At 72.9% G+C, this 46,848-nt stretch carries 42 protein-coding genes and 3 pseudogenes; 17 read left to right on the forward strand and 28 right to left on the reverse strand.

Translation table 11 applies throughout. The features are described from left to right. The first annotated feature begins 35 nt into the window (after window positions 1-35). Together ABZT12_RS26215 and ABZT12_RS26220 are read left to right on the forward strand one after the other, a co-directional pair. Window positions 36-773 carry a spermidine synthase gene (locus tag ABZT12_RS26215; protein WP_356388946.1) on the forward strand — a complete coding sequence of 246 codons (738 nt, stop codon included), beginning with the start codon at window positions 36-38 and terminating at the stop codon, window positions 771-773. Between the two features lie 26 nt (window positions 774-799). Next, complete coding sequence (locus ABZT12_RS26220; protein WP_356389030.1) at window positions 800-1,051, forward strand: hypothetical protein; 252 nt, start codon at window positions 800-802, stop codon at window positions 1,049-1,051. Here ABZT12_RS26220 and ABZT12_RS26225 read toward each other — a convergent pair. Together ABZT12_RS26225 and ABZT12_RS26230 are read right to left on the reverse strand one after the other, a co-directional pair. Beyond that, window positions 997-1,313, reverse strand: a pseudogene (locus ABZT12_RS26225) (alpha/beta hydrolase); the annotation flags it as partial. The gene ABZT12_RS26220 and the pseudogene ABZT12_RS26225 overlap by 55 nt on opposite strands. A 235-nt stretch (window positions 1,314-1,548) precedes the next feature. Then, a complete protein-coding gene (locus tag ABZT12_RS26230) occupies window positions 1,549-2,226 on the reverse strand; it encodes a uracil-DNA glycosylase (RefSeq protein ID WP_356388948.1) in 678 nt (225 codons plus the stop codon). A 212-nt stretch (window positions 2,227-2,438) separates the two neighbouring features. Between ABZT12_RS26230 and ABZT12_RS26235 the strand changes: the two genes are divergently transcribed. Beyond that, window positions 2,439-2,816 carry a hypothetical protein gene (locus tag ABZT12_RS26235; RefSeq protein WP_356388950.1) on the forward strand — a complete coding sequence of 126 codons (378 nt, stop codon included), beginning with the start codon at window positions 2,439-2,441 and terminating at the stop codon, window positions 2,814-2,816. Window positions 2,817-2,877: 61 nt separating this feature from the next. On the opposite strand, the gene hypE is transcribed toward ABZT12_RS26235, so the two are convergent. The 14 genes from hypE to ABZT12_RS26305 all read right to left on the reverse strand — a co-directional run bounded on the left by hypE (window position 2,878) and on the right by ABZT12_RS26305 (window position 17,857). Then, window positions 2,878-3,957: a hydrogenase expression/formation protein HypE gene (gene hypE, locus ABZT12_RS26240; protein ID WP_356388952.1), complete on the reverse strand. Its 1,080-nt coding sequence runs from the start codon at window positions 3,955-3,957 to the stop codon at window positions 2,878-2,880. Then, the gene (gene hypD / locus ABZT12_RS26245) at window positions 3,950-5,077 is read right to left on the reverse strand and encodes a hydrogenase formation protein HypD (protein ID WP_356388954.1); all 1,128 of its coding nucleotides are present in this window, start codon (window positions 5,075-5,077) and stop codon (window positions 3,950-3,952) included. The genes hypE and hypD overlap by 8 nt, the downstream gene beginning before the upstream one ends. Next, on the reverse strand, window positions 5,074-5,379 hold the full coding sequence (locus ABZT12_RS26250; RefSeq protein WP_356388956.1) for a HypC/HybG/HupF family hydrogenase formation chaperone: 306 nt from the start codon (window positions 5,377-5,379) through the stop codon (window positions 5,074-5,076). Before ABZT12_RS26250 ends, hypD begins: the two co-directional genes overlap by 4 nt. A 31-nt stretch (window positions 5,380-5,410) precedes the next feature. Then, window positions 5,411-7,807, reverse strand: a complete 2,397-nt coding sequence (gene hypF / locus ABZT12_RS26255) for a carbamoyltransferase HypF (protein ID WP_356388958.1) — start codon at window positions 7,805-7,807, stop codon at window positions 5,411-5,413. Then, the gene (hypB, locus tag ABZT12_RS26260; protein ID WP_356388960.1) at window positions 7,804-8,559 is read right to left on the reverse strand and encodes a hydrogenase nickel incorporation protein HypB; all 756 of its coding nucleotides are present in this window, start codon (window positions 8,557-8,559) and stop codon (window positions 7,804-7,806) included. Before hypB ends, hypF begins: the two co-directional genes overlap by 4 nt. Window positions 8,560-8,562: 3 nt before the next feature. After that, window positions 8,563-8,961, reverse strand: a complete 399-nt coding sequence (locus ABZT12_RS26265; protein WP_356388962.1) for a hydrogenase maturation nickel metallochaperone HypA — start codon at window positions 8,959-8,961, stop codon at window positions 8,563-8,565. 268 nt (window positions 8,962-9,229) lie between these two features. Further along, window positions 9,230-9,775: a hydrogenase maturation protease gene (locus ABZT12_RS26270; protein ID WP_356388964.1), complete on the reverse strand. Its 546-nt coding sequence runs from the start codon at window positions 9,773-9,775 to the stop codon at window positions 9,230-9,232. Beyond that, window positions 9,772-11,202: a hypothetical protein gene (locus ABZT12_RS26275; protein ID WP_356388966.1), complete on the reverse strand. Its 1,431-nt coding sequence runs from the start codon at window positions 11,200-11,202 to the stop codon at window positions 9,772-9,774. Before ABZT12_RS26275 ends, ABZT12_RS26270 begins: the two co-directional genes overlap by 4 nt. Further along, complete coding sequence (locus ABZT12_RS26280) at window positions 11,199-11,891, reverse strand: DUF6084 family protein (protein ID WP_356388968.1); 693 nt, start codon at window positions 11,889-11,891, stop codon at window positions 11,199-11,201. Before ABZT12_RS26280 ends, ABZT12_RS26275 begins: the two co-directional genes overlap by 4 nt. After that, entirely contained in the window at window positions 11,888-12,529 is a 642-nt protein-coding gene (locus tag ABZT12_RS26285) for a DUF5947 family protein (RefSeq protein ID WP_356388970.1), read from the reverse strand. Before ABZT12_RS26285 ends, ABZT12_RS26280 begins: the two co-directional genes overlap by 4 nt. Then, window positions 12,526-13,059 (reverse strand): hypothetical protein, encoded by a 534-nt coding sequence (locus ABZT12_RS26290; RefSeq protein ID WP_356388972.1) that lies wholly within the window; start codon window positions 13,057-13,059, stop codon window positions 12,526-12,528. Before ABZT12_RS26290 ends, ABZT12_RS26285 begins: the two co-directional genes overlap by 4 nt. Continuing rightward, window positions 13,056-14,840 (reverse strand): nickel-dependent hydrogenase large subunit, encoded by a 1,785-nt coding sequence (locus ABZT12_RS26295; RefSeq protein WP_356388974.1) that lies wholly within the window; start codon window positions 14,838-14,840, stop codon window positions 13,056-13,058. The genes ABZT12_RS26290 and ABZT12_RS26295 overlap by 4 nt, the downstream gene beginning before the upstream one ends. Before the next feature lie 83 nt (window positions 14,841-14,923). Then, complete coding sequence (locus ABZT12_RS26300; RefSeq protein WP_356388976.1) at window positions 14,924-16,012, reverse strand: hydrogenase expression protein HypE; 1,089 nt, start codon at window positions 16,010-16,012, stop codon at window positions 14,924-14,926. A gap of 63 nt (window positions 16,013-16,075) precedes the next feature. Further along, a complete protein-coding gene (locus tag ABZT12_RS26305) occupies window positions 16,076-17,857 on the reverse strand; it encodes a hydrogenase maturation protein (RefSeq protein WP_356388978.1) in 1,782 nt (593 codons plus the stop codon). 321 nt (window positions 17,858-18,178) lie between these two features. On the opposite strand from ABZT12_RS26305, the pseudogene ABZT12_RS26310 reads away from it, so the two are divergent. The 3 genes and pseudogenes from ABZT12_RS26310 to ABZT12_RS26320 form a co-directional block, all read left to right on the forward strand. Then, window positions 18,179-18,373: pseudogene (locus tag ABZT12_RS26310) on the forward strand (uracil-DNA glycosylase); the annotation flags it as partial. Continuing rightward, a complete protein-coding gene (locus tag ABZT12_RS26315; protein WP_356388980.1) occupies window positions 18,370-19,347 on the forward strand; it encodes a BadF/BadG/BcrA/BcrD ATPase family protein in 978 nt (325 codons plus the stop codon). The pseudogene ABZT12_RS26310 and the gene ABZT12_RS26315, both read left to right, overlap by 4 nt. 110 nt (window positions 19,348-19,457) lie before the next feature. Beyond that, window positions 19,458-20,381 carry a hypothetical protein gene (locus tag ABZT12_RS26320; RefSeq protein WP_356388982.1) on the forward strand — a complete coding sequence of 308 codons (924 nt, stop codon included), beginning with the start codon at window positions 19,458-19,460 and terminating at the stop codon, window positions 20,379-20,381. Between the two features lie 74 nt (window positions 20,382-20,455). Here ABZT12_RS26320 and ABZT12_RS26325 read toward each other — a convergent pair whose 3' ends face one another. Continuing rightward, on the reverse strand, window positions 20,456-21,487 hold the full coding sequence (locus ABZT12_RS26325) for a lactonase family protein (RefSeq protein ID WP_356388984.1): 1,032 nt from the start codon (window positions 21,485-21,487) through the stop codon (window positions 20,456-20,458). A gap of 107 nt (window positions 21,488-21,594) precedes the next feature. Next, window positions 21,595-23,100, reverse strand: a complete 1,506-nt coding sequence (locus tag ABZT12_RS26330) for an FUSC family protein (protein ID WP_356388986.1) — start codon at window positions 23,098-23,100, stop codon at window positions 21,595-21,597. A gap of 167 nt (window positions 23,101-23,267) precedes the next feature. On the opposite strand from ABZT12_RS26330, the gene ABZT12_RS26335 reads away from it, so the two are divergent. After that, complete coding sequence (locus ABZT12_RS26335; protein ID WP_356388988.1) at window positions 23,268-23,744, forward strand: Lrp/AsnC family transcriptional regulator; 477 nt, start codon at window positions 23,268-23,270, stop codon at window positions 23,742-23,744. 31 nt (window positions 23,745-23,775) lie between these two features. Next, window positions 23,776-24,477: an HAD family phosphatase gene (locus ABZT12_RS26340; RefSeq protein WP_356388990.1), complete on the forward strand. Its 702-nt coding sequence runs from the start codon at window positions 23,776-23,778 to the stop codon at window positions 24,475-24,477. Window positions 24,478-24,556: 79 nt separating this feature from the next. On the opposite strand, the gene ABZT12_RS26345 is transcribed toward ABZT12_RS26340, so the two are convergent. From ABZT12_RS26345 to ABZT12_RS26360, 4 genes are read right to left on the reverse strand one after another with little or no spacing between them, the layout of a single operon-like run. Beyond that, window positions 24,557-25,681 (reverse strand): XdhC/CoxI family protein, encoded by a 1,125-nt coding sequence (locus ABZT12_RS26345; RefSeq protein ID WP_356388992.1) that lies wholly within the window; start codon window positions 25,679-25,681, stop codon window positions 24,557-24,559. After that, on the reverse strand, window positions 25,674-27,839 hold the full coding sequence (locus tag ABZT12_RS26350; RefSeq protein WP_356388994.1) for a xanthine dehydrogenase family protein molybdopterin-binding subunit: 2,166 nt from the start codon (window positions 27,837-27,839) through the stop codon (window positions 25,674-25,676). The genes ABZT12_RS26345 and ABZT12_RS26350 overlap by 8 nt, the downstream gene beginning before the upstream one ends. Continuing rightward, the gene (locus tag ABZT12_RS26355) at window positions 27,836-28,828 is read right to left on the reverse strand and encodes a xanthine dehydrogenase family protein subunit M (RefSeq protein ID WP_356388996.1); all 993 of its coding nucleotides are present in this window, start codon (window positions 28,826-28,828) and stop codon (window positions 27,836-27,838) included. The genes ABZT12_RS26350 and ABZT12_RS26355 overlap by 4 nt, the downstream gene beginning before the upstream one ends. Then, window positions 28,825-29,430 (reverse strand): 2Fe-2S iron-sulfur cluster-binding protein, encoded by a 606-nt coding sequence (locus ABZT12_RS26360; protein WP_356388998.1) that lies wholly within the window; start codon window positions 29,428-29,430, stop codon window positions 28,825-28,827. Before ABZT12_RS26360 ends, ABZT12_RS26355 begins: the two co-directional genes overlap by 4 nt. A 273-nt stretch (window positions 29,431-29,703) precedes the next feature. On the opposite strand from ABZT12_RS26360, the gene ABZT12_RS26365 reads away from it, so the two are divergent. The 3 genes from ABZT12_RS26365 (at window position 29,704) to ABZT12_RS26375 (ending at window position 32,826) form a co-directional block, all read left to right on the forward strand. Next, entirely contained in the window at window positions 29,704-30,282 is a 579-nt protein-coding gene (locus ABZT12_RS26365) for a TetR/AcrR family transcriptional regulator (RefSeq protein WP_356389000.1), read from the forward strand. Between the two features lie 85 nt (window positions 30,283-30,367). Next, window positions 30,368-31,048 (forward strand): class I SAM-dependent methyltransferase, encoded by a 681-nt coding sequence (locus ABZT12_RS26370; protein WP_356389002.1) that lies wholly within the window; start codon window positions 30,368-30,370, stop codon window positions 31,046-31,048. Between the two features lie 149 nt (window positions 31,049-31,197). After that, window positions 31,198-32,826, forward strand: coding sequence for an ATP-binding SpoIIE family protein phosphatase (locus ABZT12_RS26375; protein ID WP_356389026.1), 1,629 nt, complete (start codon window positions 31,198-31,200; stop codon window positions 32,824-32,826). Window positions 32,827-32,845: 19 nt separating this feature from the next. Here the strand turns inward: ABZT12_RS26375 and ABZT12_RS26380 are convergent, their stop codons facing one another. Both ABZT12_RS26380 and ABZT12_RS26385 read right to left on the reverse strand, forming a co-directional pair. Then, complete coding sequence (locus ABZT12_RS26380) at window positions 32,846-34,327, reverse strand: MFS transporter (RefSeq protein WP_356389028.1); 1,482 nt, start codon at window positions 34,325-34,327, stop codon at window positions 32,846-32,848. A 205-nt stretch (window positions 34,328-34,532) separates the two neighbouring features. Continuing rightward, window positions 34,533-37,904 carry a BTAD domain-containing putative transcriptional regulator gene (locus ABZT12_RS26385; RefSeq protein WP_356389004.1) on the reverse strand — a complete coding sequence of 1,124 codons (3,372 nt, stop codon included), beginning with the start codon at window positions 37,902-37,904 and terminating at the stop codon, window positions 34,533-34,535. A gap of 193 nt (window positions 37,905-38,097) precedes the next feature. On the opposite strand from ABZT12_RS26385, the gene ABZT12_RS26390 reads away from it, so the two are divergent. Both ABZT12_RS26390 and ABZT12_RS26395 read left to right on the forward strand, forming a co-directional pair. Further along, entirely contained in the window at window positions 38,098-38,790 is a 693-nt protein-coding gene (locus tag ABZT12_RS26390) for a hemerythrin domain-containing protein (protein ID WP_356389006.1), read from the forward strand. Window positions 38,791-38,794: 4 nt separating this feature from the next. Then, window positions 38,795-39,730 carry a pyridoxamine 5'-phosphate oxidase family protein gene (locus ABZT12_RS26395; RefSeq protein WP_356389008.1) on the forward strand — a complete coding sequence of 312 codons (936 nt, stop codon included), beginning with the start codon at window positions 38,795-38,797 and terminating at the stop codon, window positions 39,728-39,730. Here the strand turns inward: ABZT12_RS26395 and ABZT12_RS26400 are convergent. After that, window positions 39,712-40,941: a cytochrome P450 gene (locus ABZT12_RS26400; protein WP_356389010.1), complete on the reverse strand. Its 1,230-nt coding sequence runs from the start codon at window positions 40,939-40,941 to the stop codon at window positions 39,712-39,714. The two genes, ABZT12_RS26395 and ABZT12_RS26400, sit on opposite strands and share 19 nt — an antisense overlap. A 103-nt stretch (window positions 40,942-41,044) precedes the next feature. On the opposite strand from ABZT12_RS26400, the gene ABZT12_RS26405 reads away from it, so the two are divergent. After that, window positions 41,045-41,641 carry a hypothetical protein gene (locus tag ABZT12_RS26405; protein WP_356389012.1) on the forward strand — a complete coding sequence of 199 codons (597 nt, stop codon included), beginning with the start codon at window positions 41,045-41,047 and terminating at the stop codon, window positions 41,639-41,641. A gap of 69 nt (window positions 41,642-41,710) precedes the next feature. Here ABZT12_RS26405 and ABZT12_RS26410 read toward each other — a convergent pair whose 3' ends face one another. Together ABZT12_RS26410 and ABZT12_RS26415 are read right to left on the reverse strand one after the other, a co-directional pair. Next, window positions 41,711-42,403 carry a M24 family metallopeptidase gene (locus tag ABZT12_RS26410; protein WP_356389014.1) on the reverse strand — a complete coding sequence of 231 codons (693 nt, stop codon included), beginning with the start codon at window positions 42,401-42,403 and terminating at the stop codon, window positions 41,711-41,713. Window positions 42,404-42,563: 160 nt separating this feature from the next. Then, window positions 42,564-43,415 carry a LysR substrate-binding domain-containing protein gene (locus ABZT12_RS26415; protein WP_356389016.1) on the reverse strand — a complete coding sequence of 284 codons (852 nt, stop codon included), beginning with the start codon at window positions 43,413-43,415 and terminating at the stop codon, window positions 42,564-42,566. An 80-nt stretch (window positions 43,416-43,495) separates the two neighbouring features. Here ABZT12_RS26415 and ABZT12_RS26420 point away from each other — a divergent pair. Continuing rightward, window positions 43,496-43,696 (forward strand): annotated as a pseudogene (locus tag ABZT12_RS26420) (cupin domain-containing protein); the annotation flags it as partial. A 38-nt stretch (window positions 43,697-43,734) separates the two neighbouring features. Then, entirely contained in the window at window positions 43,735-44,097 is a 363-nt protein-coding gene (locus ABZT12_RS26425) for a DoxX family protein (RefSeq protein WP_356389018.1), read from the forward strand. A gap of 148 nt (window positions 44,098-44,245) precedes the next feature. Here ABZT12_RS26425 and ABZT12_RS26430 read toward each other — a convergent pair whose 3' ends face one another. After that, on the reverse strand, window positions 44,246-45,073 hold the full coding sequence (locus tag ABZT12_RS26430) for an aldo/keto reductase (RefSeq protein ID WP_356389020.1): 828 nt from the start codon (window positions 45,071-45,073) through the stop codon (window positions 44,246-44,248). A gap of 607 nt (window positions 45,074-45,680) precedes the next feature. On the opposite strand from ABZT12_RS26430, the gene ABZT12_RS26435 reads away from it, so the two are divergent. Beyond that, on the forward strand, window positions 45,681-46,745 hold the full coding sequence (locus ABZT12_RS26435) for a B12-binding domain-containing protein (RefSeq protein ID WP_356389022.1): 1,065 nt from the start codon (window positions 45,681-45,683) through the stop codon (window positions 46,743-46,745). Window positions 46,746-46,848 lie beyond the last annotated feature (103 nt).

The raw sequence follows: 46,848 nt of genomic DNA on the forward strand, positions 1-46,848 counted from the left end.
GCCCACGTATCCACGAAGGTCTGAAAGGTGAACGAATGGGCCTGCGATTCGAGGAGATCGACTGGCAGCCGACACCCATCGGCGAGATCAGTCTGCGCCGGCGCCGTCACCCGGAGTCGGGCGCCGACGTGTACGAGGTGAAGCTCGGCGACGAGTTCCTGATGTCCAGCCTTTTCACCGCCGGCGAGATCGCGCTCACCGAGCTCGGACTGGCCGAACTGCCGGACACCGAACGGCCCGGACTGGACGTGGCCGTCGGCGGACTGGGGCTCGGCTACACCGCCCGGGCGGCCCTGGACGACCCCCGGGTGCGCTCGCTGGCCGTGATCGAAGCGCTTCCCCAAGTCATCGACTGGCACCGGCGGCACCTGGTACCCCTCGGAGCCCAGCTGACCTCGGACGCCCGCTGCCGCCTGGTGCACGGCGACTTCTTCGCGCTGGCCGCCGGCCCCCACGGCCTGGACCCCGAGGAGCCGGGCCGTCGCTTCCACGCCATCCTGCTGGACGTCGACCACTCACCGCGCCATGTGCTCCACCCACGCCACGCGGCCCTCTACCAGCCCGCCGGGCTCCGCGGGCTCGCCGAACACCTCCATCCCGGCGGGGTGTTCGCGCTGTGGTCGAACGACCCGCCCGACGACGGGTTCACCTCCACACTCACCGAGGTCTTCGCACAGGCAGCGGCCCAAGTCGTCGACTTCGACAACCCCCTGCAAGGCGGCACCTCGACCAATACCGTCTACGTGGCCCGGAAAGCACCGGGCACACCGTAGGACGGCGGCTCGGCCTTCGGAGAATCATGGACGCCCTGTCGCTCGCGCCTCCGACGACACTGCTCGATGCCGCCCGCCTGGACGCCGACCACACCTTCCGGACCGGCCTCGACTTCCCGCTCGACGGCATCGAGGCCCACGTTCTCCGGGGATGCGTGGCCGCGCGCCACAGCGGTACCGCCGACTTCCGCGCGCGGCGCATGGCACCCCACCGTGCGCCCCCCGCCTTGCGGAGCAACTCGCTGAGCTCGCCGGGCACGGTGATCACGCAGTCGTGACCGGTCGGCAACTCCCCCACCCGCACCGGCGAACCGTTGGGCTGTACGGCGGGGACGGGCGGGAGGGTGAAGCCTTCCGCGGTTCCGCCGGCGCAGCGGATGTGCGTGCGCGGGATCAGGTTCGCGGCCGGGTTGTCCAGCCGTACCGGTTCCTCCACGCAGCGCACCGGATGGTCCGACAGCACAGTTCGCAGCCACGCGACGTCAGCCGGGTCGGTGCCCCCCCGAACAGGCCGAGCGGGGGCGGCTGTTCCGGGGGCGGCGAAGATAACCCTGACTCCAGGCAGGCGCCCAGAAGATGCGGCGCCTGACACATGGCCGCAGCGTCAATCGGCCGGGCCCGCAACGGAGTTGGACATCCAAGGCCGTCGCCCGCTGAGCAGGGTGGAGCAGCCACCGAGACTCAGTGACACAGAGTCAACTGGACGGCGTGAGCGGGGACCGGACGCCGAACCAGCGCCCGGTGCCCCACTGCCGCGTGACAGCGGAGACCCTGGTCAGGGAAGAACCCAGTCCACCGGCTCCGCGCCCTGGCTTTTCAGGAAGTCGTTGGCCCGGCTGAAGGGGCGCGACCCGAAAAACCCCATGTCGGCCGAGCGCGGTGACGGATGAGCCGACTCCACCACCGGACAACGGTCGAGCAGCGGCCGCAGGTTGCGGGCATCCCTGCCCCACAGGATGGAAACGAGCGGCTTGTCCCGCTCGGCCAGCGCACGGATCGCCTGCTCCGTCACCGCCTCCCACCCCTTGTCACGATGCGACCCTGGCCGACCCGGCGCCACCGTCAACGCCCTGTTCAGAAGCAGCACGCCCTGCGCCGCCCACGGCGTCAGATCCCCGTTGGAGGGACGCGGCGCACCCAGGTCCCGGTGCATCTCCAGAAAGATGTTGTCCAGGCTCTGGGGCAGTCGGCGCACCTCGGGCGATACGGCGAAACTGAGCCCGATCGCCATACCCGGTGTGGGGTAGGGATCCTGACCGACGATCAGCACGCGAACGTCATCGAACGGCTGCTGGAAGGCGCGCAGGACATTTGCTCCGGCCGGCAGGTAGGTCCGGCCTGCCGCTATCTCCGCCCGGAGGAAATCCCCCATTGCCGCGACGTGTCCGGCCACCGGCTCAAGGGCCTTCGCCCAGCCCGCTTCCACAAGTTCACTCAAAGGTCGTGGTGCCACAGTGCGTCACTCTACTGGCCGACACCCACCCCGCGTACGCCGGAAGCCCTCGCGCGGGGAGCCACCCGTCAGGCGGGGCTCTCCCCGCGCCCTCGCACACCTGCGTAGCGGGAACGCCCGACATGCCCGGAATGCCACAAGGAGGGATAATTTACTGATGCTGGGTACGCGTGACGGCGTCCTCCACTGACCATGAGAAGGCAGACCGGACCATGTCGAAGAAACAACGTTCGTCCGAGCCACCCCACGGAACGGGCCCCAGCCGTCATCAGGGCACCGAGCAGCACGGCTGGTCGCCCGATGTGGATGAGACTCGCCAGCAGGACAACCCGAGCGCCCACCGCTCCTTCCATCCGGCTGAGGCGGCCGGGGAGAGGGGTCGAGGCCGGGCGAAGTCCCCGGAGGAGACGAAGCCCGTTCCGGGCGACACGACCGAGAGCCTCAGCGCGAGCGGCGAGGAGTACGGCGAAGCGCACGAGAAGGGCAGACGCGACACCGGACGCAGGGGCCGCTCCCAGCGCCCCAGCGGCACCAAGGACGCGTCTGCCACGACCGGCGTGGACCCGCAGGACCCGCCGTCCGAGCGCTGACCGGGGTCAACGGTCCGTTCGGCGACGGGCCTGGCGGGCTCCTCGACGAGCGGAGCCCGTCTCAGCAGATCCGCGGCAGTTGCTCACCGATCGGCAGATCGACCACCCGCGTTCCCCCGAGGCCGGTCCGGGCCACGACCATGCCGGGATGCGCCTCCACGGCCTCACCGATGATCATGGAGTCCGCGCCCAGGGGATGGGCTCGCATCGCCTCCAGGACGGCGTCGGCGTGCTCGCGCGGGACGAAGGCCACCAGCTTGCCCTCGTTGGCGATGTACATGGGGTCCAGTCCGAGAATGGCGCAGGCATTGGCCACAGCCGCCGGGACCGGGACGTCGCGTTCCCGGATGACCACGCCTGTGCCGGAGGCCTCCGCGATCTCGTTGAGCGAGGCCGCCAGGCCGCCCCGGGTGGGGTCGCGCAGGACGTGCAGATCCCGGGTTACGGCGAGCATCGCGTCCACCAGGCCGCCGAGCGCCGCGCAGTCGCTCTTGATCTCCACTCCGAATTCCAGGCCCTCGCGTACGCTCATGACCGCCACCCCATGGACACCGATGGCCCCGCTGACGATCACGACGTCGCCGGGGACGACCCGCTGCGGACGCAGATCGACGCCCACCGGGATGAGACCGATACCCGCGGTGTTGAGGTAGATCCCGTCGCCGTGGCCGGCCTCGACCACCTTGGTGTCGCCGGTGGCCACTTCCACGCCGGCGGTGCGCGCGGCCGCGCCCAGCGCCTCGGACACCCGTGTGACCACATCCAGCTCGACGCCCTCCTCCAGGATGAATCCGCAGGACAGGTAGGCGGCGCGGGCGCCGCTCATGGCGAGGTCGTTGACGGTGCCGTTGACCGCCAGGTCACCGATGCTGCCGCCGGGGAAGAACAGCGGCCGCACCACGTAGGAGTCGGTGGAGAACGCCAGTTGGGCTCCCCCCAGGGAGAAGACGGCGGCGTCGCCCAGCTGGGCGAGCACCTCGCCCCCGAAGGCGGGCGCGAAGATGCGCCGGACCAGTTCGGCGGAGAGGACTCCCCCGCCGCCGTGGCCCATGACGACACGCGGCCGGTCGCGCAGGGGCGCCGGACACGTCCACGCCTCGACGTCCAGGGCGGGAGCGGTGAGATGGGTCGTGTCAGACAACAGGGGTCGCCTCCCGGACGTTGGTGGTGGGCAGGTCCAGGCGCCGGTAGAGGTAGTACGCGGCGCAGGCACCCTCGCTGGAGACCATGGTGGCCCCCAGGGGTGTACGAGGCGTGCACAGGGTGCCGAAGGCCTCGCACTCGTGCGGCTTGAGGAGCCCCTGCAGGACCTCTCCGCTGCGGCACTCGGCCGGTTCCTCCGTCCGGATGTCGTCGACCGAAAACCGGTACTCGGCGTCGTGGTCACGGTACTTCGACGACAGCCGCCAGCCACTGTCGGGGATCACCCCGATGCCGCGCCAGGCACGGTCGGTGACCTCGAAGACGTCCTCCAGCATGGCCCGGGCGGCCGGGTTGCCCTCCGGGCGAACGGCACGGGCGTAGGCGTTGTCGACGGTGTGCTCACCGCGTTCGAGTTGATGGACGGCCCGGCGCACCCCTTCGAGGATGTCCAGTGGTTCGAAGCCCGTCACCACGATCGGAACGCGGAAGCGCTCGGCCAGTTCCGGGTACTCCCCCACGCCCATCACGCTGCAGACGTGCCCGGCCGCGAGGAAGCCCTGCACCCGGCAATTCGGCGACGACATGATCGCCTCGATGGCCGGCGGCACGCGGACGTGGGACACCAGCATGCTGAAGTTCGGGACGCCGAGTCTCCGGGCCTGATGGACCGTCATGGCGTTGGGGGGCGCGGTCGTCTCGAAACCGATGCCGAAGAACACCACCTCGCGGTCCGGGTTCCGCTGTGCGATCCGCAGCGCGTCGAGTGGCGAGTAGACGACACGCACGTCACCGCCCTCTCCCCGGACCTGGAACAGGTCCCGTCCGGTGCCGGGCACTCGCAGCATGTCACCGAAGGAGCAGAAGATCACCTTCGGCCGGGAGGCGATCTCCAGAGCCTTGTCGATGACCTCCAGCGGGGTCACGCACACCGGACAGCCGGGTCCATGGATCAACTCGACCTGTTCCGGCAGGAGTTGATCGATGCCGTGACGGATGATGCTGTGCGTCTGGCCTCCGCACACCTCCATCAGGGCCCACGGCCTGGTCACCGTGGCGTGGATGTCGTCAAGGAGCCGACGTGCCAGCTCCGGGTCCTGGAACTCGTCGATGTACTTCACTGCTTGTGCACCTCTTCCACCGGGTCCGCGCCTGCCTCTGCCGCCGCCATCTCCCAGGCGTCGCCGAACTCCGCCTGTAGCACGCCGAGTTCGGCGAAGAGTTCGAGGGTCTGCCGCGCCGACTCCTCGTCCAGTCGTTGCAGGGCGAACCCGACGTGCACGATGGCGTACTCGCCGACCTGGAGGTCGGGCAGGTACTCCAGGCACACCTCCTTGACCACGCCGCCGAAGTCGACGGTGGCCATCCGGGTGCCGTCCCGTTCCTCGATGTCCAGCACTCTGCCGGGTACCGCCAGGCACATGAGCCTCTCCTCGCTGTGGGTCGCGCGTTGCTCAGTCGGTGGGAGTGGAAAGGGGGGTGGTGCGGGCGGCCACCATCAGCTGGCCCAGCGCCAGGCCGCCGTCGCCCGGCGGCACCAGGCGGTGCCGCAGGACCGTGAAGCCGTCCTCGCGCAGGGTGGCGGAACAGGCCGAGGAGAGCAGCGTGTTGGCGAACACGCCGCCGGTCAGGACGACCGTGTCCAGCCCATGTCGCGCTCGCGCCGCCGCGCAGATCCCGCGCACCAGACCGGCCACACCCCGGTGGAAGCGGGCCGCGACCGCGGCCGGCTCGATGCCCCCGCGCAGGTCGCCGACGATCGCCGCAAGTACGGGTGCCGGGTCCGCCCGTACGACGCCACGCCCGCGCTCCTCCGACTCGACCAGGCCGAAGTCGTACGCGGTGGTGTCCTCAGTGGGCGCGCTCAGGGCCGCGCCCTCCAGCTCGACGGCGGCCTGTGCCTCGTATCCGGCTCGATGGCACACCCCGGCGAGAGAGGACACGGCGTCGAAGAGCCGGCCCATGCTGGACGTGGGGACACAGTTCAGGCCGCGCTCCAACTGCCTTTCCAAAAGGACGAGTTCGTCGGACGGGCAGGCTGTCGTACAGGCGAGGTCGTCGGACCAGCCGATGCCGGCCGCCCTCAGATGGGCCAGCGCCATCCGGTAGGGCCGACGCACCGTGGTGTCGCCACCGGGCAGCGGAACGTACGCGAGGTGCCCGAAGCGGGTGAAGCCGTCGTACTTCGCGAGCAGGAACTCCCCGCCCCACACGGCGCCGTCGTCACCGTGGCCCGTGCCGTCGAAGGCGACGCCGATCACGGCCCGGGTGCCGTCCAGCCCGTGCTCGGCCATCGCTGAGGCAACGTGCGCGTGATGGTGCTGGACACCCACGACGGGCCGGTGCGCCGCGTTCCGGTCGGCCCACCGGACGGAGCGGTAGCCGGGATGCTGGTCGGCCACCAGGGTCTCGGGCCGCACCCCCGTGATGGACTCCAACTGCGCCACCCCGCGCTCGAAGGCCCGCTGCGTGCCGACGTCGTCCATGTCGCCGATGTGCGCCGACAGCCAGGCTCGTCGGCCCGAGCCCAGGCAGAAGGCGTTCTTCAGGTCTCCGCCGACGGCGAGGGCCGGCCGCACGGGCAGGGGGAGGGAGACCGGCAACGGGGCGTAGCCGCGGGAGCGGCGGATCACCAGCGGCTCCCCGTCGCAGACGCGGGCAACGGAGTCGTCGCAGGGGACGTGGATCGGCCGGTCGTGCGTGAGCCAGGCGTCGGCCAGGTGCGCGAGCCGCTCCAGTGCCTCGGTGTCGTCGGTGACGATCGGCTCACCGGACACGTTGCCGCTGGTCATGACGAGCAGCCGGGGGCCGTCCGGGTCGCCGGGCAGGCCGAGCAGCAGATGGTGCAGGGGCGTGTACGGCAGCATCACACCGAGGTCGGGGCTGCCGGGCGCGACGGCGTCGGCGGGCTGCGGGTCCCCGGGCGCGTACGACGGGTGCGGACGCCGCCTCAGCAGTACGACCGGCCTGGCCCGGCCTTCGAGCAGGCTCCGCTCCTCGGGGCTCAGCCGGACGAGGTGACGGACGTCGTCCGCGGTCCTGGCCATGACGGCGAACGGCTTGTTCCCGCGCGCCTTGCGGCGGCGCAGCAGGCCGACCGCCGCCTGGTTCGCGGCATCGCAGGCCAGGTGGTAGCCGCCCAGGCCCTTCACGGCCAGGATCGCGCCCCGTGTCAGCAGTGCGCGCGCCTCGGTGACCGGGTCCACGCCGTCGACACCGCTGAGCACTTGCTGCTGGGTGACAAGCAGCCGCAGACGGGGCCCGCAGGCCGGGCAGGCGACCGGCTGTGCGTGGAAACGGCGGTCGGCCGGATCGGCGTACTCCCGCGCGCAGTCGGGGCACATCGCGAAGCCGGCCATGGTGGTGTTGGCCCGGTCGTACGGCACGCTGGTGACGATCGTGAAGCGTGGGCCGCAGTGGGTGCAGTTGACGAACGGGTGGCGGTAGCGGCGGTCCGCCGAGTCGGCCAGCTCGGCGAGGCAGTCGGCGCAGGTGGCGGAGTCGGGGGAGACCAGGGTGCGGGCCTGTCCGTCGGTGCGGGAGGCGAGGATGGTGAACGCGGTGCCGCCCGCCGGAGGCACCTCCCGGTGGTGGACGGACTCGACGCGGGCCAGTGGGGGTGCCTGGGCGGCGATCCGGTCGCAGAACCGGGCCACGGCCGCGGCGGTGCCCTCGACCTCCACCACGACGCCCTCAGGAGTGTTGGTCACGTGGCCGGCCAGGGCGAGTTCGGTGGCGAGGCCGTACAGGTAGGGCCTGAAGCCCACGCCCTGCACCACTCCCCGGACGGTGACCCGGCGGCGGCGCGGACGGTCTTGAGCGACGGCGGCCGGGGCCTGCGGAGCGCTCACGAACGGGTGGGTGCCATGGTGCCGGTGGCCTCCGTGTGCGGGTGCCCGTGACCGTGGTGATGGGACTGCCGGGCCATGACCGGCGAGTGGACGGGTGCGCCGTCCGCGGCTGCCATCGCCCTGTCGAGCAGCACGCCGACTCCCTGCCCCCGGCGTGCCGAGGTCAGGACCACCTCGACTCCCGGATTGACCTGCTGCACGTTCGCGCGGAACGCGGCCTCGTCGAACCCGACGGCCTCCGCGATGTCGGTCTTGGTGATGACGACCAGGTGCGCGAGACCGAAGGCGGTGGGGTACTTCAGCGGCTTGTCCTCGCCCTCCGTCACGGAGGCGAGGGTGACCCTCAGCGTCTCTCCCAGGTCGTAGGAGGCCGGGCAGACCAGGTTGCCGACGTTCTCCACGAACAGCAGCCGGGTGTCGTCGGGCAGCCATCCGTTCAGATGTCCGGCGAGCATCCCCGCCTCCAGATGGCACAGTCCGTCGGTCAGCACCTGTTTGACCGGAACGCCCGAACGCGCCAGGCGCGCCGCGTCGTTCTCGGTGGCGAGATCGGCGCTCAGCGCCGCGACGGGAACGGACCGCTCCCGCGCCCGCAGCAGTTCGCGCTCCAGCAGCGCGGTCTTGCCGCTGCCCGGACTGGACAGCAGGTTGACGATCGCGGTGCCTTGAGAGGAGAGGTGAGCGCGCAGCTCGTGGGCGCTCGCGTCGTTCTTCGCGAGCACGGCCTGCCGCAGGTCGACTGCACGGCACATGGTTCAGCACTCCTCGGAGATCGGTTCGCGGGTGGTCGGGTCCGTGGGGCCGCCGACCTCCCAGTGCACGTCGACGATCTGGAGCTCCCGGCCCGTGAGCAGGTCGGTACGCGTCCCTCCGCACTCGGGACAGGTCAGCCGAGGTGGCATGCCGACGGCCCATTCGTGGGCGCACGGCGTGCAGCGGGCCCGGCCCGGCACCGCTTCGGTGACCAGTTCGGCACCTTCCAGCAGGGTTCCGGCGCAGGCCAGTTCGAAGGAGAAGGCGAGTGCGTCGGGTACGACGCCGGCCAGTTCCCCCACCTGGAGCCCGACCGAGCGCACCGCCGTGACGCCTCCGGCTCGCGCGGCCGCCTCTGTCACCTGGTCGACGACGGCCAGCGCGACGGACATCTCGTGCATGGTCCCCGTCCTTCCGCGGTCCGGCTCCCGCCAGCCTTCATTAGAGGCGCGGCCGCCCGGGACGCATGGCCCGGCACGCCGTCACCGGCCGACGGGTACGCCGTTCGACGCAAGCGCACGGCACCCCGGGGTGGCGCCCGGTGCTCAACGGATCACATCCGTCGGATCCGCAGGTAGCGCCGGAGGTCGGGAAGCACCTCGGCGAACACGGCGACCATGGCGGCGAGGGCCGCTCCGCAGATGACGATCTTCTTCATCCCGTCTCTCCTCATGTCAATGCCTCAGCGCTTGAGGCCTGCGCCACGGACGGCTCGGCGCCCCGCAGCAGCTCTTCGATCAGCCGGACGGCCTCCGGTACGGCGTGGGACACCTGCGCACTGAGGCCGATGCCCTCGTCCACGGAGGCCGGTTCGCATCCGACGACCAAGACGCGGCGTGGTGGTCGCGCGCCGGTACCGGCGCAGAGGGTGTCCAGCAGCGCCAGGACGGCGTCGGGCGTCATCCGGTGGCCGTCCAGCGCCGGGGTGCCGAGTGAAGAGCTTCCGGCGCCGACGTCGTGTTCGATCACGTACAGGGTGCCGGGGGCTTCGCCGCGTGCTGTGGCGTCCACGAGGACGAGCGTGTCGTAGCCGTCCAGGAGCTGGTAGGCGAGGTGCATCCCGCGCACCCCGATGTCCACGACCTCGATGTCTCCGGGCAGGTCGCGCTCGGCGAGCCGGCGCGCGGTCTCCACGCCGAAACCGTCGTCGCCGAGGAAGATGTTGCCGATGCCCGCAACGAGAGTCCGTGCACGTGCCGCTGGAGGACGGTTCATGCGTCGTCCTCCAGCGGTGTGACCTCGTCGGGCTGGAAGTACAGGAACCGTCCCTGCTCGCGGCGGATGTCCGCGCCCGGGTCGCCCTCGACCGTGACCGCCAGGTGCACCCCGCCGTCGACATCGTGCAGCACCGCTTCCACCTCAGCGCTGCGGCCCCGCAGGAAGATGTCCTGCGCGTCGGTACGCCGCAGGCCCGGGTGCAGCTCGACGCGGCTGCCCTTGCCCACCGACCGGCCGTCCACGACCACACGGTCCCGCTCCGGGTCGAAGCCCGCCTCGCTCGCGGGGTCCCACCAGGGGGCGTCCGGCCGGGGCACCCCGTACTCGTCGGGAAAGCCTCCGTCCGGCGCGGCGGAGCCCGGGCCGGCCACTTCGCGCAGGCTCCGCACCGCTCCGTGCAGTCGCTCCAGAACCTCGGGCGGCAGCGAGTCCGCCAGCTCGATCACGGCCGCCGCCCGCGCGTCGGTGCCCCGGGCCTCGCGTTTCTCCTCCTCGGTGAGGGCCGCGGTGCGCAGCGCGAGGATCTCGTCGATCTCGGTGGCGTCGTAGAGCGCTCCGGGGCTTTCCGGCGCGATGGCCGGATGATCCTCCAGGATGATCGGCGAGGACAGCACGAGGTCGGCTCGGCCGGGCTCGCCGGCGAGTACGGGCCAGGTGTGCAGGTTGCGGCAGGCGGCGACCGCGCCCTTCGCCCACTCGGGGGGATCGGTCATCGACAGGAACGATCCGGCGCTGAGAGCCATGAGGAGGTGGGTGGCCACCAGGGAGTGCGGCAGCGCCGCGTCCCTGGTGGCGCCGCCGTCCTCGGGGGGTGTCCAGTCGCTGGTGTTCTCGATGACGGCGGTCAGCCGCATGGTCCGGTGGGGACCGTCGAGTTCGCGGGCGGACAGTTGGACCGTCCCGCCGACCTCCTCACACCGCCGGACCAGTCGGCCGACGGTGCGGCCCGCCGCGTCCAGGACCGGTTCGATGTCCTCGCGGGCGGGGCGCCGGAAGGGGTACGTGACGGCGTCGCCGAGAAGCTCGTCCACCGACGCGACTACCTCGACGCGCTCCTCGTCCCCCTCGTCCCAGGGCACCAACACCCGGTCGTCGAGACGGAGTTCGGGCACCGTGTCGAAGCCGCCGTCCGGGCAGGCCCGCTGCACCGTGCGCCGTCGGGCGCGCAGGAAGCGCACCTCGACCGAGAGGGTCGCACCCGCCTTCGGTTCCATCAGGCACTCGGTGTGCTGGAAGTCGTACTCCTCGCACTCGGCGCCCCAGCCGGGCGGCACGAGCACCCCGAACTGCCAGCGCATCCGGTTCTTGGCCGCCGAGGCTCGGTACGGGTAGAGCACATACCCCTCGAAGAGGACGGCGTCGGCCACCTGCCGGGCGAGGGCGAACCGCTCCTGCGTCTCGGAGGCGAACGCGGTCACGGTCACGGATCCGTCCTTCCCACGGTGCCGGTGAGCGCGCGCAGCGGGTCGCTCCGGGGCGGGTCCGCGGCACCGCTGTCGTCGAGCAGGGCCTTGAGGGCCGCTTCCCAAGAGGGCAGCGCGTGCCGGGAACGGTAGGCGAGGAGGGCGTCCATGGTGTCCCCCGGCAGCCGGATCCAGCCGCACCCAGGGAAGTGCTGCTCCAGCATCTCCCGCCAGGTGGCGACCGGCATCCGGAAGACCGCCTCCCGGTCCCACGGAACGGGTTCGACCTGGAAACCGCCGGCTCCGGTGAACGCCGTACCGGAGAAGAGCATCAGCAGCGGAACCTCACCGCCGGCGAGGGCGGTGAGGTAGCGGGTGGCGGCGACGTCCATGTCGTAGGTGCAGGGCACGACGAGGTCGGCTTCGGTCTCTCCGGTGAAACCGGGGACCATGAGTGGCACCTGGGCGAACTGCACCGGCTGGAGCGTGCTGCCCCAGCGTGAGCGCTCGCCGAAGAGGTCCGACAGCCCGTCGGCCTCGGCGGACTCGTAGGCCCGGCGGGCGGGTTCGATGCGGATCTGGCAGCGCAGCGCGAGGGCGTGCACACGCGCGTTGCCGGCGGCGGTGACGCGCAGCCGGAACACCAGGGTCGGTCCGGCGGCGTACCGGTCGGCGCGAACGCCGCCGCAGACGAAGGAGAACTCGGTCACGACCGCACCGCCTCGTCCACCGGCCGAGCGAGGCGCCGGACATCCGCGAAGAACGCGTCCAGAGCGGCGTGGGCCTCCGCTCCACCGTCGAAGCCCTGCCACAACAGGCGCATACGGCCGACGAGTTGGTAGCAGATGTCGATCGGTACCAGGTGGCATTCGCGGCGGCCGTCGGTGCGGCGCAGCAGCAGCGCCTCCACGTCGGGTTCGAGCAGTTCGGCGAGGCGGCTGCCGCCGAGGACGTCCGTCCACGTGGCCGGCTCCAGTTCGCTCTCGGTGGCTCCGGCCGGGCTCGGGTAGAGGGCGACCAGCCGGTCGAGCTCCGCGTTGCGGAAGAGGAAGGCGACGCCGACCGGGATCCGCAGCGCCTCCCACGCGTTCTCTTCGAGGCGATGTCGGGGGTCGGTGAGGTAGCGGGCCGGGACCGTGCGGAAGCGGCCCGCGGCGGCGCCCGGCTGTCGCATCAGCAGCGAGCAGGGGGTGCAGGCGCAGACGAGGGCGCGTTTCTCGGTGTCGACGAGATGGCGGTGGTCCGCCTCCACCGTCACCCCGCACAGCTCGCACCGTTCGGGCCGCGGAGGTCTCTCGCCGAGGAACCGCCGCAGACCGGGCGTGCGCGTCGCCGGGGACGCCGTCATCGGGCCCCCGTCGGTGCCGTGCTGATCTGGAGCAGCGGGGGCCCGGCGGGTGCTGACCGTACGTCGACGGACCTGACCTCGGGTACGAAGCAGGCGAGCGCCGCCTCCGCGGCCTCCCGGGCGCCCGCGCCGGAGCCGCAACCGCAACCGCCGGTCTCCTGGACCCGCAACGTCACGGTGCCGCTCTCCTCGTCGAACTCCACGACCTCAAGGGCGTGTTCACGGACACTGCCGAGGGCCCGAGCGATGCGTGTGTCGCGGTCCTCGGGGTGCAGGTCGTGCAGAACCAACAGGCTCGCGACCAGTTCGTCACCGAGCAGTTCCGCCGAGGGGTCGCCGGGAGCGGAGGACAGCAGGTGCAGAATACGGGCCAGGCCGGCACCGTAGAAGTCCATGAGGGACCGGACGAGTTCCTCCGCGGCCGCGACGGCGGCCGGGTCGCCGCTCGCGGTCAGTCGCCCCAGCACCTCCTCGACACGGCGTCCGGCCTGCTCCGCGTTCACCGGCGCCGCCGCCGTCCTCGCGCTCATCCGCCCAGTCCGCTCAGGCCGGTGGGCACGTGCATCGACTTCACCGTCTTGCCGCCGCCGACGTACATGTGGACGCCACACGGCAGACAGGGGTCGAAGCTGCGGACGGCGCGCATGATGTCGATGCCCTTGAAGTTCTCCGGGGTGTTCTCCTCGAAGATGGGGGTGTTCTGCACGGCGTCCTCGTACGGGCCCGGCGTGCCGAAGGTGTCCCTGGTGCTGGCGTTCCAGGGGGTGGGCGGATACGGGTGGTAGTTGGCGATCTTGCCGTCGCGGATCACCATGTGGTGGGAGAGGACACCGCGGACCGCCTCGGTGAAACCGACGCCGACGGCCTCGTCCGGCACCTCGAACTTCTCCCAGGTCTGGGTGCGTCCGGCGCGGACCTCTTCCAGGCCCTTCTCCGCGAAGTGCAGCGCGATGGCGGCCGTGTAGGCCTGGAAGTAGGTGCGCGCGCGGTTGCGTTCCAGCGCGTTGCTCCACTTCGGGATCTTCCACTCGAAGCTGGTCTCGGGTCTGGTCATCGTGCGGGGCAGGTTGATGACCACGCTGTGGCCGGTGGCCTTCACGTAGCCGGTGTCGACGAGTCCGGACAGGGCTGTCGACCACAGGCGGGCGAGGGGACCGCCGCCGGTGTCCAGGGCGAGGTGGTCCTTGCCGTCGAACCAGCGCGGGGACATGACCCAGCTGTACTTGTCGTCGAAGTTCCGCTTCTGCGGAGCGGGGATGGTGTGCTGGTTCCACGGGTGGCGCGGGTCCACCGGATTACCGAGCGGGTCGTGCGTGACGAACTGCTCCTGGCCTTGCCAGTCCTGGTAGTAGGAGCTGCCCAGCAGGATGCGGATACCGAGGTTGATCTCGGTGAGGTCGTTGGTGACGAGTTTGCCGTCGACGACGATGCCGGGTGTGACGAACATCCGCCGGCCCCAGTCGGTCATGTTGGCGTAGGTGAAGTCGCAGTACTCGGGGTCGTTGAGGGCGCCCCAGCAGCCGAGCAGGACACGGCGGCGGCCCACTTCCTCGTAGCCGGGCAGCGCCTCGTAGAAGAAGTCGAACAGGTCGTCGTGCAGCGGCACGACCCGCTTCATGAACTCGACGTAGCGCATCAGCCGGCTGAGGTAGTCCGTGAAGAGCTGCACGGAGGCGATGGTTCCGACGCCGCCCGGGTAGAGCGTGGAGGGGTGCACATGGCGCCCCTCCATCAGGCAGAACATCTCCCGCGTGTAGCGGCTCACCTGGAGGGCTTCGCGGTAGAACTCCCCTTCGAGGGGGTTCAGCGAGCGCATGATGTCGGCGATGGTGCGGTAGCCGTGCTCGGCCGCGTGCGGGGCCTCGGTGCGCTCGGCGAGTTCGAGGACGCCGGGGTTGGTCTCCTTGACCATCTTCTCGCAGTAGTCGACCCCCACCAGGTTCTCCTGGAAGATGTTGTGGTCGAACATGTACTCCGCGGACTCGCCGAGGTTGATGATCCACTCAGCGAGGTGCGGGGGTTTCACGCCGTATGCCATGTTCTGCGCGTACACCGAGCAGGTCGCGTGGTTGTCGCCGCAGATCCCACAGATGCGGCTGGTGATGAAGTGCGCGTCGCGGGGGTCCTTGCCGCGCATGAAGACGCTGTAGCCGCGGAACACCGACGACGTGCTGTAGCACTCCGCGACCCTCTTCTGCTTGAAGTCGATCTTCGTGTGGATGCCCAGGCTGCCCACGATCCGGGTGATCGGATCCCAGGCCATCTCCACCAGGCCGCTGCCGTCGCCGGCCGCCTTCGTCGTCGGTGCCATCTGTGTGCCGTGCCCTTCGTTGCGCGGGAGGTTCGTGTGGGGGTGGGGTGCGCGAAGCGGAGCGGATTACCTGCGGCGGGCGCTCACCACGGGGGCCGGTATCCGGTCGTGATCTTGTCTCCTGTGCGGCGCCACTTGGGCTCCTTGTCCACCGTCCTGGCCGTGACGGACCGCAGCTTGCGGACCACGGCGCCGTAAGCTCCGCTGACGTTGCTCGACACCTTGGCGCCGGGAGGTTCGTCCATGAACGGCATGAACTTGTCGGGGAACCCGGGCATGGTGCAGGCGATGCAGATGCCGCCGACGTTGGGGCAGCCGCCGATCCCGTTCATCCAGCCGCGCTTGGGCACGTTGCACTTGACGACCGGCCCCCAGCAGCCCAGCTTGACCAGGCACGTCGGCGAGTCGTACGACAGGGCGAACTGACCCTGTTCGTAGTAGCCCGCGCGGTCGCAGCCCTCGTGCACGGTGGCCCCGAACAGCCAGGTCGGGCGCAGCTTGTCGTCCAGCGGGATCATCGGGGCGGCACCGGCCGCCTGGTAGAGAAGGTAGGTGAGCGTCTCGGAGAAGTTGTCGGGCTGGACGGGACAGCCGGGGACGCACACGATGGGAATGCCGGCGTGGGACTTCCAGCCCCAGCCGAGGTAGTCCGGCAGGCCCATCGCGCCGGTCGGGTTGCCCGCCATCGCGTGGATGCCGCCGTAGGTGGCGCAGGTGCCGATGGCGACGACCGCCAGGGCCTTCGGGGCGAGCCGGTCGATCCACTCGCTGGTGGTGATCGGCTGGCCCGTCTCCGGGTTGTCGCCGAAGCCGGACCAGTAGCCCTCGGGCTTGATCGCCTCGTTGGGGATGGAGCCCTCCACGACCAGGACGAACGGGTCGATCTCGCCCCGCTCCCCCTTGAAGAACCACTCGATGAACGTGTCCGAGCCGCCGACCGGGCCGCACTCGAAGTCGATGAGCGGCCAGTGGACCGCGATCTTCGGAAGACCCGGCAGCACGCCGAGCACGATCTCCTCGATGCTGGGTTGCATGGCCGCCGTCAACGCGACCGAGTCACCGTCGCAGCTCAGCCCCGCGTTGATCCAGAGGATGTGGATCGTGGGCGCCTCGTCGGCGGGCGCGCCGCCCGCGTTCGCAGCGCCCACCGTGCCCGGCGTCGCCTCAGTCATGATGCCGCCTCCTGGGGAGGTAAGGGATGAAGGCCTGTATTTCGACCGTCGCTTTTCTTCGTATCAGCCGTTCGACCGTGATGTGACGCCATCGAGGGCCGTTCCGGTGACATCGACGGCAAACGGGGCCTGTCCGGTGTGGGCAACCGCGGCCGGATCGAGGTGCGGCGGGGTGCGCAGTGGCCGCTCCTTGTGGACGAAGGAACGGCGCAGGGCGTGATAGGAGGCGCCCGGATCGTCGAAGGTCCGGCGCATCCGGGCCAACTCGCGCGCGCGGAAGCCGGCCAGCGGGGTCGTACTCTCCAGCCGCTCCAGCTCCGTCTTCTTCGCGGTGATCCGAGACGCCGTCGCCGGAAGGGACGCCAGACGCGCCGCCAGGGTGCCGACCTCGCGCGCGAACACGTCAGGTCCGCCCTCGACCACCCGGTCGACGAGCCCCAGGCGCAGCGCGCCCGCCGAGCTCACCGGCAGAGCCTCACGCATGAGCCGTTCCGCCGTCGCGGGGCCCACCCTGCGCGGCAGGGTGTGCGTCCAGTACTCCGATCCGTACAGGCCCATCAGGCGGTAGTGAGGGTTCAGCACGGCGCCCGAACGGCACCACACCTCGTCGGCCGCCAGGGCGAGCATCACCCCGCCCGCCGCGGCGTTGCCCGCGACCGCCGAGACCACCAGCCGGTCCGTCGTCGTCAGAACCGCCTCGACCAGATCGTCGATGGCGTTGATGTTCGCCCACGACTCGGCGGCAGGGTCGTCGGCGGCCTCGATGACATTGAGGTGGATCCCGTTGGAGAAGAAGTCCCGTTCGGCGCCCAGCACCAGCACCGACGTGGGCCGCCCACAGGCTTCCCGGTAGGCGTCCAGCAGCCGTCGGCACTGCTCCGTGCTCATGGCGCCGCCAGGGAAGGAGAACGAGAGGAAGCCCACGTTCCCGTCCTCCCGGTAGCGGATGTCCGCCCAGGTACGGTGCCGCACCGCGGGCAGGAGGGGCAGGACGCACTCGGGCAGCGGCGGCAGCCGGTCGCCAAGCGCCCGCACGGCGGGCAGTCTGAACGTGGGCGGCCGCCCGGACACGCGCCGGGGCCGCAGCTCGGGGATCCACACGGCGCCGTCCTTGGTAGCCCGGCAGACCGCCCCGGCCCGGGTGGCGAGCAGCTCGCCCGGACGGCCGCGCAGCACGCCCTCGGGATGGCCACCGTGCAGATACCACTCGGCGCCGAGCAGCACGTCCAGCACACCGGGCTGCGAGTCCGCCGCTCGCAGCTTGCGCAGAACGTCCCGGGCGGAGTCTTCGGCCCAGTCGATCCGCCGAACGCTCTGGTCGAGGTACGGACGCACGCGCGGGCGGGCGTCGGGCCCGCCTGCCGCGTCCTGCTTGAGCGGTACGTGGGTTCCCCCGGCGAAGCGCTCCACCGCGAGCATCACCGCCTCCAGCGCGGCCTCGGCGATCTCACCCCGGTACAGCTCGCTCTTGGACACCGGAGGCAGCCGGCAAGGTACGCAGGCCCAGACATCACCGGCGTCCATCTCCCCATCGGCCTGCAGGACGGTGACGCCCCACTGGTCGGCACCCTCGTGAATCGCCCAGTCCAGGGAGGACGGTCCCCGGTCGCCCACGGGCCCCGGATGGACGACGAAGCACGGATGCGCCCTCCACACCGCCTCGGGAATCGCCGTCCTCAGTATCGGCGCCACGATGAGCTGGGGTGCGTGCCGCCGCACGGTGTCCGGCAACGGGCCGCCGGGCAGGGCGAGTTCCACCGCCACGGTGTGGCCGCGGTCGCGCAGTTCGACGTGAACGCGCTGGGTGAGGCTGTTGAAAGCGCTGGCCAGGAGCAGGATGTGCACGGCTGCCTCCGGGGGAGGAACGGCAGGCGCGGATGGCCGCCGACCGCGATCCTCGGCCAGGACGGCCCGCGGTCCCCGACGACAGACGGGGGGGTCATCCGAAAGCGGGCACCTGTCCGCCGTCCGGCTTCACCGGCCCTCGCCCGCGGCGGCACCCATCACCGGCCCGTCCTCCGCACCCGCACACCACCGAAGCCCCTCAAGGCGGACGCCGCGGTCAGCGCTAGTCTTCCTCCTCATCGAGGTCATCGAGGTCACCGAGCCGGCCCAGCACGTGGCTCCGCCGGTCACCGGAAGGCGGGGAGCCCGTTGCATCCAGTTCCGCCGGTGTCGATCCCCGGGGGCCGGGACGCCCGCGGGCCGCGTCCGCTTCCCGGCGATCCGCTCCCCGTGGAGTCCGCGCGCTCCTGCCCCAGGTCGGCCGGCCGTGGTTTCCTCGGCTCCCGGCCGTTCAGCCGCGCCGACGACCCGCCGGTACGTCAGGGAGGGCCGCCGGTCGACCGGCGGCTGCCGTGACGGGGACGGGCGGGCCGGGGTTCCTCGCCGTGGACTCGGGCGGCTCCGGCCTGCGGGTCGTCCTCGACACCGGAGCCGGAAGGTCCGCCCGGGGCGGGTCGCGGGAGCCGGTCCGTACCGGTGCGCGGGGCATCGACCCCGGGCACCTCATGGAGCAACTTGTCAGTTTGGTACGTGAGTTGGGCACCAGGGTCGGGGTGACCGAGGTGGGGACCGCGGTGATCGGGGCCGCCGGGCTCGCCACCCTGGGGGACGGACTGCGGGCCGAACTGCCGGCCGCCCTGGCCCGGGAGTTCGGGGTGCGCACGGTCGCGCTGGCCGCCGACGCCGTCACCGCCTACGCCGGCGCCCTGGGACCGCGCCCCGGCGCCGTGCTCGCGGCCGGTACGGGAGTGATCGCGGTCGGCACGGACCTGACCGGCTGGCAGCGGGCGGACGGCTGGGGACACCTCCTGGGCGACTGCGGCGGCGGGGCCTGGGTCGGACGGGCCGGACTGGAGGCGGCGCTGCGCGCCCACGACGGCCGGGACGGCGGCTCGACGGCGCTACTGGCTCGCGCCGAGGCCCAGTTCGGGCCGGTTACCGGACTCCCCGGCCAGCTGTATCCGCGACCGGACCGGCCGGCCGTGCTCGCCTCCTTCGCACCCGGGGTGGCCGAATGCGCTCCCCGCGACCCGGTCGCCTCGGGCATCCTGCGCTCGGCGGCCCGGCACATGGCGGAGTCCGCCGCCGCGGTCTGCCCGCCGTCCGGCGAGCCCCAGATCGCCCTCACCGGTGGCCTGTTCAAGATGGGCGACCCCCTTCTCGTACCGCTGGACGAGGAGTTGACGACCCGACTGCCGTACGCGCGCCGGGTCGCGGCGGAGGGGGATCCGCTGCACGGGGCGGTACGGATCGCGGCCGGCCTGGCGGCGGGTGCGCTCGGCCTGCCCACGGACGGGCTGATGTTGGACGTGATCACCACAAAGGGATGAGAGGCCTACTTCTCGCCGGTACGGAACTCATCAGACAAAACCGGACGGATACCGCTCACCTGCACCCTCCCCGAACAGGGGAACCCAAGAAGCCAGTAACATGCGTCGCCATGAGCTCCCCCACTGGGCCCGCGTCCGGCCTCCCAGTTCGAATGCCGCGGCCTCGCCAGCCCGGACGGCACCGCCGACCCGAGCCGCTGGCGGCTCCCGCGGGCGCGCCCGCGCTCGTCCTCGCGGTGCCGGGGCCGCCCAGCGCCGCCACCCGCAGCCTCACCGAAGAGGTCGTGAGCATCGCGCGCTCCGAACTCCCCGGCCTCGACGCGCGCATCGGTTACCTCGACGGGGACGACACCGAGTTCCCCACACTCACCTCCGTGCTCGCGCACGCCGCCGAGGAACGCACGGCCCGCTACGAGCAGGCCAGAGCCGCCGGTTCGGAGGCCAAGGCACCCGACGGTCCGGTGGCCGTCGTCGTGCCGCTGCTGGCCGGCCCGGACAGCGCCCTGCTGCGCCGGCTCCGTCAGGCCGTCATGGACAGCCGGGTCGCGGCCGACCTCACCGACGCCCTCGGCCCGCACCCGCTGCTCGCCGAGGCACTGCACGTCCGGCTCTCCGAGGCGGGCCTCGCGCGCGCCGACCGGGCCCGGCTCTTCACCGTGGCGACCGCCGCGGACGGCATCATCCTGGCGTCGGTGGGCGGTGAGGAGGCCGTGCAGGCGGCCGGGATCACCGGCATGCTGCTGGCCGCGCGGCTCGCCGTGCCGGTCATGGCGGCGGCCCTGGACCAGGAGGGCTCGATCGCGGCGATCGCCGAGCAGCTGCGCTCCTCGGGTTCGCAGCAGCTGGCGCTGGCGCCGTACCTGATCGGCCCCGAAATCGACCCGGCGCTCCTCTCGGCCGCCGCCGAGGAGGCGGAGTGTTCCGCCGCCGAGCCGCTCGGCCCGTACCCGGCGATCGGCAAGCTGGCCCTGGCCAAGTACACGACGGCGCTGGGCATCGCCCCGCCCCAGCCGCAGGGCGCTCCGGTCCGCTGACGCCCCCGCACGCCGAAAGGGCCCGCTCCTGACCGACTCCGGAGCGGGCCCTTCGGCGTCTTCCGGCGCGGCGTTCAGCCGAGAACCACGCAGGACGCGGCCGGCACCTCGATCGCACCGCCGCGCAGCGGAACGCCCGTGGCCGGGTCGACGGCGAACCACGTCACGTCACCGGAGCGCTCGTTGGCCACGTAGAGGAAGCCGTCGGCCTCGGTGATCGCGCGCGGCCAGTGGCCCGCGCAGGGCACCGTTCCGACCAGGCGGAGCGCCTCGCCCTCGACGGCGAGGACGGACAGCGCGTCCTCGCCGCGGGTCGCCGTCCACACGAAGCGGCCGTCGGGCGAGGCGACGATGCCGGAGGGATACGCGTCGCCGGCCGGGGCGCCGGGCAGCACCTGGTTCTCGGTGAGCGGCTTCAGGGCGCCGTCGACGGCGTCCCAGCGGCACACGGTGACGGTCGGGCTGAGTTCGTTGAGTACGTAGGCGAGCGTGCCGTCCGGGTGGAAGGCGAGGTGACGGGGGCCCGAGCCGGGCCGGAGCGCGATCTCGCGGTGCGGTTCGGGGCGCCCCCGGGTCAGCGTGCACACCCGCACCGAGTCCGTGCCGAGGTCGACGCTGACCGCCCAGCGGCCGCTCGGGTCCGGCTGCACCTGGTGGGCGTGCGGGGTGCGCTGGCGCCGCTGGTCCGGTCCCGAGCCGGTGTGCCGGAGGAGTCCGGACGGGGCGTCCGCGAGGGTGCCGTCGCCGCGGACGGGTACGGCGGTGACGCTGCCGGAGCCGTAGTTGGCGGTCAGCACGTGGCCGGCGAAGACGCTGAGGTGCGTCGGGCCCGCGCCCTCGACCCGGACCAGCGGGCCGGCGAGTTCGGGCTTGTCACCGGTCACGCGGTACGCGGCGACCGCGCCCTCGGCCGTCTCGCTGACCGCGTAGAGGGTGCGGCCGTCGGGTGCGAGGGCCAGGTACGAGGGGTCGGGGACGTCGTCGACGGCGCTCAGTACGGTCAGCCCCCCGCTCTCCGGGTCGACGGCGGCCGTGACGACGCCGGGGCCGCCCGCCGCCGTGAACGACCCGATGAACGCCCGCCGTCGCCTGCCGCCCTCTGCCACCGCTGTCCCCTCTCGGTCCGTGCTGTCGGGGGTGACCGTAGCAGTCGGTCACGATGGGTCTAGACCAAAGCCCGCGGTGGGCGAGGGGTTTGGTCCCGGCCGGCGGTTCAGGGGCCGACGAGCGGGGAGCGGGTGGGGGCGCGCAGGGGCTCGGCGAGTTGTACCAGGGCATGTTCCAGGCCGTGGAGGTGGGCGAGCGCGGGCTCCGCCGGCGGGCGGGCGCCGACCGTGGCGGCGTTCGCGGTCGCGAGTGACGTCTCGCCGTCGGTGAGTGCCTCCACCGCCGCCTCCACCCGCCAACAGGCGGCGGCCAGCCTGGCGTCGTGGGAGGCCTCCGGGTCGGCGGCCACGGCGACCAGGCCGCGGATCTCGCGGGCGCAGTCGTCGAGCAGCGCGAGCACCCGGCGGGCGCGCCGCCTGCGGCCGGGCATCGGGCTGAGCGGGTGGACGAGCGGCGCGACGGAGAGCCGTACGCGTCCCAGCAGGTGTTCCAGTTCGGCGACGCGCGGGGCGGGGTCGGCGTCGGGGTCACCGGCGAGGCGGGCGGCGGTCTCGGCGGTGCAGGCGTGGACGCAGCGCAGGGCGCGCTGGATCCAGGCGTCGGTGGTGGTGTGCGTGGTCACCGGGAGGACGAACAGCACGGCCAGGACCGCGCCGACCGCCCCGATCCCGGTCTCCGCGAGCCGCAGGGCCAGCAGCGCGGGGCTCAGCACGCCGAGCAGGCCGTAGAGGAGGTCCGCCAGGAGGGTCACCGAGAGCATCATCCAGGTGTAGGAGACGGCGGCCGAGTAGAAGATGCCGAAGACGCAGAGTGCGACCAGGAGCGCGGTCGGGACGACGGCTCCGTGCACCGGGACGGCGACGAGCAGGCCGAGGCCGATGCCGAGGACGGTGCCGAGGACCCGGCGGAAGCCGCGGACGAGGGTCTCGCCGCGCGAGGCGGTGTTGACGAAGATCCACCAGGTGGCGCCGACGGCCCAGTACCAGCGCTGCCCGGACACCAACTGGCCCACCACGAGGGCGAAACCGGCGCCCGCCGTCGCCTGGACCGCCTGCCGGGTGGTCGCCCGGGCCAGGCCGCGGCCGGCCGGTGGGGCGGGTACGGCAGGCGGGGGCAGCCGGCGTTCGTAGCACCAGAGGCCGAAGCGGACCGTCGCCGCGGTGACCACGGAGAGGGTCAGAGCGGCGTACAGGATGGGCAGTTGGGCCGTGGTGGCGTGCAGGAACTGGGCGATGAAGAAGGTCATGAACGCGAACACGCCGATGCTGTGGCCGCGCGGTCCCCAGCGGCGCGCGTACACGCCCGCGCCGACCACGGCGAGGAAGGTGAGGTCGCGGGCGAGGGGGTGGTCGTGGAGTGCGGCCGCCGCGGCGAGCACCGGCAGGCCCGTGCAGGGCAGCAGCGCGGTGGTGAGGGCCTGTCCGCGCACGGTGGCGTCGGCGACCGTGAACAGGGCGAGCAGCGCGGCGAGTCCGCCGGTGACGATGCCCGCGAGGGACTGTCCGGTCAGGCCGCAGACGGCCACGGCCAGACCGATGCCGAGGACGGCCCGGGCGGCGAAGCGCAGCCGCGCCCGCCCCGGGTCCGGTGCCACGAAGACCTTCTTGAGCACTGCCCACCCGCCCCTTGTGGAGATCCGCACGAAAAAGGCGCCGCGGGGATCCGCAGCGCCATCGACCCGACCATCACAGCATCACCGGGGCCCCTGGCTCAACCGACCCTCTCCGCACTGGGCCATTGGCACAGTCGTCGGTTGTGAGCCATTGGTACAGTCGGTCCATGACCGTGGACGGACTCGACACCCGCATCCTGCGCCTCCTCCTGGAGCAGCCGCGCACCAGTGTGCGGGAGTACGCCCGCGTCCTCGGTGTCGCCCGAGGCACACTCCAGGCCCGGCTGGACCGGCTCGAACGGGACGGTGTGATCACGGGCACGGGTCCTTCGCTCTCGCCCGCCGCGCTCGGTCACCCGGTGCTGGCGTTCGTCCACGTCGAGGTCACCCAGGGGCATCTCGACGACGTGGGGGACGCGCTGGCCGCCGTACCGGAGATCGTGGAGGCCTTCTCGATCACCGGCGGCGGCGATCTGCTCACCCGGGTCGTCGCCCGGGACAACGCGCATCTGGAGGACGTGATCCAGAAGCTGATCAGCATGCCGGGTGTCGTCCGCACCCGTACGGAGGTGGCGCTGCGCGAGCGGGTCCCGCACCGGCTGCTCCCGCTGGTGGAGTCGATCGGCCGAGCGGCCGGGAAGTGACCCCGGGGCGGCCCTTGGCATGCTGGACGGCATGAGCGAACTCGGCGCCCTCTCGGTCATCTTCGACCTCGACGGAACACTGGTGGACAGCGAGCCGAACTATTACGAAGCATGTCGGCAGACCCTCGCCGAGCAGGGCGTCCCGGGTGCGGGGGGCTTCTCCTGGGCCGACCACGAGCGGTACCTCGGGATCAGCACCCGGGAGACGCTCGTCCTGCTGAAGCGGCGGTACGGCCTGCCCGCGCCGGCGGAGGAGCTGCTCGCCGCCACCGACCGCCACTACCTGGAGCTGGCCCGCACCGCCACGCGCGCGTACCCGGAGATGCGGACGTTCGTGGAGCTGCTGGCGGCCGGCGGGGTGCCCATGGCCGTCGCCTCCGGATCGTCGCCGGCGGCCGTCGAGGCGGTCCTGGCCGGCACGGGGCTGGACGCGTATCTGCGCACGGCCGTGTCGGCGGAGGAGGTGGCCCGCGGCAAGCCCGCGCCGGACGTGTTCCTGGAGGCGGCCCGCAGACTCGGCGCGGACCCGGCGGACTGCGTGGTCCTGGAGGACGCCGCCCCGGGCGTGGCCGCCGCCCACGCGGCCGGGATGCGCTGTGTCGCGGTCCCCTACGTGGCCGAGCAGGCGGACGGGCCCGGGTTCGCCACGGCCCAACTGCTGCTGCGCGGCGGCCAGTCGGAGTTCACCGCGCGGAGGGCGTACGACTGGCTCTCGGCCCGGAAGAACGGCTGAGCACACTCGCGCCCCACCCCGGCGACCGGCGACACCCCTGTGACCCGAGTCCCGCCCGCCCCGCACGTCCCGGCCGCGGTCACGCCGCGGGGACCCGGCGGTCCGCTCGGTGGATCGGCTCCGCCGAACCGGTCAGCGGCGCACCCGAGCCGCCGTTGCGCACCGCGATGATCTCGGCCGCGATCGACAGGGCCGTCTCCTCGGGCGTCCGGCCGCCGAGGTCGAGGCCGATCGGGGAACGCAGCCGGGCCAGCTCGCGGTCGCTCACGCCGGCTTCCCGCAGTCGCCGGTCACGGTCCTCGTGGGTGCGGCGCGACCCCATGGCGCCGACGAAGGCGACCGGCAGCCGCAGGGCCTCGCGCAGCAGCGGGATGTCGAACTTGGCGTCGTGGGTGAGGACGCACAGCACGGTCCGCTCGTCGGTCGCCGTGCGCAGCAGGTACCGGTGCGGCCAGTCGACGACGATCTCGTCCGCGTCGGGGAAACGGTCCCGGGTGGCGAACACGGGCCGGGCGTCGCACACCGTCACCCGATAGCCGAGGAAGGCGCCCGCGCGCACCAGGGCCGCCGCGAAGTCGACGGCACCGAACACGATCATGCGGGGCGGCGGCAGGCTCGACTCGACGAACAGGGTCAGTCCGCCCGGGCAGTGCGAGCCGTCCGCCGAGAGTTCGACCGTGCCGGTGCGTCCGGCGGCCAGCAGTGCGCGGGCCTCGGCCGCCGCGGTCCGGTCCAGCGGGGGACGGCCGCCGAGGCCGCCCTCGTACGAGCCGTCGGACCGGACCAGCAGCGCCCGGCCGAAGAGACCGGACGGGCCACGGGCCACCCGGGCGAGGGCGACGGCCTCGCCCCGGCCGGCCGCCGCGAGGGCCGCCCCGACGACGGGGTCGCCGCCGTACACCGGGGTGACCAGTACCTCGACGACCCCGCCGCAGGTGAGTCCGACGGCGAAGGCGTCCTCGTCGCTGTAGCCGAAGCGTTCGCGGACCGGCTCGCCGTCCTGGAGCGCCTGCACGCAGAGGTCGTAGACCGCGCCCTCGACGCAGCCGCCGGAGACCGAACCGACGGCCGTGCCGCGGCTGTCGACGGCGAGAGCGGCGCCGGGGCCGCGCGGCGCGCTGCCCCCGACGGTCACCACGGTGGCGACGGCGAAGTCCCGCCCCTCCTCGCTCCAGCGCGCCAACTCCGGTGCTATGTCAAGCACGTGACCCTCCGTCAACTGCCCCCCGCGCTCCGGGGTCCGCTTCCGCGCCGAGGACCCGGTCGGGCCGGATCGGCAGGTCGCGGTGGCGGACGCCGGTGGCGTGCCAGACGGCGTTGGCGATGGCGGCGGCGGCTCCTACGACGCCAATCTCGCCGATGCCCTTGATGCCGACGGGGTCGTCCGGGTCGGGGTCGTCGACCCAGTCGGCCGCCACGTCCGGCACGTCGGCGTGGGCGGAGAAGTGGTAGTGGGCGAAGTCGGGGCCGACCTGGGCGCCGGACGCCGGGTCGCGGGTCGCCTCCTCGTGCAGGGCCATGGAGATGCCCCAGATCATCCCGCCGACGAACTGCCCGCGTGCGGTGAGCGGGTTGACGATCCGGCCGGCGGCGAACATGCCGAGCATCCGCCGCACCCGGACCTCGCCGGTGGTGACGTCCACGGCGACCTCCGCGAACTGGGCGCCGAAGGAGTGCCGTTCCTTCTGGGTGAGGGAGGCGACGGCTTCCGTGGTGTCGGAGCGCGCGGTGACGCCCTCCGCGGGAATGTCGCCGCCCAGGGCGAGTTGCTCCCGCAGGTCGGCGGCGGCCCGCATGACCGCCCAGGCCCAGGAGCGGGTGCCCATGGAGCCGCCGGCGAACATCGCGACGCCGAGGGCGCTGTCGCCGATGTGGACGAGGACGCGGGCCGGTTCCACCTCCAGCGCCTCGGCGGCGACGAGGGTGAGCGCGGTGCGCGCGCCGGTGCCGATGTCCGTCGCGTTGATCCGCACGGTGAAGGTGCCGTCCGCCTCCGCCGTCACGGCCGCCGTGGAGGGGCCCACGCCCGCGAAGAAGCTGGCCGCCGCCGTGCCGGTGCCGAGCAGCCAGCGTCCGTCACGGCGCCGCCGAGGACGCGGATCGCGGTCGGCCCAGCCGAAGCGGCGGGCGCCCTCCTCGAAGCAGGCGACGAGGTTGCGGCTGCTGAAGGGGAGTCCGGAGACCGGTCCGGCCGTCGGTTCGTTGCGGACCCGCAGGGCGATCGGGTCGACACCGCACTTCTCGGCGAGTTCGTCGAGGGCGGACTCCAGCGCGAACGAACCCGGCGCCTCGCCCGGGGCGCGCATGAAGGTGGGGGTCGGCACGTCGAGCCGTACGACGCGGAAGACGCTGCGGACGGTGTCGGCGGCGTACATCGGACGTCCGAACGCGGCGCTGGGCTCGACGAATTCGTGCACGGTCGAGGTGCGGCTCAGGGACTGGTGGTCGAGGGCGCGCAACCGTCCGTCGGGGTCGGCGCCGAGCCGGACGCGTTGCACGGTGGGACTGCGGTGGCCGACCAGCGAGAACATCTGACGCCGCGTCAACACTACGCGGACCGGGCGCTGGAGGACCGTGGCGGCCATCACGGCGGCCACCTGGTGAGGACGGACGCCCTTGGACCCGAAACCGCCGCCGACGTGCTCGGAGCGCACCCGCACCGAGGCCGGGTCGAGGGAGAAGAGCTGGGCGAGTTCGGCGGCCACCCACACGGTGCTCTGGTTGGAGTCGAACACGTCGAGCCGGCCGGCCTCCCAACGGGCCGTCGCCGCATGGGGTTCCAGCGGGCTGTGATGCTCCTCGGGGGTGGTGTACTCCTCGTCCACCACCACGGCGGCACCGGCGAGGGCGGCGTCCACGTCGCCCTTCACCACCTCGGGCTCTCCGATACGGGAGCTCTCCGGGGTGTAGGCGTCCGGGTGGCCGGCGAAGAAGGCGATGTCGTGCGGCTCCTCGTCGTACTCGACCACCAGGCTCTCGGCGGCCTCCCTCGCCTGCTCGGAGGTCTCGGCGACGACCAGGGCCACCGGCCAGCCCACGTACGGCACCCGGTCGTGCTGGAAGATGCCGAGAACCGGGTCGGGGGCTCCGATGACGCCGACGTAGTCGGTGTTGACGCGGGGCGCGGTCCCGTGGTGCAGGACGGCGAGGACACCGGGCATGGCGAGCACCGGACCGTCCTGCACCGCCCGGATCCGGCCGCGGGCGATGGTGGACAACACCAGCCAGCCGTGGGCCAGTTGGTCGAAGCGGAACTCGCCGGCGTAGCGGGCGGCGCCGGTGACCTTGGACCGGCCCTCCACACGGGTGTGCGCGGTGCCGAGGGTGCCCGTCACCCGGGCCGCCCGGGTCGTGGTGGTCATCGGGCGGACTCCTCGGTGAGTTCGGTCAGTACGGCCACGATCAGGTTCCGCACCAGCGTGACCTTGTAGGCGTTGTCCCGCAGCGGCTCGGCCGCCGCCAGTTCGGCATCGGCCGCCGCGGCGAACTCCGCGGCGTCGGCCGGCCGGCCGAGCAGGGCCCGTTCGGCGGTCCGGGCCCGCCACGGCCGGGACGCCACCGCTCCGAGGGCCAGGCGTACGTCGCGTACGACACCGTCCTGTACGTCGAGGGCGGCGGCGACCGAGCCGATCGCGAACGCGTAGGACGCCCGCTCGCGCACCTTGCGGTAGCGCGAGACGGTGGCGACCGGGGCGGCCGGCAGGGTCACACCGGTGATCAGGGCGCCCGGCGGCAGGGCGGTCTCACGGTGCGGGGTGGAGCCGACCGGGAGGTAGAAGTCGGCGAGCGCCAACTCGCCCGGCCGGTCGGCGGTTTGATACGAGACGACGGCGTCGAGGGCGGCGAGGGCGACCGCCATGTCCGAGGGGTGGGTGGCCACGCAGTGCGCGGAGGCGCCCAGGATCGCGTGGTTGTGGTGCTCGCCGGTGCGAGCGGAGCAACCACTGTCCGGAATCCGCTTGTTGCAGGGGCGCGTCAGGTCGGTGAAGTAGGCGCAGCGGGTGCGCTGGAGCAGATTGCCGCCCACCGTGGCCATGTTGCGCAGCTGGCCGGAGGCGCCGGCGAGGACGGCCTGGCTCAACGCCGGGTAGCGGCGGCGTACTTCGGGGTGGGCCGCGAGGTCGCTGTTGGTGACGGTCGCCCCGATCAACAGGCCGCCGTCCGGGGACGGTTCGATGCGGTCCAGGGGCAGTTCGCGTACGTCGACGAGGCGCTCCGGACGTTCGACGCCGGCCTTCATCAGGTCCACGAGGTTGGTGCCGCCGCCGAGGTAGCGGGCGTGGGGGACCGCGTCGAGCAGGGCGACCGCGCCGGGGACGTCCAGGGCGCGCCGGTAGTCGAACTCCCTCATGCGGCACTCTCCTTGAGCTCGGTGTCCCGGTCCTCGGCCGGTCGCTGCCCGGCCGGTCGCGGGTGCTCCTCCGGTCGTTCCCCGGCCGCCCGGGCGACCGCCCGCACGATGGACACGTAGGCGCTGCACCGGCACAGGTTGCCGCTCATCCGCTCGCGGATCTCGTCCGGAGTGAGCGGTGGCGGCCCGGCTTCGGGCCGGACGTCGGGGGTGACGGCGCTGGGCCAGCCCGCCGCGTGTTCCTCGATCACCGCGACGGCCGAACAGATCTGGCCCGGCGTGCAGTAGCCGCACTGGTAGCCGTCGAGGTCGAGGAACGCCTGCTGGACGGGGTGCAGCGCGCCGTCCTCGGCCAGCCCCTCGACGGTCGTGACGGCACGCCCCTCGGCGGCGACCGCCAGTTGGAGGCAGGAGAGGATCCGGCGGCCGTCCAGCAGCACCGTGCAGGCGCCGCACTGGCCCTGGTCGCAGCCCTTCTTCGTGCCCGTGAGGTCGAGCCGCTCACGCAGGGCGTCGAGCAGCGTGGTCCGGTGGTCGACGGGCAGCGTGTGCTTCTCGCCATTGATGTCCAGGGTGATGACGCCGGACGTCGTTGGGGCCATGAGCAGCCTTCTTTCGCGGGCATGGGGCGCGTCGAAGTCGAACGAGGGGATCCCTGGAGTCGTGGGGCGCGCGGTACAGGCCGGCCGGCGACCGGTTCCGGCCATGCGCGCAGACCGTTTCTGCCAGTAGAGTGGACTCCAAGCGGACAGCTGTCCGTTCCTGTGAAACCTAACGGACACCTGTCCGCTTTCACAAGGCCGACCCCGCCGCGATTTCCGGCCGTCCGGATCTCCGGCGCGCCCCGATGTCCCGGACACCCGGAAGGAGGACGAGTGCGCGAAGCGAACGACGTTCCCCAGCGCTCGGACGCGCAGCGGAACCGCGAGCGGATTCTCGAAGTGGCCCTGGCGGAGTTGACGTTGTCGGGCGAGGTGCCGCTGAGCGCGATCGCGAAGAAGGCGGGCGTCGGACAGGGCACCTTCTACCGGAACTTCCCCAACCGGCAGTCCCTCGTGCTGGAGGTCTACCGCCACGAGATGAGCCAGGTCGCGGACGCTGCGCGGCAGTTGCTCGACACCTGTCCGCCGGAGCGGGCGCTGCGCGAGTTCATGGACCGTCTCGCCCGGTTCGCGATGGCCAAGGCCGGTCTGGCCGGTGCGCTGCGGCACGCGGCCGGCGGCTCCGGCGCCCCGGCCCGCCCGGGCCACGGCGCGGTGACGGAGGCCGTCGATCTCCTGCTGCGGACGAACGAGGAGGCCGGCACCATCCGCCCCGGCGTCACCCCCGAGGACTTCTTCCTCGCCATCGCGGGGCTGTGGCAGATCGACCCGGCCGGCGACTGGCAGGCCCGCGCCGGACGCCTCCTCGACCTCGTCATGGACGGACTGCGCTCCGGCGCCCCCGGGGGCTGAGCGCGGCCCCTGCGCCACCTCGCCCCAGGGCCGCTCCTCGCGCACTTGTGGGAGAATCCACTATGCGCGTCGAAAGGCTGCTTTCGTGACAAACAGTGACATCGAGGCCGCGTACCAGAAACTTCGGCCGGACCGCGCAGGTCAGGCCGAGGCCTTCGACGCCATCGGCGACCGCTACGACGAGGCCTTTCCGCACAAGGAGGGGCAGCTCTCGGCCGGCGAGTGGCTGACCGGCGCCCTGCGTCCGGGCTCCCGGGTGCTGGACCTGGGCTGCGGCACCGGGGTGCCGACCTCGCTCCAGCTCGCGGACGCCGGGTTCGACGTCGTCGGCGTCGATCTCTCCCGGCGGATGGTGGAGCTGGCGGGCGGGTACGTACCGGCGGCCACCTTCCACCGGCTGGACCTGGCGGAGCTGCGTCCGGGCGGGCCCCGCGACCTGGGGCGCTTCGACGCCGTGGCGGCGTTCTTCTCGCTGCTGATGCTGCCGCGCGCGGAGATCCCGCTCGCCCTGCGGACGGTGCACCATCTGCTCGTACCCGGCGGACTCTTCGTCCTGTCCATGGTCGAGGCAGATGTGGACGACTTCAGGATCCCGTTCCTCGGCCACACCATCCGGGTCTCCGGCTACCTCCGGGATGACCTGCGCCGGGTGATCGAGACCGCCGGGTTCGAGATCGTACGGGAGGACTCGTACACCTACGCCCCGGCCATCGCCGACGTGCCGCCCGAGGAGCAGGTCTTCCTCTGCTGCCGCCGGCGGGACTGAGCCGAGCCGAGCCGTCCCGGACGGCGGACCACTGGATGGGACCGAGACGCGTGACGGAGCACCTCACCCCCCGGGCGCGCGGGACACCCCCGCCGCAGACCGACCGGCTGCGCTACCTCGACGTGGCGACCCGGCGGATCGCGCGCGGGATGGATCTGGACGAGACCCTGCGGGAGCTGCGCCAGGCGGCCGTCCCCGCTTTCGCGGACGCGATCGTGATCCATCTGCACGATCCGCTGCCCGTCGGCGACGAGAAGTCGGCCGCGTCCGTCGTCCTCCAGCTGCACAGCGTCGAACGGGCGCCGGAGAGCCGCACCGCGCTCCTGCTGCCCCGCCCCCTGTACGCGAACGTCACCGAGCGGGTGGAGGTGGCCGCCGGCGGCCGGCTCGCGCCGCTGCTGCTCGCCGGCCGGCCGGCGTTCGGTGACGCGGCGGGCGTCGCGCCCGCCGTCGCGGAGCTGCTCGGCCGGGCGGCCACCTCGCCGGGGGCGCTGCCGCCCGGCCGCAGACTGGTCGTCGCGCCGCTGCGCGGTCGCCACCACGTCATGGGCACCGTCGTCCTGCTGCGCCGCCCCGACCGTCCGGTCTTCACCTGCGACGACCTGCTCGTCGCCTCCCAGCTCGCCACCCACACCGCGATCGGCGTGCAGAAAGCCGTCATGTACGGCCACGAGGCGTCGGTCGCGGACACCCTCCAGCACACCATGCTCCCGACCTCGCTCCCCGAACCGACCGGGATCCGGCTGGCCAGCCGGTATCTGCCCGCCTCGAAGACCGCGCAGGTCGGCGGCGACTGGTACGACGCGATCCCGCTGCCCGGCAACCGGGTCGCGCTGATCGTCGGGGACGTCATGGGCCACTCCATGACCTCGGCCGCGATCATGGGTCAGCTGCGCACCATCGTGCAGACCCTCGCCGGACTCGACCTGCCCCCGCACGAGGTCCTGCACCATCTCGACGAACAGGCCCAGCGGCTCGGCAGCGACCACATCGCGACCTGCCTCTACGCCGTCTACGACCCGATCGCGCACCGGCTGCTGATGGCGAGCGCGGGCCACCCGCCCGGCGTCCTGCTGTACCCGGACGGCCATGCGGAGGTGCTCCGGGTACCGCCCGGTGCGCCGATCGGCGTCGGCGGTGTCGCCTTCGAGTCCGTGGAGATGCCGGCGGTCACCGGAGCCACCCTGGTGCTCTACACCGACGGTCTGGTGGAGTCCCGCGCGACGGACGTGGGCACCGGCGTCGAGAGGTTGCGGGCCCACCTCCAGGAGACCACCCACCTGCACGGCACCCTTCCCCTGGACGGGCTGTGCGACCGGGTTCTGCAGGCCCTGGTCCCCGGCGCCCGGGACGACGACATCGCGATGCTCACCGCCCGCTTCGCCGGCTTCCCGCCGGACAGCGTCGGCTACTGGTTCCTGGACCCCCACCCGCTGACGGCGGGCCAGGCCCGGCGGCTCACCCGCCGCGCGCTGGTCCGCTGGGGCCTGGACGCCCTGCTCGACTCGACGGAGCTGATGGTCAGCGAGGTCGTGACCAACGCCGTCCGCTTTGCCGGCCGCCCCATCGCGCTACGGCTGCTGCGTACGGACGTGCTGCGCTGCGAGGTCACCGACGACTCGCCCCAGATGCCCCGGATGCGGCAGGCGGCGCCCGGCGACGAGGGCGGCCGGGGCCTGTTCCTCGTCGACCGGCTGGCGCTGCGCTGGGGAGCGACCCGGCTGAGCACGGGGAAGGTCGTCTGGTTCGAGCAGCGGATACCGCGAGAGGGCAGGTAGGCCCCCGTGGCCGCGCGGGTCACACCGGGCCGGGGTCCGGGCCGCCCTGGAGCCGTGCCAGGTCGGAGGGGCGGACCTGGATGACCAGGACCGCGATCAGCGCGGCGACGAGGGTGAAGACGGCCGCCATGACGAAGGCGGCGGACACCCCGGCGGTGAGGACCTGGTCGGACCAGGGCGCCGGCAGCTGCCCGGTGCGCCGGAAACGGAGACGTTCGGCGGGGGTGGCCTGCGCGAGGAACCGCGGGATCTGCTGGCGCGCCTCGCTGCGGCCGGCCGTCCCGAACATGGTGACCAGGATGGAGAGTCCGAGTGAACCGCCCACCTGCTGCGTGGCGTTGAGGAGCCCGGAGGCCGCGCCGGTCTCCCGGGTGGGCACGTTGGACAGCGCCATCAACGTGAGCGACACGAACTCCATGCCCATGCCGAGGCTGAAGACGAGCATCGGGCCCAGGATGCTGCCCGCGTAGGTGGAGTGCACGTCGGTCAGGGTCAGCCAGCCGAGGCCGCCCGCCGCCAGGACCGCGCCGGCCACCAGGAACGGCTTGGGACCGAACCGGGGCAGCAGCCGCGAGGCGAGCCCGGCGCCGACCGCGATGAGAGCGCTGACCGGCAGGAACGCGAACCCGGCCGCCAGCGGGCTGAAGCCGAGCACGTCCTGCACGAACAGGGTGAGGAAGAAGAACATGCCGAAGATCGCGGCGGAGAGGCTGAGCATCATCCCGTAGGTGCCGGCGCGGTTGCGGTCGGCGAACATGTGCAGCGGCGTGATCGGCTGCCGGGACCTCCGCTCGACCAGCACGAACAGGCTGAGGACGACGACGGCCGCGGCGAACGACGCCAGCGTGTACGGATCCCGCCACCCTTCCTGGGCGGCCCGGATGAACCCGTACACCAGCAGCACCATGCCGACGGTGGAGGTCAGCGCGCCGGTGAGGTCGAAGTGGCCCGGGTGGCGCGGGGATTCCCTGATCCAGCGGGGAGTGGCGAGGACGATGAGGATGCCGATCGGCACGTTGACGAAGAGCACCCACCGCCAGTTCAGCCACTCCACGAGCATCCCGCCGGCGAGCAGACCGATCGCGCCGCCGCCCGCCGAGACCCCGGCGAAGACCCCGAACGCCCGGTTGCGGGCCGGGCCTTCGCCGAACGTCGTGCTGATCAGGGCGAGGGCGGTCGGGGAGGCGATGGCGCCGCCGACACCCTGGAGGGCGCGGGCGGCGAGGAGTTGACCGGAACTCTGGGCCAGTCCCCCGAGCAGCGAGGCGAACACGAAGAGCAGCACGCCGAAGACGAGCACCCGCCGTCTGCCGAGGATGTCGCCGGCCCGGCCACCGAGCAGCAGCAGCCCGCCGAAGGTGAGGGTGTACGCGTTGACGACCCAGGCGAGGCCGGTGGTGGAGAACCCCAACGCGCTCTGGATGTGCGGCAGCGCGATGTTCACGATGGTGATGTCCAGCACGACCATGAGCTGACAGGCCGCGATGACCAGCAGGGCCATGCCGTGTCCGCCGCCCCCGGAGTCCGGGGCGGCGGTCTGTGCCGGTGAGGCCGGCTGCGGGCTGCTGGTCATGGTGGGGTCGCACTCCGGGGTCCGGAACCCCGCGAGGGGCCGGCCGGCGGTCAGTCCGCCGGTTCCACCACTCGACCGTACGCCCGCGTCCCGGGGGTCACCACTCGAACTCCGGGACACGGGCGCGCGGCCGTCAGGTCGCGAAGGTCCGGCGCCGGTCGCGGTCCCGGGCCAGGTCGGCGGCGGCCCGGCGCGCCCGGTCGACGAGGTGGGGCGATGCCCAGGCGCGCGCGGTGCGTTCGGCCAGCGCGTAGTTCTCGGCCGCGGCGGAGTCCTCGCCGAGCAGCCGGTACAGGTCGGCGAGGGCGTGGGCCAGCGGCCGGGTCGCGTAGGCGCCGCCGGCCGCGCCGCCGAGTTGTTCCCGGACCGGCAACAGCCGCGTCGCCAGGGCGGCGGCGCTGTCCAAGTCGGCGTAGATGACGGCGAGTTCGGCGCGGAAGTCGAGTTCCATGCCGTACAGGTGGTCCGTGACGGGGGCCGGGGGGCAGCGCACCTCCCGGGCCTCGTCGAGTCGGCCCAGGCGCGCCAGGATGAGGGCGAGGGCGACCCCGGTGGCGGGGCCGACGGTCTCGTACACCTCGCGCATCACCGGCTCGATCTCGGCCGTACGGTGCTGGGCGAGGCGGATGGTGGTCAGGCCCAGCGTGCGCAGGCCCTGGGCCTGGTGGGAGCCGACGCGCCGGAGCAGGGCGTCGGCCTCGGCGTACCCGGCCTCCGCCACGTCGAACCGGCCGGTGACGGTGGCCAGCATGGCCGTGGTAGCGGCGCCCAGGCCCTCGGCCCACCGCATCCGGTAGCGGTGCGCGAGCGCGAGTCCCTCGGTGGTGTGCCGGCGGACGGCGGCCGGGTCGTTGAGGGTGGCGGCGGTCATGCCGTCGAGGTGTTCGCAGACCCAGCGGTAGGCGGGCAGGTCGTGGTCGTGGGCGAGCCCTCGCAGTTCGGCGACGAGCGGGGTGCGTGCGGCGGTGTGCGCCTCGTGCGGCAGGAGCCTGGCGGAGGTCATCAACGCGGCGGCCAGCAGGCGGGGTTCGCCGTTGGCGCGGGCGAGGGCGAGCTGGGTGCGGGCCGCGTCCAGCGCGCGCGGCGCGTCCTCGGCCCCGGCCGCGTCGACGAGAACCTGCAACACCCGGGCGCGGGTGGGCCCGTCGAGGCCGGTGTCGGCGGCCAGTCGCTCGAGGCGGGCCAGCGTGGTGCGGTCGTAGAACCCCTCCAGCCTGCTCCGCCAGGGGGAGGGTTCGGTCCAGGCTCCGTAGACGGCGGCGGCCAGGTCGTCCCGGTCGGTCCGCTCGGCCAGTTCGACCGCCCGCTGCCGGGTGCGCCGCGCCGCCTCGGTGGACCCCGCCCGGATCTGCGCGCCGAGCAGCCGCACCAACAGCCCGGTCGCGGAATCGGGTCGGGCGTCGAGACCGCCCGCCGCGACGGTGTGCACCTCGATCGCCTGCTCGATGAGCTGTACGGCGACGTCGTGGGCGTAGCGCCGTTCGGCGGCCTCGGCCGCGCGCAGGGCGTAGTCGACGGCGAGCGGGGCGTCCGCGGTGCTGCCCGAGTGGGCGAAGTGGTGGGCCAGGGCGGCGAGTTCGTCGGGGCGCCGGACGCGCAGCGCCCGCGCGATCCGGGCGTGCAGCCGGGCACGGCGTACCCCGGAGAGGTCGGTGTAGACGGTGTCGCGGACCAGTGCGTGCACGAACCGGACGCGCCCTGGCCCGGGTTCGGTCAGCAGGTCAGCGGCGAGTGCCGCGTCGAGCCCTTCCAGCACCTCGTCCTCGTCCGCGTCGGCCGCGTCGACCAGCAGCGCCACTTCGGTCTCCAGACCGGCAACCGCCGCCAGCCGTACGGCGGTTCGGGCACCGGCGGGCAGCAGGGCGAGGCGTCTGCGCAGGATGTCGCGGACCCCCTGCGGGACTTCGGAGACCGCGACCAGAGCGCCCTCGCTGGCCAGCAGCCGGGCGCTCTCCAGGACGTAGAACGGATTGCCGCCGGTACGGTCGGAGAGCGCCCGTACGGTCCGCGCGTCGACGGGTTCGCCGCAGACGGCGTCGACCACGGTGGCCACGTCCTGCGGCGGCAGCCCACGGAGCGCGATCCGGTGCGGGGCCGCGGGTGCGAGGTGGGCGAGGGTCTTGACCAGGTGGTCCCCCACCTCGGCCGGGCGGTAGCAGGCGACCGTGAGAAGGGGTACGCCGGTGACGGCGACCGCGGCTTCGAGGAGGGCGAGGGTCTCGCCGTCGGCCCGGTGCAGATCCTCCAGGACGACGGCGAGCGGCCTGCGCTCGGCCGCCGCACGCAGCCAGGCGGCGAACGCGCGGTGCATCCGGAAGCGTCCGGTGGTCGCCTCGTCGCGGGTGGCGGCGGCCACGCCGTCCGGCTCGCGCAGCAGCGCGGCGAGCTCCTCGGGCCGCGCGGGAGGGGTGTCGCGGGCGAGCGCGCCGAGCGCCTCCACCCACGCCCAGGCGGGCGGTGCGCCCTCGGACTCGGGGCAGCGTCCGACCACGACCCGCCAGCCGTCGGAGCGCAGCCGGCCGGCGAACCGGTCGAGGAGGGCGGACTTTCCGGCGCCTGCCTCGCCGGTGACCAGCACCGTGCCGCCGGTGCGGCGGGCGGTGCGGGCGGCGGCCTCCAGGGCGCGGAGTTCGCCGCTGCGGCCGACGAAGAGGTCGTGGTGGTGCCGGCTCCGCTCGGCCCCGGCTGCGGCCGTCGTACGCCAAGCCGCTCCTTGTGGCGCGGACTTGGCCGGGGCCGAGGTGAACGCGCCGAGCAGGTCCCGCCGTTGGGTGAGGACGGCGTGTTCCAGCTCGGCCAGGGCGGGGCCGGGGTCGCAGCCGAGTTCGTCGCGGAGCAGCTTGGTGGCGCGGCGCAGGGTGGCCAGGGCGTCGGCCTGACGGCCGCCGGCCCACTGGGCGAGGGCGAGCAGCCGCCAGCCTTCCTCCCGCAACGGGCTCTCCCGGACGGCGAGTTCGGCCGAGAGGGCGGCCTCGGCGGGCCGTCCGGTGCGGAGGTCGGCCGTGGCGGCGAGTTCGCGGGCCTCGGCGCGCAGTCCGGTCAGCCGGGCCACGGCGGTCGCGGTCCACGGCTCGTCGGCGTGCTCGGCGAAGGCCGGTCCCTGCCACCAGCCGAGCGCCTCGGCGAGCAGTTCGCGGGCCTCCTCGGCCGGCGCGGTACGGGCGCGGCCCACCCGTTCCTCGAACCGCCAGGCGTCCACCGCCTCCTGGGGCAGCCGCAGGGCGTAGCCGGGCGGAGCGGTGACCAGGACGGACGCCGGGGTGCGCGGCGGCCGGCCGGGTTCGAGGGAGCGGCGCAGGTTGGACACGTAGGCGTGCAGGGACACCGTCGCCTTGGCGGGCGGTGTCCCCCGCCACAGTTCCTCCGTCAGCCGGTCGACGGGCACGACGTCGCCGCGGGCCGCTATCAGCAGCGACAGGACGGCCCGTTGCCGCGGGGTTCCCAGTGCGACCGGTCTTCCCTCGGCTTCGGCGCCCAGCGAACCCAGGACTCGAATACGCAGCACGCCGCGGGAATCTACCCGAGCCGTCGGCCAACGCCGTCAACAGACGATAAACGAGCTCTCCAACTGCCCTGTCGGGGAGGTTGCTTGGGGTGCGGTGGAGGTGCCAAGACGGGTGCCAAGTGGACGCCAAGCGCACGGCGGAACCCTGAAAGCTGTCGCCGGTATCTGTACCTGATCGTTGGAGCAAGCAAGCGTGTCACCCAGCAGCACGACCGACCAACTGCCCGTTGCCGGGCGCCCGTACACCCACGAGATGGTCGTGGTCCACCGCGCCTTCCGCCGCGAGTCGGCGTACCTGCCCCGGCTGGTGCGCGCCGTGCCCGACGGCGCGACGGCTCGCGCCACGAAGGTCGCCGACCACGTACGCGCCTACCTGGCGGGTCTGCACAGCCACCACTCGGTCGAGGACGAACTCGTCTGGCCGTGGCTGCGCGAACGCACCGCCGGTGACGAGGTGTTGATCGACCGGATGGAGGAGCAGCACCAGCGCATCGACCGGAGCTTCGAGGCCGTCACCGAGTGGGTGTCCGCCTGGGAACGGGTCGCCGACCCGGTCGCCGGGGAGGAACTGGCGCTGGCGCTGGACGAACACCGCGCCGCGCTCCTCGAACACCTCGACGACGAGGAGGAGGTGGTGCTCCCACTGGTCGCCGCGCAACTGACGGTCGCCGAGTGGGATGTGGTGGGCCGCCGCGGACTGGAGCAGATCCCCAGGAACAGGCTCCTGTTGACGCTCGGCGCCATTCTGGAGGACGCGACACCGGAGGAACGCGCCTACTTCCTCGGCCGGACCCCGCTGATCGGCCGGGTGCTGTGGCAGGTCGTCGGCCGGCGCCGGTACGCCGCCGCCTGCCGGGCCTTGCGCGGCCCGCTGGACGGGGAGTAGGACCGTGACCGTACTCGACGCGGTCCCGCTCGACGCGCTGGACGCGTACCGCACCTGTGAGTTCGTCACCCTCGGCCGGGACGGCACGCCGTTGGCCTGGCCGACGTCCGCCCGGCGCCAGAAGGACGGGACGCTGCTGCTCTCCACCTCCCTGGCGTTCGCGCAGAAGGCGCTGAACATCCGCCGCGACGGCCGTGTGGGCCTGCTCTTCTCCGACCCCACCGGCAGCGGCCTCGCCGAGGCCCCGCAGATCTTCGTCGGCGGCCTGGCCGAGTGCCCCGACACCGTGCTGACGGGCCCCCGGGGTGCCGAGGACTACTCGCGGACCCTCTTCGAGCGACAGCCGCACAGCCGGTCCTACGTCGCCGCTCCGCTGCGGCCGCTGACGTACTGGTACTACCTGCGGCTGCTGATCACCGTCACCCCCGAACAGGCCTTCGTACGACCGCCGTTGGGGACGTCCACCGCTCCGGTGCGGTCCGTCGCGCGGAACGGCCGTCCGCTGCCGGGAGAGGCCCGGCTGGCCGAGTTCCCGAGCGCGGTGCTGGCGGCGCGCGCCCCCTCCGGAGCGCCGGTCCTCGCCCGTACCCGCCCGGTCCCGACGGACGACGGCTACGCGCTCGCACTGCCCGCCGACTGCGCGGCGGCCCCGGGCCCCGCCTCCCTGCTGGTGCACCGGCACGACGAGCGGCTGAACCACCTGCACAACGCCCTTGTCCGGGGCCGGCTGGAGTCGGTCGGCGACGGTTGGCTCCTGATTCCCGCCACGGTGGTCGAACCGATGGGCACCGGACGCCCGGCCGACGCCGTCCGTCTTCTGCGCCGCACCCGCCGGGCGACCGACCGCTACCTGGCACGGCGCGGGCTGGACCGGCCTCGCGTCCAGTGGGCGGAGTTCAGGGAACTGGCCAGGGAGGCGCGTCAGCGCGACAGTTCCTGACCGGTGCCGACGTCGGCCCCGTCCTCGGCGTCATCCGCGCCCTCGACGTCCCACAGCACGTGCAGTGCCGGGGGTTTGCGGAAGACCAAGCCCTCCGGGGCGGCGGGCCGGGCCGGGTCGAGGCGGAGGGCGGGGAGCCGTTCGAGCAGGTGCTTGAGGGCGATACGGGTCTCCAGGCGGGCCAGGTGCGCGGCGAGGCAGTAGTGCGGGCCGTGGGCGAAGGCGAGCTGGAGGCGCGCGTTGTCGCGGCGGACGTCGAACCGGTCGGGGGCGGGGAAGACCGCCGGGTCGCGGTTGGCGCCGGCGAGGGAGACGACGACGAGGTCACCACGGCGCACGGCGACAGGACCGAGGACCGCGTCACGGGTGGCGTAGCGGTCCACGACGGCCGCGCCGGGTTCGAGGCGCAGCGACTCCTCGATCGCGGCGTCCAGCAGGCTCGAATCGGCGCGGACCAGAGCGAGTTGGTCGTGGTTTCCGAGAAGGTGCAGGAGCGCGTTGGTGATCATGCCCTCGGTGGTCTCGATGCCCCCGAACATCAGCACCGCCGCGTTGGACGCCACCTCGGACGGTGTCAGCCGTACGGCGGCGGCACCGAGGAGGGAGGCCGTGCCACTGCCGGCCACGGTGGCATCGACGGCGGCCCGCAGCCGGGCGTAGGCCGCGGTGCCCGCGGCCGACGGCTCGTGTCCGGCGGTGATGTCGGAGACCGAGCGCACGATGGCGTCGTACCAGGAAAGCACCGTGGCCGCGGTGGTGCCGACCAGCCCGAGCGCCTCGGTCACCACGGCGACGGCGAGCGGGCCGGCGAAGGCCCGCCGCACGTCGCCGGCGCCGACGGGTCGCAGGGTGCTGACGAGCCGGTCGGCCTCGCCCTCGATGAACGCGGCGAAGCCGTCGTGCACCGCCCGGGGGCGGAACGGCGCCGTGAAGGGCTCGCGGTGCCGGGTGTGCTCGTCCCCGTCGAGCGACAGCATGCTCGGCCCGACGACCCGCGCCGTGGAGAACCGGGGATCGTCGACGGTGAACGCCCCCGCGTCCCTCATCACTTCGAGTGCCAGATCCCGCCGGGTCACCAGCCAGGCACCCAACTCCGGTACCCAGGAGACGGGTTCGCGCGCACGCAGCAGCGCAAGCCGCGGGTGCGGGTCCCGGGCCAGCTCGGCGAGCGTGGTCGCGGCACCGAGCGGGAAGGCGCCGGCGCCGCTCATCGCGGAGCCGGGCCGGGCACGGGACGGCCGGTCACTGTGATCACAGTGCAGGCTAACAACCGGTCCCGGAACGCGGCATGGCAAGGTGTGCACGGTCGTGCACATGCGGTTGTCGAGGGAGAAGTTCGTGGACACGCGGGTCTGGGACACAGTGGTCGAGTCGTTGAAGAGCGCGTGCGCGGCGGACCTGGCCGAGGGCGCGGAGCCGCGGCCGGTCATCATGCCGTTGGTCCGGGGGGAGTTGGTCGGGCTGGTGTGGCTGCGTCCGGTGCGGTCCGGGCAGGACGCGGTCACCGGGATCGTCGAGCTGTCGAACGTGGCGGCGGCGGCCGGGGCCGACGAGGTCGTGCTCGCCTGGGAGACCCGGCATGTGGCGGCCCTCTGCGGTCTTCCGGCCGACGGCCCCGAGCCGTGTCTGAACCTGGTGCACGCGACCAGGGACGGCCATGTGCTGCACCGGTTCCCCTACACGGAGCAGGTGCTGCCCGGGGGTTCGGAGGGCGGTGGCTCCGTCCGGCCCGAGTGGCGTCCCGCGCCGGAGCCGGTGGCGGGCGGCGAGTTGGCCGCGCCGGTGCGTGCCGCCGTCGACTACTCCTTCACCCCCCTCGACCTCGACCACCCCTCCCCCTTCGGCGTGGTCGTCGTCCTGATGGAACAGGACGGCTACCGCGTGCGGCTCGCCGACGCGTTCGCCGCCTGAGGCGGTCCGCGCGACCGTGTGCCGCGCGGGCCGCGACCTGCTCGGCCCGCCCCAGGACCGGCCCAGCGCTCAGCCGAGGGTGAGCAACTCCTCGTAGAAGCCGCCGAACTCCCGCTGCCTGTCGATGAGATGGATCTCCAGGATCCAGTGGCAGCGGCGTCCGGACTTGTCGGTGCGGCGCACCGGGGTGTCGTTGGCGGGGGTGATGTACGACTCGACGTGCGCGCCCTCGATGGTCTCGTGCGGGAACTCGCCGACCAGGTGTCCGGCGTGCCAACCCCCCAGCTCCCAGCCGGACTCGGCGGCCAGCCGCTCGACCTCGGCGTACAGCCGCGCTCCGGTGATGTCCGGATCGGCGTCGAAGAAGGCGCGGCCGGCGGCGAAGATCTTGGGCAGGTCGTCGCGCAGCCGGTGTTTGACCGGATCGTCGCCGAGCACGAAGGTCCGCCCGAAGTCGGCCTCGTACTCCTCGAAGATCGGCCCGAAGTCGGCGAAGACGATGTCGTCCGCGCCGATCACCCGGTCCGGCGGGTTCTCCCGGTACGGCTTCAGCGTGTTGCGGCCGGAGCGGACGATCCGCTTGTGCCAGTGCCGGACCGTGCCGAACATCTCGTTCGCCAGGTCCCGGACCTGGTCGCTCACCGCCCGCTCGCCCTCGCCGGGCGCGATCAGTCCGCGTCGGCCGATCTCCGCGAAGAGCCGCTCGGCCTTCGCCTGCGCGTCCAGCAAGCGTGCCGCGCGCGTGGGTTCGTCATCCGCCATGGGCCGAACGTAATCGTCCGGATCATCAGCGGCAACGTGATTCCCACCGAACGGCGCGGGCGCGCCCACCGCCGTGGCCGACAATCGCCCCGCTGCGCCAGCGCGTCGCGCCCCTGACATCGGCGGGACCGGCCGGCGTCCGTGATCGATCGCCGGGTGCTCAGCGGCGGTACGCGGTTGTCGCGATCTCGACGAAGGAGCGGATCAACGGGTTGGTGTCACCCTCGTTCCACACCGCCACCACCCGGCTCGGCGCCATGTCGGTCAGCGGCACCATGGCCAGCTCGGCGGGGAGCTCGTGGCCGAGCGGGGCGAGGCCGACCGTGCCGTTCCAGAGCACGGCTTGCAGGCACTCCTGGACGACGCGCACCACCGGACCCTCGCGCGGCTCGCCGCCGTTCCAGTACGACTGCCAGAGCGGGTCCGTCCCCGGCGGGAACCGGAACCAGCGGCGGTCGCCCAGCTCGGCCAGGAGCAGGCGGTCGCGGCCGGCCAGCGGATCGTCGGCGCGCAGCACCGCGCCCACCGGATCGCTGCGCAGCTCGCGCACCGTCAGAGCCGTCTCGTCGAACGGCGCCCGGGTCAGGGCGACGTCGACCAGCCCGGCGCGCAGCCCGCAGGTCGGGTCGGTCAGGTCGGTGTCGCGGACGCGGATGTCGATGCCGGGGTGGGTCCGACGGTAGGCGGCGGCCAGCCTCGTCGCTCCCGGGTCGGTGCCGTCGCCCAGGATGCCCACGGTGACGGCCGCGCCGTCGGCCGCCGCTGTCACGCGGACGCGGACGCTGTCGGCATGGCCGAGCAGCGCCCGCGCCTCGTCGAGCAGCACCGACCCGGCCGGAGTGAGAGTGACGCCGGCAGGACAGCGGGCGAACAGCAGGGCACCGATCTCGGTCTCCAGCCGTTTGATCGCCCGGCTCAGCGGCGGCTGGCTCATGTGCAGGCGGGTGGCGGCCCGGCCGAAGTGCAGTTCCTCAGCGACCGCGACGAAGTAGCCCAGGGTGCGTAGCTCCACGCTGCAACGATATCCACAGGGTATCGGCGGCGCGGAACAGATCTTGGACAGCCGCTCGGACCGGGCGGTTACCTCGGCGCATGACCGACGAAGCGCTGACCAGCGCACCACAGCCCGACCCCGCCGTAGGGGTGGTCGGTCCCGAGGACGGCGAGACGATCGTCCTGGGCAGCACGCGCACCCGCGTCCTCGAAGACGGCAGCCATACCCCGCACCGCCTCGCGCTGGCCGGGTCTGCCCTCGCCCCGCACACCCCCGGACCGCCGCGGCACCGCGCCGCCCACCGGTCGCCCGCGGCCACCGGCCGCGGAGAGGGATCATGACCATCGCGTACTGGATCCTCGCCGGGCTGCTCTCCCTCTTCTACGTCTACGCGGGCGCGACGAAGGTGATCCGCAGCCGCGATCGACTCCGCCCGATGATGGCCTGGGTCGACCGCATGCCCCTGGCCGCCGTCAGAGCGCTGGGGACGGTGGAGGTACTCGGCGCGACCGGGCTGATCCTGCCGCCGCTGACCGGTGTCGCGGCCTGGCTGGCGCTGGGGGCGGCCGCCGGGTTCGTGCTCTTGCAGGTCGGTGCGACCGCCGTCCACCTCACCGGTGAGGATCGCCAGGTCACCCTCAACGTCGTGCTCCTCGCCGCCACGGCCGTGATCATCTGGCCGGCCACGACCTGGCTGTGACCGAGGACGGTTTTCGCGGCGCGTCGGTTGTCGGCCCGAACTCCCCACGCCCGCCGCTGACTTGTGCCCACGGCGGGCCGGGCGGGCGCGCCCGGCGCTCGCGAACCGCCCGGGAAAGCCCTCGGCGGTGCTGTCGGTGCGTCCGTGGTCAGCCGTTGAAGCGGTCGGGGTCGGGCCCGGTCCGCTCGTCGCGGTTGAGTGCGGAGATCTCGCCGAGGTCGCCCTCGCTCAGCTCGAAGTCGAAGAGGTCGAAGTTCTCCTCGATGCGCTTCTTCGTCGCGGACTTGGGGAAGACGATGTCCCCGCGCTGGATGTGCCAGCGCAGCGTCACCTGGGCGGGCGACCTGCCCACTCGCTGGGCGATGCGGTTGATGGTCGGGTCCTCGAGCACCTTGCCCTGCGCGATGGGCGACCAGGCCTCGGTGGCGATGCCGTGCTCGGCGTCGACGGCCCTGACGTCGTCCTGCGTGAGGTAGGGGTGCACCTCGATCTGGTTGACCGCGGGGACCACGTCGGTGCTCTCCAGCAGCCGGCGCAGATGGTGGGGCTGGAAGTTGGAGACACCGATCGCCTTCGCCCGGCCGGAACGGTAGATCTCCTCCAGCGCCTTCCAGGTCTCCACGAAGTCGCCCCGGCCGGGCAGCGGCCAGTGGATGAGGAAGAGGTCCAGATGGTCGAGGCCCAGCTCCTCCAGCGACCGGTCGAACGCCTGGAGCGCGTCGTCGTGCGCATGGGCGCCGTTGTCGAGCTTGCTGGTCACGAAGACGTCGGCGCGGTCGAGCCCGGAGTCCCGGACCGCCTGGCCGACGCCCTTCTCGTTGCCGTACATCTGGGCCGTGTCGATGTGCCGGTAGCCGGCCTCCAGCGCGGCCAGGGTCGTCTCCCGCGTCTCCTCCGGCGGAATCTGGAAGGTGCCGAAGCCGAGCTGGGGAATCCGTACGGCGTTGTTGAGGGTGATGTCGGGTACTGCGGTCACGGTGGCTCCCTGTGTCGCTGTCTCGCGGGCGGAGGGACGGACGTCCGGGCTGCTCCCCGTTCACCTCTTCCGCAAGACATGGGTTGGGTCTGGTCGGTTCGGTACCGGTTCCGGGGGCGACCGAGTGTGATCGGCGCAGCAACGCCCCTTGGACCGTCCTGCTCGGATTCACCCGATTCGCGCCCGCCAAACCCTGTCGCGCGGAACCGTACGGAACAGGCCGGTTCGCCGGTCGCCGCCGCCTCCTCACCGGCCGCGTCCTCCCGGACCCGGGCTGCCACCTCCGAGGGCGCGGTCCTCGTCCGGTGCCGCGCCGGCCAGGACGGCCTCCTGGGGCAGTCCGGGGGTGTCACGGACCGCCTCCTCTGCGCCAGTCCGCCGCCGCGACGGCACCCCGTGGGTCTCCTCGCGGTCGGCCTCGGTCAGCGCGCCGCGCACGGCGCCGCCCGAACCTCCGGACGGCGGGGCCGGAGCCGGTTGCGCGGACGACGGGGGTGAGAGATGGTTGTCGGACGGCAACAATCTTCTTCGAGTCGATGAGGTGAGGGATTCGCGCAGCGAGTCCTCGACATGTGGTGAACGGCCACCCTCGGGGCAGGTTCACCGCATGAGCACCCGGGCCGCGCAGCCCAGCGGTGACGACCGGCTCCGGCAGTCGGCCGCCGAGCTGTGGGACGCCGTCTCGGCCGGCGACGAGCACTCGGCCACCGGCGCGGTGCTGCGCGCCCTGGAGGACGGCGCCGACCCGGAGAGCGTGCTGCTGGACGTGATCGCCCCGGTGCAGGGCCAGGTCGGCCTGGAGTGGGCCGCCAACCGCCTCAGCGTGGCCCAGGAGCACGCGGCGACCGCCATCAACGAACGGGTCGTCGCCGCACTCGCCCTGCACCCCGCCGCCCGCACCGACCCCTCGCGCGGCCGGATCACGGTGGCCTGCGTCGACGGCGAATGGCACGCGCTCCCCGCCCGCCTGCTGGCCGAGGTGCTGAAACTGCGCGGCTGGCAGGTGGACTACCTCGGCGCCCAGGTCCCCTCCGCACACCTCATCACCCACCTGCTCCTCACCGACGCCGACGCGGTCGCCCTCTCCAGCTCGATCGCGACCCGGCTGCCCACCGCCCACGCGGCGATCACCGCCTGCCAGGCGGTCGGCGTACCCGTGCTCGTCGGCGGAGCCGCGTTCGGACCCGGCGGCCGCTACGCCCGTCTGCTCGGCGCCGACGCCTGGGCCCCCGACGCCCGCGCCGCGGCCGACCGGCTCGCCCGGTCCCCGCTGCCGCGCCCGCGCCCCGACCACCAGCAGCTCGACGACCTGCCGCACCTGGCCGACCAGGAATACACCCTGGTCGCCCGCGGCAGCGCCTCCCTGGTGCGCACCGCGTTCGCCGCGCTGGAGGACGCGTTCCCCGCCACGCGCACCTACAGCGACACGCAGCGCGAGCGCCTCGCGGAAGACCTCGCGCACATCGTGGAGTTCCTCGCCACCGCCCTGTACGTCGGCGACGCGGAACTCTTCACCGGTTTCATCAGCTGGACCGCCCAGGTCCTCACCGCGCGCGGTGTGCCCGCGCAGAGCCTGCCGCCGGCCCTGGACATCCTGGCCTGCGAACTCAAGGACTTCCCGCGGGCCACCCGCATCCTCAGCAGCGGCAGGGCCCAACTCGCCGCGCGCTAGTGCTGTGGCCGGGAAGGTTCACCGGCTCGCGACGCCCGGCACGGCACCTCGCCGCGTTGTCGCATCACCCGAGTACATCCAGTACGCGGGCAATGCTCCGCCT

Origin of the sequence: Streptomyces sp. NPDC005423 (genome assembly GCF_040606415.1) — a bacterium.
Lineage (GTDB): Bacteria > Actinomycetota > Actinomycetes > Streptomycetales > Streptomycetaceae > Streptomyces.

Excerpts from the sequence above, each read along its gene's own strand:
- ABZT12_RS26215 (WP_356388946.1), top strand. The coding sequence starts at position 36 with ATGGGCCTGCGATTCGAGGAGATCGACTGGCAGCCGACACCCATCGGC.
- ABZT12_RS26220 (WP_356389030.1), top strand. The coding sequence starts at position 800 with ATGGACGCCCTGTCGCTCGCGCCTCCGACGACACTGCTCGATGCCGCC.
- ABZT12_RS26235 (WP_356388950.1), top strand. The coding sequence starts at position 2,439 with ATGTCGAAGAAACAACGTTCGTCCGAGCCACCCCACGGAACGGGCCCC.
- ABZT12_RS26250 (WP_356388956.1), bottom strand. The coding sequence starts at position 5,379 with ATGTGCCTGGCGGTACCCGGCAGAGTGCTGGACATCGAGGAACGGGAC.
- hypB (WP_356388960.1), bottom strand. The coding sequence starts at position 8,559 with ATGTGCCGTGCAGTCGACCTGCGGCAGGCCGTGCTCGCGAAGAACGAC.
- ABZT12_RS26265 (WP_356388962.1), bottom strand. The coding sequence starts at position 8,961 with ATGCACGAGATGTCCGTCGCGCTGGCCGTCGTCGACCAGGTGACAGAG.
- ABZT12_RS26270 (WP_356388964.1), bottom strand. The coding sequence starts at position 9,775 with ATGAACCGTCCTCCAGCGGCACGTGCACGGACTCTCGTTGCGGGCATC.
- ABZT12_RS26285 (WP_356388970.1), bottom strand. The coding sequence starts at position 12,529 with ATGACGGCGTCCCCGGCGACGCGCACGCCCGGTCTGCGGCGGTTCCTC.
- ABZT12_RS26290 (WP_356388972.1), bottom strand. The coding sequence starts at position 13,059 with ATGAGCGCGAGGACGGCGGCGGCGCCGGTGAACGCGGAGCAGGCCGGA.
- ABZT12_RS26295 (WP_356388974.1), bottom strand. The coding sequence starts at position 14,840 with ATGGCACCGACGACGAAGGCGGCCGGCGACGGCAGCGGCCTGGTGGAG.
- ABZT12_RS26300 (WP_356388976.1), bottom strand. The coding sequence starts at position 16,012 with ATGACTGAGGCGACGCCGGGCACGGTGGGCGCTGCGAACGCGGGCGGC.
- ABZT12_RS26320 (WP_356388982.1), top strand. The coding sequence starts at position 19,458 with ATGAGCTCCCCCACTGGGCCCGCGTCCGGCCTCCCAGTTCGAATGCCG.
- ABZT12_RS26335 (WP_356388988.1), top strand. The coding sequence starts at position 23,268 with ATGACCGTGGACGGACTCGACACCCGCATCCTGCGCCTCCTCCTGGAG.
- ABZT12_RS26340 (WP_356388990.1), top strand. The coding sequence starts at position 23,776 with ATGAGCGAACTCGGCGCCCTCTCGGTCATCTTCGACCTCGACGGAACA.
- ABZT12_RS26350 (WP_356388994.1), bottom strand. The coding sequence starts at position 27,839 with ATGACCACCACGACCCGGGCGGCCCGGGTGACGGGCACCCTCGGCACC.
- ABZT12_RS26355 (WP_356388996.1), bottom strand. The coding sequence starts at position 28,828 with ATGAGGGAGTTCGACTACCGGCGCGCCCTGGACGTCCCCGGCGCGGTC.
- ABZT12_RS26360 (WP_356388998.1), bottom strand. The coding sequence starts at position 29,430 with ATGGCCCCAACGACGTCCGGCGTCATCACCCTGGACATCAATGGCGAG.
- ABZT12_RS26375 (WP_356389026.1), top strand. The coding sequence starts at position 31,198 with ATGGATCTGGACGAGACCCTGCGGGAGCTGCGCCAGGCGGCCGTCCCC.
- ABZT12_RS26380 (WP_356389028.1), bottom strand. The coding sequence starts at position 34,327 with ATGGCCCTGCTGGTCATCGCGGCCTGTCAGCTCATGGTCGTGCTGGAC.
- ABZT12_RS26400 (WP_356389010.1), bottom strand. The coding sequence starts at position 40,941 with ATGAGCGGCGCCGGCGCCTTCCCGCTCGGTGCCGCGACCACGCTCGCC.
- ABZT12_RS26405 (WP_356389012.1), top strand. The coding sequence starts at position 41,045 with ATGCGGTTGTCGAGGGAGAAGTTCGTGGACACGCGGGTCTGGGACACA.
- ABZT12_RS26410 (WP_356389014.1), bottom strand. The coding sequence starts at position 42,403 with ATGGCGGATGACGAACCCACGCGCGCGGCACGCTTGCTGGACGCGCAG.
- ABZT12_RS26425 (WP_356389018.1), top strand. The coding sequence starts at position 43,735 with ATGACCATCGCGTACTGGATCCTCGCCGGGCTGCTCTCCCTCTTCTAC.
- ABZT12_RS26435 (WP_356389022.1), top strand. The coding sequence starts at position 45,681 with ATGAGCACCCGGGCCGCGCAGCCCAGCGGTGACGACCGGCTCCGGCAG.